General features: G+C 48.1%; 51 protein-coding genes, 1 pseudogene, 2 riboswitches and 1 other annotated feature (2 of these 55 cut by a window edge). Of the genes and pseudogenes, 51 read left to right on the forward strand and 1 reads right to left on the reverse strand.

Going from position 1 to position 57,671, the window contains the following annotated elements:
- The 38 genes and pseudogenes from murB to AADZ70_RS03765 all read left to right on the forward strand — a co-directional run.
- On the forward strand, positions 1-688 hold the 3' portion of the coding sequence (gene murB, locus AADZ70_RS03580; RefSeq protein ID WP_047475120.1) for a UDP-N-acetylmuramate dehydrogenase. Its footprint begins 224 nt before the window's first position; 688 of the gene's 912 nt are visible here — the last part of the coding sequence; the start codon falls outside the window, past its left edge; the stop codon is at positions 686-688.
- Between the two features lie 129 nt (positions 689-817).
- Positions 818-1,609, forward strand: coding sequence for a cell division protein FtsQ/DivIB (locus AADZ70_RS03585; RefSeq protein WP_016936205.1), 792 nt, complete (start codon positions 818-820; stop codon positions 1,607-1,609).
- Between the two features lie 547 nt (positions 1,610-2,156).
- Positions 2,157-3,470, forward strand: a complete 1,314-nt coding sequence (gene ftsA / locus AADZ70_RS03590; RefSeq protein ID WP_003154425.1) for a cell division protein FtsA — start codon at positions 2,157-2,159, stop codon at positions 3,468-3,470.
- Positions 3,471-3,505: 35 nt separating this feature from the next.
- Positions 3,506-4,654, forward strand: coding sequence for a cell division protein FtsZ (gene ftsZ, locus AADZ70_RS03595; protein WP_016936203.1), 1,149 nt, complete (start codon positions 3,506-3,508; stop codon positions 4,652-4,654).
- A 272-nt stretch (positions 4,655-4,926) separates the two neighbouring features.
- Complete coding sequence (locus tag AADZ70_RS03600) at positions 4,927-9,216, forward strand: S8 family serine peptidase (protein ID WP_342007731.1); 4,290 nt, start codon at positions 4,927-4,929, stop codon at positions 9,214-9,216.
- A 214-nt stretch (positions 9,217-9,430) separates the two neighbouring features.
- Positions 9,431-10,360 carry a sigma-E processing peptidase SpoIIGA gene (spoIIGA, locus tag AADZ70_RS03605; RefSeq protein WP_016936201.1) on the forward strand — a complete coding sequence of 310 codons (930 nt, stop codon included), beginning with the start codon at positions 9,431-9,433 and terminating at the stop codon, positions 10,358-10,360.
- A gap of 57 nt (positions 10,361-10,417) precedes the next feature.
- Positions 10,418-11,137 (forward strand): RNA polymerase sporulation sigma factor SigE, encoded by a 720-nt coding sequence (gene sigE, locus AADZ70_RS03610; protein ID WP_016936200.1) that lies wholly within the window; start codon positions 10,418-10,420, stop codon positions 11,135-11,137.
- A 140-nt stretch (positions 11,138-11,277) separates the two neighbouring features.
- Positions 11,278-12,060, forward strand: a complete 783-nt coding sequence (sigG, locus tag AADZ70_RS03615; protein ID WP_013352181.1) for an RNA polymerase sporulation sigma factor SigG — start codon at positions 11,278-11,280, stop codon at positions 12,058-12,060.
- Positions 12,061-12,187: 127 nt separating this feature from the next.
- Positions 12,188-12,985: an ABC transporter ATP-binding protein gene (locus AADZ70_RS03620; protein WP_045926083.1), complete on the forward strand. Its 798-nt coding sequence runs from the start codon at positions 12,188-12,190 to the stop codon at positions 12,983-12,985.
- A gap of 4 nt (positions 12,986-12,989) precedes the next feature.
- Positions 12,990-13,098: riboswitch (TPP riboswitch) on the forward strand.
- A gap of 73 nt (positions 13,099-13,171) precedes the next feature.
- Positions 13,172-14,452, forward strand: coding sequence for an acetylornithine deacetylase (locus AADZ70_RS03625; RefSeq protein ID WP_342007732.1), 1,281 nt, complete (start codon positions 13,172-13,174; stop codon positions 14,450-14,452).
- 60 nt (positions 14,453-14,512) lie between these two features.
- Entirely contained in the window at positions 14,513-14,764 is a 252-nt protein-coding gene (locus AADZ70_RS03630; protein ID WP_003154415.1) for a YlmC/YmxH family sporulation protein, read from the forward strand.
- Between the two features lie 152 nt (positions 14,765-14,916).
- Positions 14,917-15,753, forward strand: a complete 837-nt coding sequence (gene pgeF / locus AADZ70_RS03635) for a peptidoglycan editing factor PgeF (RefSeq protein WP_238994066.1) — start codon at positions 14,917-14,919, stop codon at positions 15,751-15,753.
- A gap of 6 nt (positions 15,754-15,759) precedes the next feature.
- Positions 15,760-16,452 carry a YggS family pyridoxal phosphate-dependent enzyme gene (locus tag AADZ70_RS03640; RefSeq protein ID WP_342007733.1) on the forward strand — a complete coding sequence of 231 codons (693 nt, stop codon included), beginning with the start codon at positions 15,760-15,762 and terminating at the stop codon, positions 16,450-16,452.
- Entirely contained in the window at positions 16,449-16,907 is a 459-nt protein-coding gene (gene sepF, locus AADZ70_RS03645) for a cell division protein SepF (RefSeq protein ID WP_045926086.1), read from the forward strand. The genes AADZ70_RS03640 and sepF overlap by 4 nt, the downstream gene beginning before the upstream one ends.
- A 6-nt stretch (positions 16,908-16,913) precedes the next feature.
- Entirely contained in the window at positions 16,914-17,192 is a 279-nt protein-coding gene (locus AADZ70_RS03650) for a YggT family protein (protein ID WP_016936193.1), read from the forward strand.
- 61 nt (positions 17,193-17,253) lie between these two features.
- Positions 17,254-18,024, forward strand: a complete 771-nt coding sequence (locus tag AADZ70_RS03655; RefSeq protein WP_045926087.1) for an RNA-binding protein — start codon at positions 17,254-17,256, stop codon at positions 18,022-18,024.
- A 95-nt stretch (positions 18,025-18,119) separates the two neighbouring features.
- Positions 18,120-18,614 (forward strand): septum site-determining protein DivIVA, encoded by a 495-nt coding sequence (divIVA, locus tag AADZ70_RS03660; RefSeq protein WP_003154406.1) that lies wholly within the window; start codon positions 18,120-18,122, stop codon positions 18,612-18,614.
- 61 nt (positions 18,615-18,675) lie between these two features.
- Positions 18,676-18,902, forward strand: a binding site (T-box leader).
- A gap of 51 nt (positions 18,903-18,953) precedes the next feature.
- Positions 18,954-21,719 carry an isoleucine--tRNA ligase gene (ileS, locus tag AADZ70_RS03665; RefSeq protein WP_016936191.1) on the forward strand — a complete coding sequence of 922 codons (2,766 nt, stop codon included), beginning with the start codon at positions 18,954-18,956 and terminating at the stop codon, positions 21,717-21,719.
- 149 nt (positions 21,720-21,868) lie between these two features.
- Positions 21,869-22,240 carry a TraR/DksA family transcriptional regulator gene (locus AADZ70_RS03670; RefSeq protein WP_016936190.1) on the forward strand — a complete coding sequence of 124 codons (372 nt, stop codon included), beginning with the start codon at positions 21,869-21,871 and terminating at the stop codon, positions 22,238-22,240.
- A gap of 101 nt (positions 22,241-22,341) precedes the next feature.
- Positions 22,342-22,803 carry a signal peptidase II gene (gene lspA, locus AADZ70_RS03675; RefSeq protein WP_016936189.1) on the forward strand — a complete coding sequence of 154 codons (462 nt, stop codon included), beginning with the start codon at positions 22,342-22,344 and terminating at the stop codon, positions 22,801-22,803.
- Between the two features lies 1 nt (position 22,804).
- The gene (locus tag AADZ70_RS03680; RefSeq protein ID WP_016936188.1) at positions 22,805-23,719 is read left to right on the forward strand and encodes an RluA family pseudouridine synthase; all 915 of its coding nucleotides are present in this window, start codon (positions 22,805-22,807) and stop codon (positions 23,717-23,719) included.
- A 188-nt stretch (positions 23,720-23,907) separates the two neighbouring features.
- Positions 23,908-24,453: a bifunctional pyrimidine operon transcriptional regulator/uracil phosphoribosyltransferase gene (gene pyrR, locus AADZ70_RS03685; protein WP_003154392.1), complete on the forward strand. Its 546-nt coding sequence runs from the start codon at positions 23,908-23,910 to the stop codon at positions 24,451-24,453.
- Positions 24,454-24,606: 153 nt separating this feature from the next.
- Complete coding sequence (pyrP, locus tag AADZ70_RS03690) at positions 24,607-25,917, forward strand: uracil permease PyrP (RefSeq protein ID WP_342007734.1); 1,311 nt, start codon at positions 24,607-24,609, stop codon at positions 25,915-25,917.
- 141 nt (positions 25,918-26,058) lie between these two features.
- On the forward strand, positions 26,059-26,973 hold the full coding sequence (locus AADZ70_RS03695; RefSeq protein ID WP_342007735.1) for an aspartate carbamoyltransferase catalytic subunit: 915 nt from the start codon (positions 26,059-26,061) through the stop codon (positions 26,971-26,973).
- The gene (locus AADZ70_RS03700) at positions 26,957-28,243 is read left to right on the forward strand and encodes a dihydroorotase (protein WP_095240744.1); all 1,287 of its coding nucleotides are present in this window, start codon (positions 26,957-26,959) and stop codon (positions 28,241-28,243) included. The genes AADZ70_RS03695 and AADZ70_RS03700 overlap by 17 nt, the downstream gene beginning before the upstream one ends.
- On the forward strand, positions 28,240-29,334 hold the full coding sequence (locus AADZ70_RS03705; protein ID WP_342007736.1) for a carbamoyl phosphate synthase small subunit: 1,095 nt from the start codon (positions 28,240-28,242) through the stop codon (positions 29,332-29,334). The genes AADZ70_RS03700 and AADZ70_RS03705 overlap by 4 nt, the downstream gene beginning before the upstream one ends.
- The gene (gene carB, locus AADZ70_RS03710; protein ID WP_342007737.1) at positions 29,319-32,534 is read left to right on the forward strand and encodes a carbamoyl-phosphate synthase (glutamine-hydrolyzing) large subunit; all 3,216 of its coding nucleotides are present in this window, start codon (positions 29,319-29,321) and stop codon (positions 32,532-32,534) included. Before AADZ70_RS03705 ends, carB begins: the two co-directional genes overlap by 16 nt.
- Positions 32,531-33,301, forward strand: a complete 771-nt coding sequence (locus tag AADZ70_RS03715) for a dihydroorotate dehydrogenase electron transfer subunit (protein ID WP_264820112.1) — start codon at positions 32,531-32,533, stop codon at positions 33,299-33,301. Before carB ends, AADZ70_RS03715 begins: the two co-directional genes overlap by 4 nt.
- Positions 33,301-34,236 carry a dihydroorotate dehydrogenase gene (locus AADZ70_RS03720; RefSeq protein WP_264820113.1) on the forward strand — a complete coding sequence of 312 codons (936 nt, stop codon included), beginning with the start codon at positions 33,301-33,303 and terminating at the stop codon, positions 34,234-34,236. Before AADZ70_RS03715 ends, AADZ70_RS03720 begins: the two co-directional genes overlap by 1 nt.
- The gene (gene pyrF / locus AADZ70_RS03725; RefSeq protein ID WP_264820114.1) at positions 34,205-34,924 is read left to right on the forward strand and encodes an orotidine-5'-phosphate decarboxylase; all 720 of its coding nucleotides are present in this window, start codon (positions 34,205-34,207) and stop codon (positions 34,922-34,924) included. The genes AADZ70_RS03720 and pyrF overlap by 32 nt, the downstream gene beginning before the upstream one ends.
- Positions 34,921-35,553 carry an orotate phosphoribosyltransferase gene (gene pyrE / locus AADZ70_RS03730; RefSeq protein WP_016936179.1) on the forward strand — a complete coding sequence of 211 codons (633 nt, stop codon included), beginning with the start codon at positions 34,921-34,923 and terminating at the stop codon, positions 35,551-35,553. The genes pyrF and pyrE overlap by 4 nt, the downstream gene beginning before the upstream one ends.
- A 101-nt stretch (positions 35,554-35,654) precedes the next feature.
- Positions 35,655-35,759, forward strand: a riboswitch (SAM riboswitch).
- Between the two features lie 126 nt (positions 35,760-35,885).
- The gene (locus AADZ70_RS03735) at positions 35,886-36,587 is read left to right on the forward strand and encodes a phosphoadenylyl-sulfate reductase (RefSeq protein WP_016936177.1); all 702 of its coding nucleotides are present in this window, start codon (positions 35,886-35,888) and stop codon (positions 36,585-36,587) included.
- 12 nt (positions 36,588-36,599) lie between these two features.
- Positions 36,600-37,663 (forward strand): annotated as a pseudogene (locus AADZ70_RS03740) (inorganic phosphate transporter).
- A gap of 47 nt (positions 37,664-37,710) precedes the next feature.
- Complete coding sequence (gene sat, locus AADZ70_RS03745; RefSeq protein ID WP_016936175.1) at positions 37,711-38,859, forward strand: sulfate adenylyltransferase; 1,149 nt, start codon at positions 37,711-37,713, stop codon at positions 38,857-38,859.
- Positions 38,860-38,872: 13 nt separating this feature from the next.
- Positions 38,873-39,466, forward strand: a complete 594-nt coding sequence (gene cysC / locus AADZ70_RS03750; protein ID WP_342007738.1) for an adenylyl-sulfate kinase — start codon at positions 38,873-38,875, stop codon at positions 39,464-39,466.
- 124 nt (positions 39,467-39,590) lie between these two features.
- Positions 39,591-40,364 (forward strand): uroporphyrinogen-III C-methyltransferase, encoded by a 774-nt coding sequence (cobA, locus tag AADZ70_RS03755; protein ID WP_016936173.1) that lies wholly within the window; start codon positions 39,591-39,593, stop codon positions 40,362-40,364.
- On the forward strand, positions 40,365-41,150 hold the full coding sequence (locus AADZ70_RS03760; protein WP_016936172.1) for a sirohydrochlorin chelatase: 786 nt from the start codon (positions 40,365-40,367) through the stop codon (positions 41,148-41,150).
- Complete coding sequence (locus AADZ70_RS03765; protein WP_342007739.1) at positions 41,131-41,619, forward strand: bifunctional precorrin-2 dehydrogenase/sirohydrochlorin ferrochelatase; 489 nt, start codon at positions 41,131-41,133, stop codon at positions 41,617-41,619. The genes AADZ70_RS03760 and AADZ70_RS03765 overlap by 20 nt, the downstream gene beginning before the upstream one ends.
- A 315-nt stretch (positions 41,620-41,934) precedes the next feature.
- On the opposite strand, the gene AADZ70_RS03770 is transcribed toward AADZ70_RS03765, so the two are convergent.
- The gene (locus AADZ70_RS03770; protein WP_342007740.1) at positions 41,935-43,641 is read right to left on the reverse strand and encodes an NFACT RNA binding domain-containing protein; all 1,707 of its coding nucleotides are present in this window, start codon (positions 43,639-43,641) and stop codon (positions 41,935-41,937) included.
- Positions 43,642-43,760: 119 nt separating this feature from the next.
- Between AADZ70_RS03770 and AADZ70_RS03775 the strand changes: the two genes are divergently transcribed.
- The 13 genes from AADZ70_RS03775 to pknB form a co-directional block, all read left to right on the forward strand.
- Positions 43,761-46,433, forward strand: coding sequence for a calcium-translocating P-type ATPase, SERCA-type (locus AADZ70_RS03775; RefSeq protein WP_064778889.1), 2,673 nt, complete (start codon positions 43,761-43,763; stop codon positions 46,431-46,433).
- A gap of 81 nt (positions 46,434-46,514) precedes the next feature.
- On the forward strand, positions 46,515-47,390 hold the full coding sequence (locus tag AADZ70_RS03780) for a YicC/YloC family endoribonuclease (RefSeq protein WP_029575206.1): 876 nt from the start codon (positions 46,515-46,517) through the stop codon (positions 47,388-47,390).
- A gap of 76 nt (positions 47,391-47,466) precedes the next feature.
- Positions 47,467-47,736, forward strand: coding sequence for an extracellular matrix/biofilm regulator RemA (gene remA, locus AADZ70_RS03785; RefSeq protein ID WP_003154355.1), 270 nt, complete (start codon positions 47,467-47,469; stop codon positions 47,734-47,736).
- Positions 47,737-47,743: 7 nt separating this feature from the next.
- Positions 47,744-48,358 (forward strand): guanylate kinase, encoded by a 615-nt coding sequence (gene gmk, locus AADZ70_RS03790; RefSeq protein ID WP_016936166.1) that lies wholly within the window; start codon positions 47,744-47,746, stop codon positions 48,356-48,358.
- A 3-nt stretch (positions 48,359-48,361) separates the two neighbouring features.
- The gene (rpoZ, locus tag AADZ70_RS03795; RefSeq protein WP_003154346.1) at positions 48,362-48,565 is read left to right on the forward strand and encodes a DNA-directed RNA polymerase subunit omega; all 204 of its coding nucleotides are present in this window, start codon (positions 48,362-48,364) and stop codon (positions 48,563-48,565) included.
- 89 nt (positions 48,566-48,654) lie between these two features.
- Positions 48,655-49,875 carry a bifunctional phosphopantothenoylcysteine decarboxylase/phosphopantothenate--cysteine ligase CoaBC gene (gene coaBC, locus AADZ70_RS03800; protein ID WP_342007741.1) on the forward strand — a complete coding sequence of 407 codons (1,221 nt, stop codon included), beginning with the start codon at positions 48,655-48,657 and terminating at the stop codon, positions 49,873-49,875.
- A complete protein-coding gene (gene priA, locus AADZ70_RS03805) occupies positions 49,872-52,283 on the forward strand; it encodes a primosomal protein N' (protein WP_342007742.1) in 2,412 nt (803 codons plus the stop codon). The genes coaBC and priA overlap by 4 nt, the downstream gene beginning before the upstream one ends.
- Before the next feature lie 24 nt (positions 52,284-52,307).
- The gene (def, locus tag AADZ70_RS03810; protein ID WP_016936163.1) at positions 52,308-52,790 is read left to right on the forward strand and encodes a peptide deformylase; all 483 of its coding nucleotides are present in this window, start codon (positions 52,308-52,310) and stop codon (positions 52,788-52,790) included.
- A 4-nt stretch (positions 52,791-52,794) separates the two neighbouring features.
- Complete coding sequence (gene fmt / locus AADZ70_RS03815) at positions 52,795-53,748, forward strand: methionyl-tRNA formyltransferase (protein WP_342007743.1); 954 nt, start codon at positions 52,795-52,797, stop codon at positions 53,746-53,748.
- The gene (gene rsmB, locus AADZ70_RS03820) at positions 53,735-55,078 is read left to right on the forward strand and encodes a 16S rRNA (cytosine(967)-C(5))-methyltransferase RsmB (RefSeq protein ID WP_342007744.1); all 1,344 of its coding nucleotides are present in this window, start codon (positions 53,735-53,737) and stop codon (positions 55,076-55,078) included. Before fmt ends, rsmB begins: the two co-directional genes overlap by 14 nt.
- 3 nt (positions 55,079-55,081) lie before the next feature.
- A complete protein-coding gene (gene rlmN, locus AADZ70_RS03825) occupies positions 55,082-56,173 on the forward strand; it encodes a 23S rRNA (adenine(2503)-C(2))-methyltransferase RlmN (protein ID WP_016936160.1) in 1,092 nt (363 codons plus the stop codon).
- Between the two features lie 5 nt (positions 56,174-56,178).
- Positions 56,179-56,940 carry a Stp1/IreP family PP2C-type Ser/Thr phosphatase gene (locus AADZ70_RS03830; protein WP_342007745.1) on the forward strand — a complete coding sequence of 254 codons (762 nt, stop codon included), beginning with the start codon at positions 56,179-56,181 and terminating at the stop codon, positions 56,938-56,940.
- Positions 56,934-57,671 carry the 5' portion of a Stk1 family PASTA domain-containing Ser/Thr kinase gene (gene pknB, locus AADZ70_RS03835; RefSeq protein ID WP_342007746.1) on the forward strand. 1,206 nt of this gene lie beyond the right edge of the window, so 738 of the gene's 1,944 nt are visible here — the first part of the coding sequence; its start codon is at positions 56,934-56,936; its stop codon lies off the right edge, out of view. The genes AADZ70_RS03830 and pknB overlap by 7 nt, the downstream gene beginning before the upstream one ends.

Consider the following 57,671-nt stretch of genomic DNA (forward strand, 5'->3'; position numbering starts at 1 on the left):
CATAAGGGGAGTTGTTATTAAGCTGGGAGCGGGTCTCGATCATTTGGAGATTGACGGCGATCAGGTGACAGTCGGAGGCGGTTATTCAGTCGTCCGTCTTGCGACTTCGATGAGTAAAAAAGGAATGTCCGGACTCGAATTTGCAGCAGGCATTCCGGGATCAATCGGCGGAGCCGTCTATATGAATGCGGGGGCGCATGGATCTGATATGAGTGAGATTCTTGTGAAAGCCCGTATCTTATTTGAAGACGGCACGATCGAATGGCTGACGAACGAAGAGATGGACTTCAGCTACAGAACGTCTGTATTGCAGAAAAAACGTCCCGGCGTGTGTCTTGAGGCAGTTCTAAAGCTTGAGCAAAAGGAACGGGAAGCCATCACGGCGCAAATGCAGCAAAACAAAGATTACAGAAAAAATACTCAGCCGTACTCAAGCCCCTGCGCCGGAAGCATATTCAGAAATCCGCTGCCGGATCATGCCGGAAACCTCGTTGAAAAAGCGGGATTAAAAGGATATCAGATCGGCGGAGCGAAAGTGTCCGAAATGCACGGGAATTTTATCGTCAATGCCGGCGGGGCGACTGCTAAGGACGTCCTTGACCTGATTGAGTATGTGAAAAAGACCATCCGTGAGCAGTATGATGTTGACATGCATACAGAAGTTGAAATCATCGGCGGGAATCGCTAAAAGGTTCTCTGATTTCCGTGAGCTCATGTGATATACTTTTAACAAATGTCAAACGGCATCACAGCATGCCGTTTGTTTTTCAATCAGACGAATGTCAAGCTGTTTCATTCTTAGCGAGGTGGACAGGCAGTGAACCCGAATCATGAAAGAGAAAAAATCGTAAATATTGAAGAACGGATTCCGAAAATCAAAGAGCAGCGGAAACAAAAAGCAAACCGCCGGCTGATTTCATTCATTGTGCTCTTTTTTATGATGGTTTTAATCATCGTGTATTTGCAGATGCCGATCAGCAAAGTCTCTTCTGTCACCGTATCCGGAAACGAAAACGTGTCTGTAAAAGAGATCAGCGCGCTTTCTGATATACATAACGGACAGACCGAGTTCTGGAGTCTGAACAAGAAAAAAACAGAAGAAAAGATTGAGCAGAATAAGCTGGTGAAAAAGGCGGAGCTTTCAAAAGCATTTCCTAACAAAGTCAGAATTCACATTGAAGAATATAAGACCATCGCGTATCTGCAGCGGAATGATGTGTATTATGAAGTGCTGGAGAACGGCACCGTGCTGCCGAATGAAGTCACGCCTGATGACGCGGGTCCGATTTTGGTAGACTGGACAAACGCGAAAAAGCGGGTCAAAATGGCAGATCAGCTTGATAAGCTTTCAGGTTCGTTAAAGCAGTCGATTTCTGAAATCTACTACACGCCGGTAAAAATGGATCAGGACCGGATTAAGCTGTATATGAACGACGGATATGTGGTGACCGCTTCGATTAAAACGTTTGCCGCCCGGATGAAGACCTATCCTTCTATCGTTTCTCAGCTGGACGGCGGAAAAAAGGGAATTATCCACTTAGAAGTCGCTACATATTTTGAAGAATTTAAAAAAGGTAAATCCGGCAAGAAAAAAGAAACCGATCAATAGTTCTAAAGAACTAATTTTAAGGTGATTCAAAAGGGACTGTTACAATTAGCATGGCAGCCGATATAACCGATAGCGGAATAGTTATGACTATGTTTGTTTTTTGCTGGGGATGCGGCTGCCGGACAAGCGGAAAATTCTTAATACAATGGGCGTGTCTTCTGCAGTGATCATTGCATTTGGAATTTTCCTCCTGTTCCTTCTTTTTTCGGATGTTTCTGGCAATATCTATCGCTTTTCTGAAGGTTCATCTTAGTGTAGACTAGTGGAAAGCGGGTATATTTGCATCTGGATTGCACAGGATGACCCCGTGACAAGAAATCTTACGGTAAGGTGGGCCATCTCCAAAAAAAATAAAAAAAATGCGATATAAAAGAGGATATACATAGAATATAACGAATAGTTTCATTAAACATAAATTGTGAGAAATCAGATGAAAATTTGTTGATGCTGTTGTTTTTGTTACACACTTGTAAAGCCACATCCATTGTATTGTTGTTCCGCAAATAATAGAATAGAATTTGATCGAAATGTGAGGAGGTGCCATAGAATGAACAACAATGAACTTTACGTCAGTCTTGACATCGGTACGTCCAATACAAAAGTGATCGTCGGAGAAATGACAGATGATTCCCTTAACATTATCGGAGTGGGAAATGTACCGTCTGAAGGGTTGAAAAAAGGCTCAATCGTTGATATAGATGAAACCGTTCATTCTATAAGAAAAGCGTTTGACCAAGCTGAAAGAATGGTAGGTTTTCCGCTGAAAAAAGCCATTGTCGGCGTTAATGGAAATTATATTCATATTCAAGATACGAACGGCGTTGTCGCTGTTTCCAGTGAAAACAAAGAAATTCACGTTGAAGACGTCCGCAGGGTAATGGAAGCGGCACAGGTCGTGTCAGTTCCGCACGAGCAGCTGATCGTTGACGTCGTTCCGAAACAGTTTATCGTTGACGGAAGAGACGAAATTACCGATCCGAAAAAAATGCTCGGCGTGCGCCTGGAAGTAGAAGGCACGCTGATTACCGGCTCCAAAACGATCTTACATAATTTGCTTCGCTGTGTGGAGAGAGCGGGCGTCGAAATTACAGATATCTGCCTGCAGCCGCTTGCGGCCGGTTCAGCGGCTTTGTCAAAAGACGAAAAAAACCTCGGAGTCGCCATGATTGATATCGGCGGCGGCTCGACGACGGTGGCGGTATTTGAACAGGGGCACCTGAAGGAGACAGCCGTCATTCCGCTCGGAGGCGAAAACATCACGAAAGATGTATCGATCGGATTGCGCACTTCCACCGAAGAGGCTGAAAGAGTAAAAAAACAATTCGGACATGCATTCTACGATGAGGCTTCAGAAGATGAAGTATTTGAAGTCACCGTCATAGGAACGAATCAAAAGCAATCTTTTACACAGCAGGAAATTGCCAATATTATTGAAGCAAGAGTGGAAGAGATTCTTGAGATTGCCGCAGCCGAAATTGAGCATATGGGAATTACAGATCTGCCCGGCGGCTTTGTGCTGACCGGCGGACAGGCCGCAATGCCCGGCGTGCTTTCATTGGCACAGGAAGTGCTGAGGCACAATGTCAGGGTCGCAAGCCCGAATTATATCGGTGTAAGAGACCCTCAATATATGACGGGTGTCGGCTTGATACAATTTGCCTGCCGAAATGCCAGAATTCAGGGAAGAAAAATAGGCTTTCATATGCCGGAAGAAGCCGTGCAGGAAATCGCGGTCTCTCACGAAGAAGAACATCATCAGCGGCCTGAGGCGCAGCAGCGTCCAAAAGCAAAACAAAAAACACAAGCCGAACACAACAAACCGAGCAAAATGAAAAAACTATTAAGCATGTTTTGGGAATAGATTGATAGTCATTCGGCAGATTAGGAGGATTTAGCATGTTGGATTTCGAAACAAACATAGACGGCTTAGCATCAATTAAAGTAATCGGAGTAGGAGGCGGCGGTAATAACGCGGTCAACCGAATGATTGAAAACGAAGTACAGGGTGTAGAGTACATCGCGGTAAATACGGACGCGCAAGCTCTTAACCTGTCAAAAGCAGAAGTGAAAATGCAGATCGGAGAAAAGCTGACCCGCGGTCTCGGAGCGGGAGCAAATCCGGAAGTCGGCAAAAAAGCCGCTGAAGAAAGTAAAGAACAAATCGAAGAAGCGTTAAAAGGCGCTGACATGGTGTTCGTTACAGCCGGAATGGGAGGCGGTACCGGAACGGGAGCCGCACCGGTTATTGCGCAAATCGCAAAAGACTTAGGCGCTTTGACTGTCGGAGTCGTAACAAGACCGTTTACATTTGAAGGACGAAAACGCCAGCTGCAGGCTGCAGGCGGTATCACGGCGATGAAAGAAGCCGTTGACACGCTGATCGTTATTCCGAATGACCGGATTTTAGAAATTGTCGATAAAAACACACCGATGCTTGAAGCATTCCGTGAAGCTGATAACGTGCTTCGCCAAGGGGTGCAAGGTATCTCAGACCTTATCGCGACGCCCGGTTTAATCAACTTGGATTTTGCCGATGTTAAAACCATCATGTCCAACAAAGGTTCAGCATTGATGGGTATCGGGATCGCTACAGGCGAAAGCCGTGCTGCCGAAGCCGCTAAAAAGGCCATCTCCAGCCCGCTCCTTGAAGCGGCAATCGACGGAGCGCAAGGTGTTTTAATGAACATTACGGGAGGTACAAATCTGAGCCTCTACGAAGTGCAGGAAGCAGCCGATATCGTCGCTTCTGCGTCTGATCCTGATGTGAATATGATTTTCGGTTCAGTTATCAATGAAAATCTGAAAGATGAAATCGTCGTTACCGTCATCGCGACCGGTTTTATCGAACAGGAGAAAGACGACTCAAAACCGCAGCGTCCGAGTTTAAACCAAGGCTTGAAGTCTCAAAGCCAGCCTGCTGCGAAACGTGAGCCGAAACGAGAAGAAACACAGCATCAAAACACGGTAAACCGCCATACTTCACAGCCGGCGGATGATGCCCTTGATATTCCTACATTTTTAAGAAACCGCAACAAACGCGGCTGATGCAAAAAGGACAAAACCACATGGTTTTGTCCTTTTTCTTTTTTCGCTCAGTCTTCCTGCCTATCCCCATGATCTATACAATGAAAATAGAATCTTTATACCTATGACCAATTGATTGTTTTCTAGTTTCGTCCGGCTTTCTGACAGAATGTGACAATATCTGAATAGAAGATTGTCTACATTTAACGTACAGCATCGAAATGACAAACCATTCCAATTGAGAGGGGAGGAATACAAATTTATATTGCGTTTCCAAATAAGGGGGGATACGATTGAAGAAAAAAATGAGAAACAGATGGACAGGCTCCGTTTTAAGCGCGATTGTCGTCAGTTCACTGCTGTTTCCGGGTGCAGCCATAGCGGAGACCACACTGGGAACAGTTTCTGCCACCAAAGATCTTTCTTCCTCTAAGAGCATTCAGCATAAGATTTCCGGTTCGGTCAAGAAGCATTTTGAGAAAAATGATAAAGTCACATTTCTCATCAAATTTAAAGAGAAAGCCGATACGAAAAAAGCGGTTAAAGAAGCAGAGAAAAATGCCAAGTCCCAATCGCTTTCGGCAGCAAAAACAGAATATCAAAAGCGGTCAGCGGTCGTCTCTTCTTTAAAACTGGCGGCTCATGATGCCCAGCAGAATATAAAAACATATTTGGAAAAACAAAAAAAGAAAGGCAAGGCGGACCGCATCCATTCCTATTATATTGTCAACGGAATGGCAGTCACGGCTTCGAAAGAGGTGATGGAGAAAGTTGCTTCATTTCCTGAAGTAGAAAAAGTTCTCCCGAATGAAAAGCGTCAGCTTACTCAATCAAAAGCTCCTTTTCAATTGAAGAAAAAACAAAAAGAGATCAAGGCAAAGGGAGGCGTTGAATGGAACATCAGCCAAATTGATGCGCCGAAGGCCTGGGCCTCTGGTTACGACGGCACCGGTACGGTTGTCGCCTCGATTGATACAGGGGTTCAGTGGGATCACCCGGCGCTTAAGGAAAAATACCGGGGGTACGATCCTGAAAATCCCGCAGCGCCGAACCATGAAATGAACTGGTATGATGCCGTGTCTAAAAAAGACGCGCCCTACGATGATCTTGAACACGGCACTCATGTAACAGGCACGATGACGGGTTCAGAACCTGACGGCTCAAATCAAATCGGTGTCGCTCCGGGCGCGAAATGGATCGCAGTAAAAGCATTTTCAGATGACGGAGGAACCGATGCCGATATTTTGGATGCTGGTGAGTGGGTGCTCGCGCCAAAAGATAAAAACGGCACTCCGCATCCCGAGATGGCGCCGGATGTTGTCAATAATTCCTGGGCAGGCGGTTCAGGAATGGACGAGTGGTACCGCGATATGGTGAATGCATGGAGAGCAGCCGAGATTTTTCCGGAATTCTCTGCGGGGAATGAAGACTTATTTACACCGGGAGGACCTGGTTCAATCGCAAATCCGGCCAATTATCCGGAAGCATTTGCGACAGGTGCGACTGACATCGACAAGAAACTTGCTGATTTCTCACTTCAAGGCCCCTCACCGTATCATGAAACTAAGCCGGATATTTCGGCTCCGGGAGTGAATATCCGTTCCTCTATTCCTGGGGGGACATATGAAGGCGGCTGGAACGGAACTTCAATGGCCGGGCCGCATGTGGCGGCGACGGCAGCTTTGTTAAGGCAGGCAAACGCTTCTATTACGGTTGATGAAATGGAAGACGTTTTGACGCGCACCGCTGAAAAGCTGACAGACTCCGTTTTTCCGGAATCACCGAATAACGGCTACGGCCACGGTTTAGTCAATGCTTTTGACGCCGTTTCTGCCGTAACAGACGGAATCGGAAGCGTAGAAGGCAAAGTATCTTCTGCGGGCGAAGATCACAATCCGCCCAGCTGGCATCATGAACCCGTCCAAGAAGCTTACAAAGGGGCAAATCTGCCGTTAACGGTTACAGCAGAAGACGATGTAAGCGTGACTGAGGTGTTACTTTCCTATCAATTTGATAAAGGAGAATGGAAAACGATCGCCGCCGTTCAAAAAAGCGGTGATGAAAAAAAGGGGCTCTACCAGGCAGAAATTCCGCACGTAACGGGCAGCACGGTAAGTTATAAATGGACAATAAAAGATTTCGGGGGTCATTATGCAGAATCTGATACGTACCGGGCTGACGTAAAACCGAGCATTACGGCGGGGTACAAAGAAGATTTTGAATCACAGCCGGCCGGCTGGTCCAGTTACGGGACACATGACCAATGGGAATGGGGGATTCCGAGTTCAGGCCCCGGCGCTGCATTTTCCGGAGATAAAGTGTATGCGACGAACCTGTCCGGACCGTATGCCGATTCGGCCAATATGAATTTAGCGATGCCTCCGATCCAGGTTCCGGATTCAGGACGGTTGTTTTTGCAATTTAAAAGCTGGCACAAGCTCGAAGAATTTTTTGATTACGGGTACGTGTTCGTTCTGCCGGAAGGAAAATCGAATTGGGAGCAGGCAGGTGTTTACAATGGTGACTCCGCAGGATGGAATGATGAAGAAGCAGACTTATCCGCGTATAAAGGCCAAAATATAAAGCTTATGTTTAATATGCAGTCAGACGAAGTACTCAATGAAGACGGATGGTATATTGATGACGTCCGGCTTTCAAGCAGTCCTCTCGGCAAGGCGGCCAAAAAAAGTAAACACAATAGACAAACACCGCCCGGCCATCTGAAGAAAAAAGCCGTCAGTCCGAAACTGGCCAAACCGGCGGTAAAATCATCCGGAAAACCGGTGAAACATGAAACGAATCTCCTGCCGCTCAGAGCGCAAATCAGTGTCGCCGAGACGGGGAAATCCGTGTATTCCGACCCCGCAACCGGAAGCTACAGCCTGTCTCATAAAGCGGGAAACTATACGCTGAAAGCCGAGGCATACGGATTTAAACCCGCTGCAAAACAAGTTTCTGTTCAAGCAGACAAAACCGCACAGGCAGACTTTACACTGGAACAAATGCCGTCCGGCACGCTAAAAGGAACAATCACCAATCAGTCGACAGGCGAACCGGTGGAAGGGGCCGCGCTTTATGTAGTGGAGGACGCTGCAATTGAGCCTGCGGTGACAAATGATAAAGGGGAATATTCGCTTCAGGCGTACGAAGGCTCATACACCATTAAAGTAGCCGCAAAAGGCTTTTACAACAGCGAATTTTCTGTTGACATCAAAGGGGATGCTGAAAAAAACGCCAAGCTTAAGCCATATATCGGCTATGAAGGGGAAATTGCCTATGATAACGGGACTGAAGAAGCCGGACTGTCCTATTTTAAAGCAGGCAGCAAATCTGCCGTTAAGATGACGCTTAAAGACGGAAAAGAACACGGTATGCTGACAGGAGGCCTCTTTAAATTTTGGGGCGCGGACTGGCCTGATCCGGGCGGTACCGAATTTCAAGCAGAAGTATATGATGCATCCGGCCCTGACGGGAGCCCGGGCAGCAAAATTGCCGGCCCGTTCCAAGCTGAAGCGCTTCGAAACGGAGAATGGACCAAAGTGGATCTCAGCTCAAAAGGAATCGAGGTCGGAAAGGATTTTTATCTTGTGCTCCGCCAGACGAAACCTGATCCTTATTCACCTGCCCTGTCATCTGACGACGGCAGTCCATATTCGAACAGAAACTGGCAATACCTTGACGGCAGCTGGTCAAAAGCTGATAAATCAGACGGAAATTTTATGATCAGGGCTTTAGTCGACTACGAAGCTTCCGTGCCTGAGATCACGTCGCCTGTTGACCGGTCATTTACAAACAAGAAGTCAATCACGGTGCAAGGAACGGCTTCGCCAAGAACCGCAGTCCGCCTGACCAATAACGGTAAAACCGCCGCTGAAACGAAAGCGGATGCAGACGGCCATTTCCAGGCTGATGTTACGCTGCGTAAAGATGCCAATCGGCTGACGGCGGCATCTGTGACGGACAAGGGATCAACCGATGAGTCACGCCCTGTCACGGTCATACTCGATCAGGATAAGCCGGATGTGACGATTGAGAGTCCGGCAAACGGAGATAAAACAAATAAAGAAGCGGTGACTGTAAAAGGAAAAGCTTACGACGCCCATTTAAAATGGGTGAAGGTGAACGGCAAAAAGGCCGAGGTGAGTGACGGCTCTTATCAAGCAAGAATCCTTCTGGAAAACGGCAGCAACGAAATCAAAGTCACGGCCTCAGACGAAGCGGGTAACAAAACAACGAAAAAGACGGTGATTGATGTCAATTATCACGCTCCCGTCATCTCCGGATTGGTTCCCGGAGCGGATAAAGAATTAAAAGCCGGAGAATCAGTGAAAATCGCTTTTTCAAGCGGGAAGAAATTAGACGCCTCATTCGTGATCCGTATGCCTCTGACAAACGCCCGGGCAGGGACCCAAAACGCGACGGAGCTTCCGCTGAGAGAAATTTCTCCGGGACGATATGAGGGTTACTGGACGGCGACTTCTTCCATCAAAGCAAGCGGAGCAAAAATTGACGTTATTGTAAGAGATGACTATGGAAATGAAACGAGACAGACAGCAAAAGGAAAACTTTATATCAATGAGTAAAACAGAGCGCTGCCGGGACACGGCAGCGCTTTTTTGGCTGAGACGTCAATAGGAAATCAATCTCTTCGACCCTCGACAAATAAAACGGTTATCCCTTAAAAATTGTACTTTCCCCTCAACATTAATTGACAGACTTTCCCACAGAGCTTGCTTTATACTTATGAAACAAGAGAGAGAAACAGATATGTAAGACAAAAGAGGAAAGGGGTCAGATGTGAAAATCTATCTGGATGTCATTTGGCTGTTGAACTTTTGTTTTGATTCTCTTTTGCTTTTATTAACCGCCTTTATTTTAAAACGCCAGGTAAAAAAAAGAAGAGTGGCCGCCGGCGGTTTCATCGGATCAGCCATTGTGCTTCTGATGTTTACGCCTGTTTCTCCCTTTGTGGAGCATCCGGCGGGAAAAATGGCATTTTCAGTTGTCATCGTGCTTACGGCTTTTGGCTTTAAACGGTTTCGGTACTTTTTTCAAAATTTGTTCGCCTTTTATTTCGCGACCTTTCTCGTCGGCGGGGGAATGATCGGCGTACATTCCCTGCTGCAGACAGAATCAATTGTAAAACATGGCGCCATGGTTACGAGCCAGACCGGCTTCGGCGATCCGATCAGCTGGATATTTGTTGTCATCGGATTTCCGGCCGTATGGTTTTTTTCGAAAAAGAGAATCGAAGACATCGAGACGAAGTCCATTCAGTACGATGAACTTGTCATGGTTCAGGCAGAATTCAGCGGACAGACAATCCGCGCAAAAGGCCTGGTGGATTCCGGGAATCAGCTGTATGACCCGCTGACAAAAACGCCGGTCATGATCCTTCACATTGACAAATTCGCTCCGATTCTCAGTGAAAAGGAAACGGACATCATCAAATCTGCCAGTCCGCTTGAAGTGATAGAGCAGCTTGATGATTCGTTCCGTCATGCGGATAAGCTGAGGCTGATTCCATACAGGGGCGTCGGCCAGGACAATCAATTTTTACTCTGTTTAAAGCCGGATTACGTCACGATTATAACGAAAGACGAGATGATCGCATGTGAAAAATGTCTGATCGGCATCAGCGCGAAACAATTATCAGCGGACGGTGAATTTGACGGAATCGTTCACCCGAAGATGCTGACCGGGAAGGCTGTGAAGCATGTATCCTGACGAAAAGTCTGTTATTCATCATACTCAAAACGCATTGTATTTAGAAGGGGGAGGAAGATGAAAAAACTTAAGCTGCGTCTGACATATTTGTGGTATAAATGGCTGATGAAACTCGGACTGAAAAGTGATGAAGTATATTACATAGGAGGAAGCGAAGCGCTGCCGCCGCCTTTGTCTAAAGAAGAGGAGCAGGTGCTCTTATTAAAGCTGCCGAGCGGGGATCAGGCGGCGCGGGCCATCCTGATTGAGAGAAACTTACGCCTTGTCGTTTACATTGCCCGCAAATTCGAAAACACCGGCATCAATATCGAGGACTTAATCAGCATCGGCACAATCGGTTTGATCAAAGCGGTAAATACGTTTAATCCGGAAAAGAAAATCAAACTCGCAACCTACGCGTCGCGATGTATTGAAAACGAAATTTTAATGTACTTGCGCCGAAACAATAAAATCCGTTCAGAGGTGTCCTTTGATGAACCGCTGAACATTGATTGGGACGGAAATGAACTGCTGCTTTCGGATGTGCTCGGCACAGATGATGATATTATTACAAAAGACATTGAAGCCAATGTGGATAAAAAACTTTTGAAAAAAGCGCTTGAGCAATTAAATGATAGAGAAAAGCAGATCATGGAACTGCGATTCGGGCTTGTCGGTGAAGAAGAAAAAACACAAAAAGATGTAGCCGACATGATGGGGATTTCACAATCTTATATCTCCCGGCTCGAAAAGCGGATTATTAAAAGACTGAGAAAAGAGTTTAACAAAATGGTGTAAAATTTTTTCCATCTGACGGTCCTTACTGCTGCAAGGATTGCCGGCGCCGGATGTTTATTTCTGTAAAATAGCGGTGCATATTTTTCCCACCCGAGGAGATACTTAACGTTGTACAGCAGCTCCTAGTGGGAGGGAAAAACGTGTCAAGAAATAAAGTCGAAATTTGCGGGGTGGATACCTCCAAATTACCGGTGCTCAAGAATGAAGAGATGAGAAAGCTGTTTAAGCAATTGCAGGATGAGGGCGATGATTCAGCGAGGGAAAAGCTTGTAAACGGCAATCTGCGCCTTGTCTTAAGCGTCATTCAGAGGTTTAACAATAGAGGAGAGTATGTTGATGACTTATTTCAGGTCGGCTGCATCGGACTAATGAAATCCATTGATAATTTTGACCTAAGCCATAATGTTAAGTTTTCAACATACGCTGTACCGATGATTATCGGAGAAATCCGCAGATATTTGCGGGATAACAATCCGATCCGCGTCTCGAGGTCGCTTCGCGATATCGCATATAAAGCGCTTCAAGTAAGGGAGCGGTTAATCAGTGAGACAAGCAGGGAGCCGACAGCAGAGGAAATCGCCAAAGTTCTTGAAGTGCCCCATGAAGAAATTGTGTTTGCCCTTGACGCCATCCAAGATCCGGTATCACTGTTTGAGCCGATTTATAATGACGGCGGCGATCCGATTTACGTGATGGACCAGATCAGCGATGAGCGCAATAAGGATACACAATGGATTGAGGAGCTCGCTCTGAAAGAAGGCATGAGAAGACTGAACGAACGGGAAAAAATGATTTTGCGAAAGCGCTTTTTCCAGGGGAAAACCCAAATGGAAGTCGCAGAAGAAATCGGCATATCACAAGCTCAGGTCTCAAGGCTTGAAAAGGCAGCCATTAAACAAATGAATAAGAATATCCATCAATAACGGAGAAAGCCTTTAAACATTGTTTTAAAGGCTTTTTTCGTGCGCCGGTTTACGTTTGCGAAAAAGTGATGTATTCTAATGTGTAAAAGTTTTAAGAAAATTGAAACAAATAAACGGGGGAACTGCAATGATTTTACAGCTGGACAATGTGTCATTAAAAAGAAACGGCCAATGGATTTTGAAAGATATCAACTGGCGCGTTGAGAAAAACGAAAATTGGGTGCTGTTCGGACTGAACGGAGCCGGAAAAACAGCCTTGCTGAATATGTTATGCTCTTATTACTTTCCCACTTCAGGAGAGATGCAGGTGCTCGGCCATCAATTCGGCAAAACAGAGCTCGGTGACAGGCTCAGAAAAAAAATCGGTCTTGTTTCAGCGGGTCTGCAGCACAAATTATATGCCGCGGATTCCGCTTTTGAAATCGCCCTCAGCGGCGCGTACGCTTCAATCGGGCTTTATGAAACACCGAGTGAACAAGTGAGGGAAAAAGCGATCGGTCTTCTGAAGGATTTAGGCGCCATTAGTTTCGCGGACAGACGGTATGAAACGTTGTCTCAGGGGGAAAGGCAAAGAGCGCTGATTGCGCGGGCGCTTATGGCTGATCCGGAACTGCTGATTTTGGATGAGCCCGTGACGGGTCTCGATTTTATGGCAAGAGAGCAGCTGCTGGACACGATAACGTCGATCGCTGAAAAAGAAAATGCGCCGTCCATCCTTTATGTCACTCATCATGCTGAAGAAATTCTGCCGGTATTTGATCAGGCGCTGCTTTTAAAACAAGGCGAGGTGTTCGCTGCCGGGAAAATCAAGGACATGCTTTCAGACGAGCGGCTTACAGCGTTTTTCGATATGCCTGTCAATGTCTTATGGAACAACGGCCGTCCATTTTTAACGCGTGCAAAAGCGGCATCATCCGTCAAATAAAATCAATTCACCCTGGGGGTGCTGCTTACATGCAGCTGAGAGAGACGTTGGTCTCAACCCTTAACGGACCTGATCCGGATCATGCCGGCGGAGGGAAGCGGTGAAAAAAAGCGGAGGAAAATCCGTTTTTACCCGTTTCATTTGATGAAACGGGTTTTTTTAATACAGCAAAAGGAGAGATGTTCAATGAACCAGCTTGACATGCTGCTGCAGCAGGCGGATAAACGGCGGGACGATTTAATACATATTGCTGAAAGGTTGATTGCCTTTCCGACACCGGCTCCGCCTGCAAGAAATACAGCAGAAGCTCAGAATTGGGTGGCCGGATTTTTAAAAGAAATGGGCTGCTCGGTCGATATGTGGGATGTGTACCCGGAAGACCCGAACGTAGTCGGTGTTTTAAAAGGGACAGATTCAAGCGGGCATCAAAGCCTGATTTTAAACGGACACATTGACGTAGCCGAAGTCAGGGATGAAGACTGGGACTCTGACCCGTTTCAGCCGCTCGTTAAAGCCGGCATGCTGATCGGAAGAGGCGCCGCTGATATGAAAGGCGGATTGGCGTGTGTTCTTTTTTCTCTGAAGCTGATACATGATGCCGGCATTGAGCTTGCGGGCGACCTCATTGTACAGTCTGTGATCGGAGAAGAAGTCGGCGAGGCGGGGACGCTGGAATGCTGCAAACGCGGCTATCACGCGGATTTTGCGGTTGTCGCGGATACGAGCAGCCTGCATATTCAAGGGCAGGGCGGAGTCATCACCGGCTGGATAGAATTGAAAAGCAAACAAACATTTCATGACGGCATGAGGCGCAATATGATTCATGCGGGCGGAGGCACATTCGGAGCGAGCGCAATCGAAAAAATGGCGAAAATCATCACTGCCTTGGGAGAGCTGGAACGCCACTGGGCGGTAACGAAAAGCTATCCCGGCTTTGCGCCAGGCACCAATACGATCAACCCCGCCGTTATTGAAGGGGGAAGACACGCAGCGTTTGTCGCCGATGAATGCCGATTATGGATTACTGTCCACTTTTACCCGAACGAAACGCACGAACAAGCTGCGGCAGAAATCGAAGACTATATCAATCGTGTCTCTGACGGTGATCTGTGGCTCAGGGAAAACAGGCCGGTATTCAAATGGGGCGGGTCTTCCATGATTGAAGACAGAGGAGAGGTGTTCCCGGCGCTGGAAATCGACCCGGACCATCCGGCCGTTTCTGTTCTGGCGGAATCGCACTCAGCCGTCAAACAACAGGAGCCCGTCATTGATGTTTCCCAAACCGTAACAGACGGAGGATGGCTTTATCATGCCGGGATTCCGAGCGTCATTTACGGACCCGGCGATTTAAAAAACGCCCATTCCGTAAACGAAGAAGTATCCGTCGATGAGCTGATGGACTATACGAAAATCATGCTGAGATTTATCCACACCTGGTGCAGCCGCAAAAAAGATTGCCCGATGTGACAAGGTTCAGCCCGGCCGCTCATATAATAGGAAAAAGAACGGGCAAAGGGCGTGATACAAATGATCAGCATATCTGAATTTCAAATAAAAGATGTAGTCAACGTGTCGAACGGAAAAAAACTTGGAAGCATCGGTGATATTGATATTAATGTGACAACGGGAAAAATTCAGGCGATTATTTTAGGCGGCAGCGGAAAAGTTCTCGGTTTTTTCGGAAAAGAAGAGGAAATGATCATTCCTTGGCGAAATATAGTTAAAATTGGGGAAGATGTCATCTTAGTGCGTGTAAACGAACCAAAGGGGGGAGCATAATCCTCCCTTTACTTGTAAAAAGCCGGAAATCTCAATGTTTCCGGCACATTTATTTATCTCATTTTTCAATCAGCCGCTAAACGTATGCTTAAAATTGTGTTAAAATGAGTGGGAAATTCGCTTTTTAATGTTTGTCGAAAGGTTGGATCTTCATGAATACATATCACCCGTTTAGTTTTACCACCCCCTCGGCACTCATGATAGAAGACTGGAACCGTGTGAATCAGCATAACACAAAGGTCATCGCCGGATTCACAACGAAAAACGGCGGTGTCAGCAATCCTCCGTATGAGTCATTAAATACCGGATTGCACGTCCGGGACGAAGCTCATGATGTTGTGAAAAACCGTGAAATCATAGCGTCCTTATGCGGTACTGATCTGGATTCCTGGGTATTCGCCGATCAGACACATGAAAACCGCGTCCGATGCGTGACAGCGGGAGATAAAGGAAAAGGGGCGAGAGACTATTCCTCCGCATTCCGCGGGACGGACGGGCTCTATACGAAAGATACGGATCTTTTTTTGGCCCTGTGTTTTGCAGACTGTGTGCCTTTGTATTTTTATGACCCGGTGAAATCTATGATCGGCGCTGCCCATGCCGGATGGAAGGGGACGGTCAGACAAATCGGGCGCATCATGACGGATCGCTGGGTAAACGAAGAAGGCTCACGCTTAACAGATATTCAGGCCGTCATCGGTCCGTCCATCAGCGCGGACAGCTATACCGTCGACGACCGCGTCATCAATGAAGTCCGGGCGCTGCCGTTTTCCGCAGAATCCGCCATACGCGAAACGGAAAAAGGCCGGTATCAGCTTGATTTAAAAGAGGTCAACCGCCTTCTTCTGATACATTGCGGCATTCCGGAAGAAAACATTTCAGTCAGCGGTTTATGCACCGAACAAGAGCGTGAACTATTCTTTTCACATCGCCGCGACAAAGGAAAAACGGGACGCATGATGTCCTTTATCGGAATGAAGGAGGCATAAGTTATCTTGCGTGTTGCTGATCAATTACGACATATAAACGAAAGAATAAACGAAGCATGTAACAGATCGGGCCGAAGCCCCGAAGATGTAACTGTCATCGCGGTTACAAAATACGTATCATCCGAAAGGGCTCAAGAGGCCGTGGATGCCGGTATTACAAGTCTGGGAGAAAACCGGGATGCCGAGCTTATCCGTAAACAGGATGTCATCAAAGGCAGCCCCGTGTGGCACTTTATCGGCAGTCTTCAGTCCAGAAAGGTGAAGGCTGTCGTAGACCGTGTATCTTATATACATTCCTTAGACAGACTGTCATTGGCTAAAGAAATTGAAAAACGGGCGCAGCATCCGGTTCGCTGTTTTGTGCAGGTGAATACTTCGCTTGAGCCGTCTAAGCACGGTTTGAAAACAGAGGAGGTCATCCCCTTTATCAGAGAGCTTTCTGAGTTTAGAAACATTTCTGTAGAGGGCCTGATGACGATGGCTCCCCTGACAGACGATACAGAAACGATCAGAGCCTGTTTCCGGCAATTGCGTGATCTGAGGGACCAGGTGCAGGAGCTGGACCAGACAAACGCACCGTGCCGGGAACTGTCAATGGGCATGTCAAATGATTATGAAATCGCTGTTGAAGAGGGCGCTACTTTTATCAGAATCGGCTCTTCATTAGTCGGAAATGAAACGGGGGGTGTAAACAAATGAGCATGAAAAATAAACTGAAAAACTTTTTCTCGATGGATGAGGAGGAGTACGAATACGAATACATTGAAACGGAGCAGGATCGTCCGGAAGAGCATGAACAGCAGAAAGATAAACAGAATGCCTACGCTCAGAAGCCTGCGGGCAAACAGAACGTAGTAAGCTTGCAAAGTGTTCAGAAATCCTCTAAAGTGGTGTTGAGTGAACCGCGTGTATATGCGGAAGCGCAGGAAATCGCCGATCATTTAAAGAACAGGCGGGCGGTTGTCGTCAACCTTCAGCGCATCCAGCATGATCAGGCGAAAAGAATCGTCGACTTTTTAAGCGGAACCGTCTATGCCATCGGCGGCGACATTCAAAGAATCGGTTCGGATATTTTTCTGTGCACGCCTGATAATGTCGATGTTTCCGGCACGATTTCGGAGCTTATAAATGAAGACGAACATCAGAGGTGGTAAAGCAGGATGATTCTTTATCAAATTTTTTCCGTTCTGAGTTATTTAATTTACATCTACTCGTTTGCCCTGATTATCTACATCTTTATGTCATGGGTGCCGAGTACGAGAGAAACGGCGGTCGGACGGTTTCTCGCATCGATTTGCGAGCCGTATTTAGAGCCGTTCAGAAGGATCATTCCGCCCATTGCCATGCTGGATATATCCCCGATTGTAGCGATTATCGTGCTTCGGTTTGCCACGACGGGACTTTGGGGCCTATACCGCATGATCGCAATGTATACTTGAATGCGACAGTTTGATACGGGCTTGGCACCAGCCAAGCCTCTTTACATAGAAAGGAAAGAACATGAGCGATATTTACCAGCACTTCAGACACGACGAGCGGCCTTTTATCGACCAGGCGCTTGAATGGAAAGAGATTGTCCTGGACCAATATCGGATGAAGCTGACCGATTTCTTAGATCCGCGGGAACAGGTGATTGTAAAAGCCGTCATCGGCGATGCGTGCGGTCTTGCCTTTTTCGGGGGATATGACAGAGCTGAGCGCAAACGCGCGATTTTATATCCTGAATATATGGAACCTGGACAAGATGATTTTGAGCTTCAGGCCTTTGATGTTCAATACGCTGAAAAATTCGTCAGCATCGATCACCGCTCTCTTCTCGGATCATTAATGGGGATCGGCTTAAAGCGGCAGAAATACGGCGATCTGATTTTCTCAGAGGAGGCCGTGCAGCTTATCGTTTCCGGTGAAATCGCCGATTTTGTCGGCACTCAGCTGACCAAAGCGGGCAAAGCGCCGGTAAAGCTTGAGAAAATCGAGCTTTCGGCCCTTCACATTCCCGCTTCAGATGTCGAAATAAGGGATGACACGGTTTCTTCATTGCGCCTCGACGCTGTCTGCGCTTCGATGAGCAGGCAATCCCGGCAGAAAGCGCAGACCCTTGTGAAGAACGGGCTCGTTAAGGTGAATTGGAAAGCCGTTGAGGATCCGTCCTATCAGGTTGCTGAAGGGGACATGCTCTCGATTCGGGGCTTCGGACGATGCAGTTTGACAAAAGTAGACGGAAAAACGAAAAAAGACAAATGGAAAGTCACATTCGAACGGCAAAAATGAGTCGTTTTTTCAGATTTTTTCTCCATCTATGGCCGTATTTGTTTTATAATGTGAACTAGATAACCGTACTGAAATGTAAAAATGGAGGTGGCAATATGCCATTAACACCGAATGATATCCATAACAAAACGTTTACAAAAGGTTTTCGCGGATATGATGAAGATGAAGTAAATGAATTTTTAATGCAGGTCAGAAAAGATTACGAAATCGCACTCCGTAAAAAAACGGAGCTTGAGGCGAAAGTGAACGAGCTGGATGAAAAAATCGGCCACTTTGCCAATATTGAAGAAACGCTGAATAAGTCAATTCTCGTAGCTCAAGAAGCGGCAGAAGACGTAAAGCGCAATTCGCAGAAAGAGGCGAAGCTGATCGTCCGTGAAGCAGAAAAAAATGCTGATCGAATCATCAATGAGTCGCTTTCTAAATCAAGAAAAATCGCAATGGAAATTGAAGAGCTGAAAAAACAGTCTAAAGTGTTCAGAACGCGTTTCCAAATGCTGATTGAGGCGCAGCTCGACCTGCTGAAAAACGATGATTGGGATCATCTGTTAGAATACGAAGTCGACGCGGTATTTGAGGAAAAAGAATAATTTTCAGATTTTCTTGACATTCTCCGGCCCGTTCGAATATAATACGTTCATAAATTCAGATGAAAAGACGATGAAAGGGACCGGCATGACTCAAAGCAGGCCATAAAGCGAACCGGGGAAGGTGAAAGCCCGGGATGGCCGGAATCATGCAGATCAGCCCTTTAGTTTCCTTTCTGAACCGAGAGTAGGAAAGGACGTTCCATCACGTTACGATGTTCGAGAGGAAAAGACGAATGATCGTTTTTTCTAAAAGGGTGGTACCGCGAGATAAGCTTTCTCGTCCCTTATGGGATGAGAGGGCTTTTTTTATTTTCTGAAAAATGTTGTGGAGGAATGAAAATGGATTACAAAGATACGCTGTTAATGCCGAAAACAGATTTTCCGATGCGCGGAAATCTGCCGAACCGTGAGCCGGACATGCAGAAAGAATGGGAGGAGCAGGATATTTACCGTCTTGTTCAAGAACGGACGAAAGACCGCCCGAAATTCGTACTGCATGACGGACCTCCTTATGCAAACGGAGACATCCACATGGGTCATGCCCTGAATAAAATCCTGAAAGATTTTATCGTCCGCTATAAATCAATGAGCGGCTACAATGCCCCGTATGTGCCGGGGTGGGACACGCACGGTCTGCCGATTGAAACGGCACTGACAAAAAACAAAAAAGTGAACCGGAAAGAAATGTCCGTAGCCGATTTCCGCAAGCTTTGCGAAGAATATGCATGGCAGCAGATCGAAAGACAGCGCGAACAATTCAAGCGTCTCGGCGTCAGAGGCGATTGGGAAAACCCTTATGTTACGCTTCAGCCTGAATTTGAAGCGCAGCAGATCCGCGTTTTCGGCGAAATGGCGAAAAGAGGCTATATTTATAAAGGCCTGAAGCCTGTCAACTGGTCGCCTTCAAGTGAATCTGCCTTAGCAGAAGCGGAAATTGAATATCAGGACAAACGTTCGGCATCCATTTATGTTGCATTTAAGGTGAAAGACGGTAAAGGCGTTCTCGAGAACGGAGAAAGCTTTATTATCTGGACGACGACACCGTGGACAATGCCTGCCAACCTCGGAATTTCCGTTCATCCTGATCTTGAATACAATGTCATCAAGGTTGGAGACAAGCGTTATGTAGTAGCGGCTGAATTAATCGAAAGCGTAGCGGAGGCATGCGGCTTTGAAAATCCTGAAGTTGTCGCATCGTATAAAGGCAGAGAGTTAGAATACATCACTGCAGAACATCCGCTGTACGGCAGAGATTCACTCGTCATGCTCGGTGACCATGTTACAACCGATGCCGGAACAGGCTGTGTTCATACTGCTCCGGGCCACGGGGAAGATGACTTTATCGTCGGCCAAAAGTACGGCTTAGAAGTACTTTGCCCTGTCGATGAAAAAGGCAACATGACCGACGAAGCGCCGGGCTTTGAAGGAATGTTTTACGATAAAGCCAATAAACCGATCACGGAGAAGCTTGAAGAAAACGGCGCGCTCTTAAAGCTCGAGTTTATTACACACTCTTATCCGCATGACTGGAGAACAAAAAAACCGACTATCTTCAGAGCGACCGCGCAATGGTTTGCGTCAATTAAAGATTTCAGACCGGAGCTGCTTGATGCCATCAAACAAACGAAGTGGGTGCCGGAGTGGGGCGAACAGCGCCTTTACAACATGGTGCGCGACCGCGGCGACTGGTGTATTTCAAGACAGCGCGTCTGGGGCGTTCCGATCCCGGTATTTTATGCTGAAAACGGTGAGCCGATCATCACCGACGAAACGATTGAACACGTTTCTGAGCTGTTCAAACAGCACGGCTCAAACGTCTGGTTTGAAAGAGAGGCAAAAGACCTTCTGCCGGAAGGATTTACACATCCGGGAAGCCCGAACGGAATCTTCACGAAAGAGCAAGACATTATGGATGTATGGTTTGATTCAGGTTCTTCTCATCAGGCCGTTCTTGAGGAACGTGATGATCTCGTCCGCCCGGCTGATTTATACCTTGAAGGCTCTGACCAATACCGCGGCTGGTTTAACTCATCTCTTTCAACCGCCGTTGCAGTCACCGGCAAAGCGCCGTATAAAGGCGTATTAAGCCACGGATTTACACTTGATGCAAACGGCCGTAAAATGAGTAAATCACTCGGCAATACGATTGAGCCGACAAAAATCGCAAAACAGCTTGGAGCTGAAATTCTGCGTTTATGGGTTTCTTCCGTAAACTATCAGGCCGATCACCCGGTTTCTGAAGATATTCTGAAGCAGGTCGCGGAAGTATACCGGAAAGTCCGCAACACGTTCCGTTTCCTTCACGGCAACCTGTTCGATTTCGATCCAAGCGTCAATGCCGTTGATGTAAAAGATCTTCGTGAAGTGGATCAATATATGCTGATCAAGCTGAATAAGCTGATCGATAAAGTGAAAAAAGCGTACGATGAATACGAATTTGCGGTTGTTTATCACAGCATTCATAATTTCTGTACGATCGAGCTCAGCTCTTTCTATCTTGATTTCGCAAAAGATGTCGTGTACATCGAGCATGCGGATCATCCGGACCGCCGCAGCATGCAGACCGTCTTTTATGAAACGCTGCTGGCGTTAGTGAAGCTGACAGCACCGATTCTCCCTCATACGGCGGATGAAATGTGGTCTCACTTATCATTTGTTGAAGAGGCGAGCGTGCAGCTGACAGATATGCCGGAAACCATCTCTGTTCCGGACAGTCAGGCGACAGAAGAAAAATTCGACCGCTTCATGGAGCTTCGCAATGACGTGCTGAAAGCTTTGGAAATGGCCCGTAACGAAAAAATTATCGGAAGATCATTGGAAGCGAGCCTGACTTTGTATCCGAACAAAGAAAACCGCGACCTCTTGTCATCCATTAAAGAAAACATCGCACAGCTGTTTATCGTCTCGGAACTGACAGTAAAAGACGAAAGCGAAGCGCCGGAAAACGCGCAAAGCTTCACAACAGGAAAAATGACCGTAGAAAAAGCGGAAGGTCAGATGTGTGAGCGGTCCCGCGTGATTTCTAAAGATGTCGGCGCCAATCCGAAGTATCCGACATTATCACTGCGCAATGCGGAAATCGTTGAAAAATATTATCAAAATTAATGAATGAGAAAGCGCCCGGCTGACAGCCGGGCGTTTTTTACATGCCACTAATGTCATCGATTAGAACGATAGGAAAAATCTTATGGGCTTCAAATGGCGCTCTGGTGGCAACAATAAAGCTATAACATCAAGAGCAGGAGTTGTGATGAATGAATGATCAACTGACCGCAATCCACACGGAGCTTCTCATGATGAAAGAAGAACTTCAATCAAGATTATTTGAATATTCTTGCTTTCAAATGTCAGCATCTGTTGAACCTTCAATGAACGACCAAGAAGCAACTCTGATCTATCATATAAAAGAAGAACTGCAGGATGTTCTTCTTGCCCTGTCTAAGTTTGAAAACAATACGTACGGTTATTGTGAAAAAACAGGCGACCCCATTCCGATTGACAAGCTTGCGGTATTGCCGACGGCCAGAACCGCTGATGATTTTTATTATCCCGCTCAATTTGAAAAGAAAACCCTTCCATACTGGGTATCCGGAGATTATGCATATGATCAGGCGCTGTATGAGTGACAGCGTCTGTCTTCATGCCCTTATGATCTGCCTTTACTCCGGCATCTTTTACTGATAAAATTCATAAAGGATAAAAGTAACTGTATACTGGAGGAACGTGTGTGCTTTATTATCTTATCGCTCTTTTTATTATTATTGCCGACCAATTAACCAAATGGCTTGTCGTCAGCCATATGGAATTGGGACAAAGCATACCTGTCATCGATCAGGTGCTTTATATCACCTCTCATCGCAACACGGGAGCGGCATGGGGAATTTTAGCCGGCCAAATGTGGTTTTTCTACGTCATTACCATCGCCGTGATTATCGGAATCGTTTATTACATACAGCGTTATGCAAAAGGGCAGATGTTACTCGGAATTTCTCTCGGCTTAATGCTGGGAGGTGCAGCCGGAAACTTTATCGACCGGGCGGCACGCCAGGAAGTAGTCGATTTTATTCACGTCATCATCGTGAATTATCACTATCCGATTTTTAATATCGCGGACTCCTCACTGTGCGTCGGCGTCATACTTTTATTTATTCATATGCTGTTTGACAGCGGGAAAAAGAAGGAGCAATAACATGAATCAATTTGAGATAACCGTTCAGCCTGAACAAAAAAGCGAACGGATTGATAAATTTTTGGCCGCAGCAGGAGAAAACTGGTCACGCACCCAGGTGCAGCAATGGGTGAAAGAGGGACTGGTAACCGTTAACGGCAAATCCGTCAAAGCCAACTACAAAATGCAGCCCGGCGATCAGGTAACCGTCACCATTCCTGAACCGGAAGAACTGGACGTGCTTGCAGAGCCGATGGATCTGGATATTTACTATGAGGATCAGGACGTCTTGGTTGTGAACAAACCGCGGGGCATGGTCGTACATCCGGCGCCCGGCCATGTGACAGGGACGCTCGTAAACGGACTGATGGCTCACTGCAATGATCTTTCAGGCATTAACGGCGTCATGCGCCCGGGAATCGTCCATCGCATTGATAAAGATACCTCCGGCCTGTTAATGGTCGCCAAAAACGATATGGCGCATGAATCACTCGTTAATCAGCTCGTCAATAAAACCGTGACGAGAAAGTACACAGCGGTTGTCCACGGGTTGATTTCACATGATGACGGAACGATTGACGCTCCGATCGGAAGAGATAAGAAAGACCGTCAAAGCATGACCGTAACAAGAGAAGGCAGCAAAAACGCCGTCACGCATTTCCACGTGCTTGAGCGGTTTCAAGACTTCACGCTCGTAGAGTGCCGTCTTGAAACCGGAAGAACGCATCAGATCCGCGTTCATATGAAATATATCGGGTTTCCTTTGGCAGGCGACCCGAAGTACGGACCGAGAAAAACCATCGATTTCAACGGCCAGGCGCTTCATGCCGGAATATTAGGTTTTGATCATCCGCGGACGGGCGAATACATGGAGTTTGAAGCGCCCCTACCTGAAGATATGAAAAAACTCATTGAACATTTGAGAAATAGCCATTGACAGCGACTTTCTTTTCTGAAATAATAAAAACAAGCTGAATAGATTCTTTAACACAGTCCAGAGAGGCTGAGAAGGATAACGGAAAGGACAGAAGAGATACGTGTGTGTCTTCGTCCTGGAAAGGAACCCCTCTATGCTCTGGCAGGAGGGGTTTTTTCTTCTTATATACGAATGGAGAGGTGTCACGAGTGAATCAAAAAGCTGTTATTCTCGACGAACAGGCCATCAGAAGGGCGCTCACAAGGATAGCCCATGAAATGATCGAACGGAATAAAGGAATGAATGACTGCATTCTTGTAGGGATTAAAACAAGAGGCATTTATTTAGCAAAGCGGCTGGCTGAACGGATCGAACAGATTGAAGGAAATCCGGTCACCGTCGGAGAAATTGATATTACCCTTTACCGTGACGATCTCACAAAAAAAACGAGCAATGAAGAACCGCTTGTAAAAGGCGCGGACATTCCGGCTGATATCACAGACCAAAAGGTCATTGTGGTCGATGATGTGCTTTATACCGGCCGGACGGTGAGAGCGGCGATGGATGCACTCGTTGATGTCGGACGGCCGTCATCGATACAGCTTGCCGTGCTTGTTGACAGAGGGCACCGGGAGCTGCCGATCAGAGCGGACTATATCGGGAAAAACATCCCGACTTCAAAAGCTGAAAAAGTGATGGTTCAGCTGAGTGAAGTTGATCAGACTGATATGGTCGCCATATACGAAAATGAATAATCACCCTTTTTAAATGCATTCCAGAGAGTCTGCAAAGAGGATTTTAAAACACAAAGCCGGGCGGATCGACGCGGCCGGGTTTTGTATGCCTCTTTGCGTATAAGCAAAGAGGTTTTTTTATACCATTTGAAAGTCAACCGGGAGGAAAACGCCATGAGTAAGAAAAAAGTAAACCTGGGAGTCAGGGACGTCCCCAATCCATTGTCCTGGCTGTCATTCAGCCTGCAGCATTTATTCGCCATGTTCGGCTCAACCATACTCGTGCCGAAACTGGTCGGAATGAGCCCGGCAGTGGCGCTTGTCACGAGCGGAATCGGGACACTCGCCTATCTCTTGGTGACAAAAGGCCGGATTCCCGCTTATCTCGGCTCATCATTCGCTTTTATTTCACCGATTATCTTGGTGAAAGCGGCGGGAGGGCCGGGGGCTGCCATGGTCGGCGCCTTCCTGGCGGGAATTGTGTACGGCCTGATCGCACTGCTCATCAGGCAGCTTGGAACGGGGTGGCTGATGAAGCTGCTGCCGCCGGTGGTCGTCGGACCGGTCATCATCGTCATCGGCCTCGGATTGGCGAGTACAGCCGTCAATATGGCAATGTATGCCGATCCGAATGCGAAGGAACTCGTCTACAGCCTGAAACATTTCAGTGTAGCCGGCGTCACTTTGGCCATCACCATTATCTGCGCCATCTTTTTACGGGGATTTTTAAGCCTGATTCCGGTATTGATCGGCATTATAGGCGGCTATCTGTTTGCGCTGACGCAGGGCATCGTCAATTTCCAGCCGGTCATTGATGCAAAATGGTTCGCCGCCCCTGAATTTATCATCCCTTTCAAAGACTATACGCCGTCAGTGACGTTGGGCATTGCGGCTGCGATGGTGCCGGTCGCTTTCGTGACGATGTCAGAACATATCGGCCATCAAATGGTGCTGAGTAAAGTTGTCGGACAGGATTTCATTAAAAAGCCGGGACTGCACCGCTCCATAATTGGGGACAGTGTTGCGACGATCATCGCTTCGTTAATCGGCGGCCCGCCGACGACTACATACGGCGAGAACATCGGAGTACTGGCAATTACGAGAGTGTTCAGCGTCTTTGTCATCGGCGGCGCCGGCGTGATTGCGCTGTGCTTCGGATTTATCGGCAAAGTTTCAGCGCTGATCAGCTCTGTTCCCTCAGCGGTTATGGGAGGCGTTTCCTTCCTGCTCTTCGGAATCATCGCCTCCAGCGGCTTGAGAATGCTGATTGACAACAACATTGATTATGAAAACAAGCGAAATTTAATTATCACATCCGTCATCCTCGTGATCGGCGTCGGCGGTGCGTTCATTCAAGTATCAAAAGGCGGGTTTCAAATATCCGGCATGGCGCTTGCGGCAATCGTCGGAGTTATTCTGAACCTTGTCCTGCCGCACACAAATGACGAAGAAACGGACGTAACGGAAAAACAAAATCATATGTAAACCTTTTAAAGAAAGTCCAGAGAGGCTTGGAAGGGTTATAACGGGAAGAAGCTGTACGCCGCTTCTCTCTTTAACCGCACCCCGAGTCTATAGACCGGGGTGTTTTTTACGGCCTTCAAGCGGAAACGGAGGAGAAAAAACATGAATCATTTAACGGCGATGTCTGAACTGAGCGCGGCTGAAATTACAGAACTGCTGCGTGAGGCAAAAGCGATAAAAGAGGGTTCAGTCCGCCCTGATCTCGCGGGAAAATTCGTTGCGAATCTGTTTTTTGAACCGAGCACGAGAACGCGGTTCAGCTTTGAAGTGGCGGAAAAGAAACTCGGAATGAACGTGCTCAGCTTAGACGGCACGAGCACAAGCGTTCAAAAAGGCGAGTCCTTATACGACACGGTCAGAACACTGGAATCAATCGGAGCGGACGCCTGCGTCATCAGGCACAGCACGGATGAATATTACAAAGATCTGACAGACAGAGTCAATATTCCGATCTTAAACGCAGGCGACGGCTGCGGCCAGCATCCGACTCAGTCATTGCTCGATTTAATGACGATTCAAGAGGAATTTGAGACCTTTCAAGGCCTGACGGTTTCTATTCATGGCGATATCAAACACAGCAGGGTGGCAAGGTCAAATGCCGAGGTGCTGACAAGGCTCGGCGCACGCGTGCTGTTTTCAGGGCCGCCGCAATGGCAGGATGAGAAAAACGCCTTCGGCACCTGTGTACAGACGGATGAATCCATACAAGCTTCAGATGTCGTCATGCTGCTCCGCATTCAAAATGAAAGGCATCAGACAGAAGCCGACCAAAAAGGCTACCTGGAAGCATACGGGCTGACCGCAAAGCGGGCGGAAAGCATGAAGCGGCATGCCATTATCATGCATCCCGCACCGGTGAACAGAGGAGTCGAAATTGACACAACATTAGTAGAATGCGAAAAATCAAGAATCTTTAAACAAATGGAAAATGGTGTGTATATCAGAATGGCAGTCTTAAAAAGAGCACTGCAAACCAATGCGAAAAGGGGAGAAGCGGCTTATGTCTTATCTCATTAAAAACGGCTGGATGTTAAATGAACAGGGAGAAAAAGTGAAACAGGATATCCGGGTAACAGGAGAAATCATTGCGGAAACCGGCATTCTGACCGCGCAAGACGGAGAAACGGTGATTGACGCTGACGGACTGTTCATCTCACCGGGACTCGTGGACCTTCATGTGCACTTCAGAGAACCGGGCGGCGAGAAAAAAGAAACCATTGAAACTGGCTCTAAAGCTGCGGCGCGCGGCGGTTTTACCACAGTCGCCGCCATGCCGAATACAAGACCCGTGCCGGATACGAAAGAGCAGATGGAATGGCTGCAAAACCGGATCAAAGAAACCTCATCTGTCAGGGTTCTTCCTTACGCATCCATTACGATCAGACAAACCGGCCAAGAAATGACAGATTTTAAGGCGCTTCATGAAGCGGGCGCATTCGCCTTCACCGATGACGGCGTCGGCGTTCAGACGGCCGGAATGATGTATGAAGCCATGAAACGGGCGGCTTCAATAAACAAAGCGATTGTCGCTCATTGTGAGGATAACTCACTTATTTACGGCGGAAGCGTGCATGAAGGCTCTTTTTCAAAAGCGAACGGCCTGAACGGCATACCTTCCATTTGTGAAGCGGTACATATCGCCCGTGACGTGCTTCTGGCGGAAGCGGCGGGCTGCCATTACCATGTGTGTCATATCAGCACGAAAGAATCCGTCAGAACCGTAAGAGACGCAAAAAAAGCGGGAATCCGCGTGACAGCCGAAGTGTCGCCGCACCACCTGCTGCTTTGTGACGAAGATATCCCGGGACTTGATACCAATTTTAAAATGAATCCGCCGCTTCGAAGCAAAGAGGACAGAGCGGCGCTGATCGAAGGGCTTTTAGACGGCACGATTGATTTCATCGCCACTGACCATGCGCCGCATACAGAACAAGAGAAAAACACGGACATGAAGCTTGCGCCTTTCGGTATCGTCGGTTTAGAAACAGCCTTTCCGCTTCTGTACACACATTTTGTGAAAAACGGGACGTGGACGCTGAAGCAGCTGGTTGATTTCATGACAACAAAACCTTGCGAAGCGTTCGGTCTTCCGTACGGAACGCTCGCACAGGGGGCGCCGGCTGACATCACCCTGATTGATCTGGAAAAAGAAGCGGCCATTGACAAAGATACATTTTTATCTAAAGGAAAAAATACGCCATTCAACAAGATGAAGTGCTTCGGCTGGCCTGTTGCAACGATGGCTGCCGGTAAGCTTGCATATGAAGAAGGGAGACTCGTCAAATGAAAAGAAGACTAGTGCTGGAAAATGGAGCGGTATTTGAGGGTGAAGCATTCGGGAGCCTGGAGCATACCGCGGGTGAAGTTGTATTCAACACGGGAATGACCGGTTATCAGGAAATTTTATCAGACCCCTCCTACTGCGGGCAGATCGTGACGCTGACGTATCCTCTGATCGGCAACTACGGGATTAACAGAGATGACTTTGAATCCATCACTCCTTTTGTAAAAGGGCTGATCGTAAAAGAACTGTGCGAGCTGCCTTCCAACTGGAGATCTGCTTACACGCTTGACGAGTATTTAAAAATGAAAAATATCCCCGGCTTACAAGGGATTGACACGCGAAAGCTCACAAGAATGATCCGCACGGCCGGTGCATTAAAAGGAACATTTGTATCTTGTAAGGAGAATGTCGGAGAGGTTCTGGCACGTCTGAAAGAAACGGAACTGCCGAGAAATCAAGTCGCTCAAGTATCGGCGAAAACGGCTTATCCGAGTCCGGGCCGCGGCAAACGCATCGTACTCGTTGATTTCGGCATGAAGCACGGCATTTTAAGAGAATTAAACAAACGAAAATGTGATGTCATCGTTGTGCCGTACAATGTAACGGCGGAAGAAGTGCTCCAGCTGAAGCCGGACGGCATCATGCTATCTAACGGACCCGGAGATCCGAAAGATGTGCCGGAAGCGATTGAGATGATAAAAGGCATACTCGGGAAGGTGCCGTTATTCGGAATCTGTCTCGGCCATCAATTATTTGCGCTGGCATCAGGAGCGGATACGGAAAAAATGAAATTCGGACACAGGGGCTCCAACCACCCGGTTAAAGAGCTTGCGACAGGGAAAGTCGCTTTAACCGCTCAAAACCACGGATATACAGTTTCTTCTATAGATGAGACGGAGCTTGAAGTGACGCATATTGCGATCAATGACCAAACGATCGAAGGCCTCAAGCATAAAACATTGCCGGCATTTACGGTTCAGTACCACCCTGAAGCTTCACCGGGGCCGGAAGATGCCAATCATTTATTTGACAGATTCATTGACTTGATCGAAACAACTGAGAAAGAAGGGGAAGCGGTATGCCAAAACGCGTAGATATTAAAAAGATTTTAGTGATCGGATCAGGCCCGATTATTATCGGACAGGCGGCGGAATTTGATTATGCGGGCACACAGGCGTGTCTCGCTTTAAAGGAAGAAGGCTATGAAGTCATTCTTGTCAACTCAAATCCGGCAACGATTATGACGGATACGGAAATGGCCGACCGGGTATACATCGAACCGCTGACGACAGAATTTCTCACGCGTATCATCAGAAAAGAACGGCCGGATGCCATCCTGCCGACCCTCGGAGGGCAGACCGGACTGAATCTTGCCGTCGAGCTGTCTGAACTCGGGGTTCTCGAGGAATGCGGAGTGGAAGTGCTCGGCACAAAACTGTCCGCCATCCAGCAGGCGGAAGATCGCGATTTATTCCGTACGTTGATGAATGAGCTGAATGAACCGGTGCCGGAAAGCGAGATCATCCGCACTTTGCAGGAAGCCGAGGAATTTGTCGGCCGGATCGGGTTTCCGGTTATCGTGCGCCCTGCTTACACTTTAGGCGGAACGGGAGGAGGCATCTGCTCGAATGAAGCGGAGCTGAAAGAGATCGTCGAAAACGGATTAAAACTAAGCCCCGTCCATCAATGCCTATTGGAAAAAAGCATCGCCGGCTACAAAGAGATCGAATATGAAGTCATGAGAGACAGCAGAGATCATGCGATCGTCGTCTGCAATATGGAAAATATCGACCCGGTCGGCATCCATACGGGCGACAGCATCGTCGTTGCTCCGAGCCAGACGCTGAGCGACCGGGAATACCAGCTTTTGCGCAATGTTTCATTAAAGCTGATCCGCGCGCTCGGCATAGAAGGCGGCTGTAATGTTCAGCTCGCGCTTGATCCCGACAGCTTCCAATATTACATTATCGAAGTGAATCCGCGGGTGAGCCGCTCATCAGCACTCGCCTCAAAAGCGACAGGTTACCCGATCGCAAAGCTTGCGGCGAAAATCGCAGTCGGGCTTTCTCTTGATGAAATGATGAACCCCGTAACGGGAAAAACATATGCGGCTTTTGAGCCTGCGCTTGACTATGTCGTGTCAAAAATCCCGCGCTGGCCGTTTGATAAATTTGAGTCGGCAAACCGCAGACTCGGAACGCAGATGAAAGCCACCGGAGAGGTCATGGCTATCGGACGCACCCTTGAAGAATCGCTGTTAAAGGCGGTCCGCTCATTGGAAGCCGATGTCTATCACCTGGAACTGAAGGATGCGGAAGAAATTTCTAACGGACTTTTGGAAAAACGGATCAGAAAGGCCGGAGATGAACGGCTGTTTTACCTTGCAGAAGCGTTCAGAAGAGGCTACACAGTCGAGCAGCTTCATGAGTTTTCCGCAATTGACGTCTTCTTTTTGCACAAGCTCTGTAAGCTGGTCGCTTTTGAAACCGAGCTGAAAGCGGAAAAAGGCAGCCTCACCGCCCTGCAGACAGCGAAGGAACTCGGTTTCTCTGACAAATACATCAGCCGGGAATGGAATATGCCGGAACAAGAGCTGTACCAAATGAGAAAAGAAGCAGCTATCAAGCCTGTATATAAAATGGTGGATACGTGCGCGGCGGAATTCGAATCAGAAACCCCGTACTTCTACAGCACATATGAGGAAGAAAATGAATCTGAAGTGACATCAAGAAAAAGCGTCATCGTCCTCGGCTCCGGCCCGATCCGCATCGGACAGGGAGTCGAATTTGACTATGCGACCGTTCACTCTGTCTGGGCGATCAAGCAGGCAGGCTATGAAGCGATTATTATCAACAACAACCCTGAAACAGTGTCAACTGATTTCAGCATTTCAGACAAGCTGTATTTTGAACCGCTGACGGTTGAAGATGTCATGCATATCATTGATTTGGAACAGCCGGAAGGCGTCGTCGTCCAATTCGGCGGCCAGACGGCGATCAATCTTGCGGAAGAATTGAGCGCCCGCGGCGTCAAGATCCTTGGCACATCACTTGAGGATTTAGACCGTGCGGAAGACCGGGATAAGTTCGAGCAGGCGCTTGAGGCGCTGAACGTGCCGCAGCCGCTCGGAAAAACCGCTGTGTCGGTGAATGAAGCGGTCAAAATTGCCGCATCCATCGGCTATCCGGTACTTGTCCGCCCTTCATATGTGCTCGGCGGCCGGGCGATGGAGATCGTCTATCACGAAGAAGAGCTGCTTCACTATATGAAAAATGCGGTCAAAATCAACCCGCAGCATCCGGTGTTAATCGACCGTTATCTGACGGGGAAAGAAATCGAAGTCGACGCCGTATCTGACGGCGAAACAGTCGTCATCCCGGGAATTATGGAGCATATCGAGCGGGCCGGCGTCCATTCAGGGGATTCAATCGCCGTCTATCCGCCTCAGTCTTTAAGCGGAGACATTAAGAAAAAAATCGAACAATACACTGTAGCCTTGGCAAAAGGCCTCAACATCGTCGGTTTGCTGAACATCCAATTCGTCCTGTCGCAAGGTGAAGTGTATGTGCTTGAAGTAAATCCGCGGTCAAGCAGAACCGTGCCGTTCTTAAGCAAAATCACAAAAATTCCGATGGCGAATCTGGCGACAAAGGTCATTCTCGGCCAAAAGCTTGCTGATTTCGGCTATCAAGAGGGACTGCAGCCTGAACAGCAGGGGGTATATGTGAAAGCGCCTGTCTTCTCATTCGCGAAGCTGAGAAGAGTGGATATTACATTAGGGCCTGAAATGAAGTCGACGGGAGAGGTCATGGGCAAAGATTCAACTCTTGAAAAAGCGCTCTATAAAGCACTGATTGCCTCTGGCATTCAAATTCCGAATTACGGCTCGGTGCTGTTGACCGTTGCTGATAAAGATAAAGAAGAAGGACTTCTGATCGCGAAGCGGTTCCATGCTATCGGCTATAACATCATGGCGACGGAAGGAACGGCCGCTTATTTGAAAGACGCTCAGATTCCGGCTCAGGTTGTCGGGAAAATCGGCGAAGAAGGGAAGAATCTCATCGACGTCATCAGAAACGGAGAAGCGCAATTTGTCATCAATACGCTGACAAAAGGGAAACAGCCGGCCAGAGACGGCTTCAGAATCCGCCGTGAATCCGTTGAGAACGGAGTCGCCTGCCTGACATCTTTAGATACGGCCGAAGCCATTTTGCGGGTGTTGGAAAGCATGACATTCCGGGCGGATCATATGCCTGCATCTGAAACCAATCAAAAGGCGGCCGTTACGGTATGAAGAAAGCGCACTTGACTGTTCAATCCAACTCAGAAATTGCCGACCGGATTTATAAGATGGTGCTGAAAGGAGAGGTTGTCCGGCACTTTACCGAGCCGGGACAATTTCTTCATCTGAAGGTAAGTGACGCGGTCACGCCGCTATTAAGAAGGCCGCTCAGCATTGCGGACGTCAATTTCGCCGCGGATGAAGTATCCGTTATCTACAGAGCTGACGGTGAGGGGACGCGTCTTTTGTCTGAGAAAAAAGAGGGCGGCAGGATCGACGTTCTCGGACCTCTCGGCAACGGATTCCCCGTCCGGCGGATAGAACCCGGCAAAACCGCGCTGTTAGTCGGAGGCGGAGTCGGGGTTCCGCCTTTGCAGGAACTGTCAAAGCGCCTGACGGAAAAAGGCGTAAGTGTTATTCACGTGCTTGGGTTTCAATCAGCAAAGGATGTTTTTTATGAACAGGAATGTCTCGCGTACGGAGATACCTACGTGGCGACGGCTGACGGAACATATGGAGAAAAAGGATTTGTCACCGATGTCATCCGCGAAAAGCAGCTCGAATTCGATGTCCTGCTCAGCTGCGGGCCGACACCGATGCTGAAAGCGCTGAAGCAGCAGTACGGCCATAAAGAGGTTTACCTTTCGATGGAAGAGCGGATGGGCTGCGGAATAGGGGCTTGCTTCGCCTGCGTGTGCCGTACGGGCGAAAGCGATACGTCGTATGTAAAAGTCTGCCTTGACGGGCCGGTATTTAAAGCTGAGGAGGTGGCGCTGTAATGTTAGAGGTGAATCTGCCGGGTCTCCAATTGAAAAACCCGATCATCCCCGCTTCCGGATGTTTCGGTTTCGGGAAGGAATATGCCGGATTTTACGATTTATCATGCCTCGGAGGCATCATGATTAAAGCCACCACGAACGAAGCCCGCTTCGGAAATCCGACACCGAGAGTGGCGGAGACAAGCGCGGGAATGCTGAATGCCATCGGACTGCAAAATCCCGGTCTGGAGCATGTGCTCAATCATGAGCTGCCTTGGCTCGAACAGTTTGACACGCCGATTATCGCAAACGTCGCGGGTTCTCAGGTAGAAGACTATAAAGAAGTAGCCGAACGCATCAGCCAAGCGCCGAATGTGCATGCGCTTGAGCTGAACATTTCGTGTCCGAATGTCAAAACGGGCGGGATTGCTTTTGGAACTGATCCCGTCATGGCGGCCGATCTGACAAAAGCGGTGAAAGAAGTTTCCTCAGTGCCTGTGTATGTGAAGCTTTCTCCTAATGTCGCAAACATAACCGAAATTGCGAAAGCGATTGAAGCGGCCGGTGCTGACGGGCTGACGATGATTAATACACTCGTCGGGATGAGGCTCGATCTTAAGACGGGCCGGCCGATTTTAGCAAATAAAACGGGGGGACTGTCAGGCCCGGCGATCAAACCGGTCGCCATCCGGATGGTATACGAAGTCAGCCAGGCCGTTGAAATTCCGATTATCGGGATGGGCGGCGTCCAGACCGCAGAAGATGCATTAGAATTTCTTCTCGCCGGAGCGAGTGCGGTTGCCGTCGGGACGGCCAACTTCGTCAATCCGTTCGTCTGCCCGGAAATCATTGAACAGCTCCCTCATGTGCTGCGCCAATACGGTTATCAATCTGTAAGTGAATGCATCGGAAGGAGCTGGAAACATGCAGAACAACCTGCCCATCATCGCGCTTGATTTTGCATCTGGAGAAGAAACTTTAGCGTTTCTAGATTTGTTTAAAAAGGAAAGGCTGTTTGTCAAAACAGGGATGGAACTTTTTTATCAGGAAGGACCCGCCATCATTCACCAATTAAAAGAACGGAACTGTGATATATTTTTAGATTTGAAGCTTCATGATATTCCGACTACAGTTAATAAAGCGATGAAGCGGCTTGCGGGCCTCGGCATTGATCTCGTCAATGTGCATGCCGCAGGGGGCGGACGCATGATGCGCGCAGCTCTTGAGGGGCTTGAAGAAGGCACGCCGGCAGGCAAAAAACGCCCGTCATTAATCGCAGTCACCCAGCTGACGAGCACTTCAGAGCAGATGGCGAAGGAAGAGCTTCTGCTGCAAAAACCGCTGTTAGAAACGGTTGTGCATTACGGCAAAATGGCTGAAGAGTGCGGGCTGGACGGAGTGGTATGTTCGGTTCATGAAACAAAAGCCATTTATGAAGCGGTCCGGACGTCATTTCTGACAGTCACGCCGGGCATCCGCACGGCCAATGACGCCGCTGATGATCAAGTCCGGACGGCGACTCCGTCATTTGCGAAAGAAAACGGTTCGTCAGCCATTGTCGTGGGCCGTTCAATTACAAAAGCGGAAAACCCCGTTAAAGCATACGAAGCCATTAAACTGGAATGGGAGGGCGTTCGCCGATGAAACAGGCTATCGCAAAACATCTATTACACATTGAAGCTGTCTTTTTACGCCCGAATGAGCCGTTTACGTGGGCGAGCGGCATTTTATCGCCGATCTATTGTGACAACCGTCTGACATTGTCGTATCCAAAAGTGAGAAATGATGTGGCGGACGGGCTCGGCAGACTGCTGAAAGAGCATTTCCCCGAGGCGGAGATGATCGCGGGCACTGCAACGGCAGGCATTCCGCATGCTGCGCTTCTCGCAGACCGTACAGGCGCTCCGATGTGCTACGTCAGAAGCAAACCGAAAGCGCACGGCAAAGGAAATCAAATAGAAGGCGCCGTTAAAAAAGGACAAAAAACAGTCGTGATTGAAGACTTGATTTCTACCGGTGGCAGCGTGCTTGAAGCTGCGGCGGCCCTTCAAAGAGAGGGCGCGGAAGTTCTCGGCGTCCTTTCAATTTTTACATACGGACTGCCGAAAGCAAGGGAAGCCTTTAAAAAAGCGGGTCTGCCGTACTACTCGTTAACAGATTATGACACGCTGATTGAAGTAGCGCTTGAAAACGGAACGATACATTCAGATGACATTGAGAAACTGAAATCATGGAAACAAAATCCCGAGTCAAAAGATTGGTTTAAAAAATAATGACAATAAAAACAGGCCTCAGGGCCTGTTTTATTATTCCTATCAAAAAACTCGGGTTGACTTCTGTTAGAATTGTGCTAAAATTTAGTACAAATCTAAAAAGCTTATCAAGAGCGGCTGAGGGACTGGACCGATGACGCCCGGCAACCTGCGTATCATGCAAGGTGCCGCATCCAGAAAAATGCACAGCATTTTGAAGATAAGGGCTATAACGGGTCACTGTCTTTCATTCCGCTGGATTGAAAGTTTTTTATATGAAAAAAGATTGAGGGATAAGACAACCGGCAGAAAACAACAGCTGTTTGATTGTCTCCGGGAGGAGGAAAGAAAAAATGCTAACGTATGACACATGGGAGGAACCGGCGATTACATTTCCGGAAGACGATTCCTATAAAGGCGCGCTGTCCGTTTTAAAATGGGCATACGGCCACTACGGAGACCAGCTTGTTTACGCGTGCAGCTTCGGGATTGAGGGAATCGTCCTGATCGATTTAATTTCTAAAGTGAAAAAAGACGCGGAAATCGTGTTTCTCGATACAGGACTTCACTTTAAAGAAACATATGAAACGATCGAAAAAGTGAAAGAACGTTACCCGGGACTGAACATCATCCTGAAAAAGCCCAGCCTTACTCTTGAGGAACAGGCCGAGGCTCATGGAGATAAACTGTGGGAAAGAGAACCGAACCAGTGCTGCTTCATCAGAAAAATTCTGCCGTTAAGAGAAGCGCTCGCCGGGCGTCCGGCATGGCTGTCCGGCCTCCGACGCGATCAAGGGCCGAGCCGGGCGAATACGAATTTCCTGAATAAAGACGATAAGTTTCATTCCATTAAAGTATGCCCGCTGATCCACTGGACGTGGAAAGACATCTGGAGATATACATCCAAGCATGAGCTGGATTACAACATTCTTCATGATCAGGGCTATCCGAGCATCGGCTGTGAACCGTGCACTTCACCTGCGTTTACCGCAGAAGACTTGCGGAGCGGCAGATGGAACGGAATGGCGAAAACAGAATGCGGACTGCATGAATAAAGGAGCTGCACAATGGAATTAGCCGCTATTTTATTCTGCCTGTTTTTCGCCATGAATATCGGAGCCAGCGGAGCCGCGGCTTCAATGGGAGTCGCTTACGGGTCCGGCGCCGTTAAAAAGAAAACGTATGCGCTGATCATCTGCGCGGCCGGCGTTCTGTCAGGGGCGGTTATCGGCGGCGGAGAAGTCGTTAAGACGATCAGCGGCGGAATCATTCCCGAACATACCATTACGCTCACCATTGTCTGCATTATAATCGGAGCGGCGGCGCTATCGTTATTCACGGCGAATGTGCTCGGCATTCCGCTGTCGACGAGTGAGGTCACTGTCGGGGCGATTGTCGGTGTCGGCGTCGCGTACAAAGTATTGTTTCTGCAGCATCTTTTGGTCATCGTGATTTTTTGGGTGCTCGTTCCGTTTGTCGCGTTCTGTTTCACGTTTCTCGTATCGAAGGTATCCAGTTCTCTGAATATTCGAGTCATTTCGAGCCGGAAACAGAAGGTTTTGGGGTTGTCCTGCTTATTGCGGGGTTTTGGGAAGCTTTTTCAGCCGGAATGAACAACGTCGCAAATGCGGTAGGGCCTTTAGTTGCGGCCGGCGTGCTCAGCGTGTCCAAAGGGACGCTGTACGGAGGCATCTTTGTCGCTCTCGGCGCTCTGCTTTTAGGACGCAGAGTGCTTGAAACCAACGGGAAAAAGATTACGAGATTTTCCGCCGGCGAAGGCATACTGCTTTCCGGAACCGGGGCCGGGCTTGTCATTATCAGTTCCGTGTTCGGTCTGCCGGTTCCTTTGGCGCAGGTGACATCATCATCAATCATCGGTATCGGAATGGCCAAAAACGGGCCGAACGTTTTTCATAAAGAAGTCGTGAAAACGATGCTCAAAGTATGGGTCGTCTCGCCGTTTTTGTCACTGTCGATTTCGTATCTGCTTGTCTCTCTGCTGTTAAAAGGAGATTACTATTCCATCTTTATGATGGCCAGCGTGCTTTTGGCAGCTGGCGGAGCCGCCAGTCTGATGAAAGCCATCCGAAAAGAGAAACGCTCTGTCCATGAACAAGGCGGGGGCATTTAACTATTAATCTGAGTTTATTTATCTGTTAACTGGGAGGAAAATGTACTATGAGTCTAGCACCGCACGGAGGAACATTAGTTAATCGGGTGAATGAGCAGTATGATCTTACATCCGTCCAAAAAGAAATTGAGCTGGATTTGATTTCGTTTGCTGATTTAGAGCTGATCGGAATCGGTGCCTACAGCCCGATTGAAGGATTTTTCACAGAAAAAGATTACGTGTCAGTCGTTGAAAATATGCGTCTGGCATCCGGGGCCGTCTGGTCTTTGCCGATTACGCTTCCGGTCGATTCAGAAAAAGCGGCTGAGCTTGCTGTCGGAGACACCGTAAAACTGACTTACGGCGGAGAAACATACGGCGCAGTGGACATCGAAGATATTTATACGCCGGATAAACAAAAAGAAGCCGTTCACGTATATAAAACCGATGATGACGCTCATCCAGGAGTGAAAAAACTATTTTCACGCGGCGATACGTATGTCGGCGGGCCGATCACGTTAATTAAAAAAGCGTCAAAGCAGTTTCCTGAGTTTACATTTGAACCTGCTGAAACGAGACGAAGCTTTGAAGAAAAAGGCTGGAAAACCATCGTCGGTTTCCAAACGAGAAATCCGGTTCACCGCGCTCACGAATATATCCAGAAAACCGCGCTTGAGACGGTTGACGGCCTGTTTTTGAACCCGCTCGTCGGTGAAACAAAATCAGATGACATTCCGGCGGATGTCAGAATGGAAAGCTATCAGGTGCTGCTCGATCATTATTATCCGAAAGACCGCGTTTTCCTCGGCGTATTTTTGGCGGCAATGCGGTACGCGGGACCGAGAGAAGCCATTTTCCACGCGCTTGTCCGCAAAAACTACGGATGCACGCATTTTATCGTCGGCCGCGATCATGCCGGCGTCGGTGATTACTACGGCACATACGAAGCGCAAGAGCTGTTTGATCAATTTACAGCGGATGAGCTCGGGATTACACCGATGAAATTCGAGCACAGCTTCTTCTGCCAAAAATGCGGCAACATGGGAACGGCCAAAACATGTCCGCATGACAGAGAAGACCACGTCATTCTGTCGGGAACAAAGGTCAGAGAAATGCTGCGAAGCGGCGTCATGCCGCCGGCGGAATTCAGCCGTCCTGAAGTTGTCGATGTGCTGATTAAAGGGCTTAAAACGAAAGAAGAAGCAGGCGTTTCTTAAGGAGGAAAAAAGAGTGACAAATCGTGATATCGTATGGCATGAAGCCTCAATAACGAAAGAAGAATACCAGCAGAAAAACAAGCATAAAAGCTCTATCCTCTGGCTGACGGGTTTAAGCGGTTCAGGGAAATCTACGATTGCAAACGCCGCAGCCCGCGAGCTGTTTGAACAGGGCTATCAAGTCATTGTGCTTGATGGAGATAACATCCGTCACGGCTTAAACAAGGACTTAGGATTTTCTGATGATGACCGCAAGGAAAATATACGCCGAATCGGGGAAGTGGCAAAGCTTTTCGTTCAGCAGGGCACCATCGTCATTACGGCCTTTATTTCTCCGTTCCGTGAGGACAGAGATCAGGTGAGAGAGCTCGTGGCAGAAGGCGAATTTAATGAAATCTATGTGAAATGCGACCTCGATATATGTGAAAAGCGCGATCCGAAAGGTTTGTATAAAAAAGCCAGAAACGGCGAAATTCCGTTCTTTACGGGAATCGACTCACCGTATGAAGAGCCGAATGCGCCTGAGCTCGTACTTGATTCAGGAAAATATGAACGCGAAGAATGCACCGGCAGACTGATTGATTTTGTGAAAAACAGCTTAGCATAATAAGTCCGAAAAGGCCGCGCAATCAGCCGGATATCCTCCCTAATGGCGGGATATGGTAAAATAGCTGAGGTGCGGCCTCGCGGCTGTTCTGTGAAGATGTCAAAACGGATCGGGGAGACATGCTATGGGGAAAGTATTTATCGTTGGAGCCGGTCCGGGAGATCCGGACTTATTAACGGTCAAGGCAATGAAAGCCATACAGAAAGCGGACGTTATACTATATGACAGATTGGTAAACAAAGAGATTTTACAGTATGCAAGAGAAGAAGCGGATCTGATTTACTGCGGAAAGCTCCCGGATTTTCATATTATGAAGCAGGATACGATCAACCGTTTCCTTGTGAAGTATGCGAAAAAGGGAAAAACCGTGGTCAGGCTCAAGGGGGGCGACCCGTTTGTTTTTGGCCGCGGGGGCGAAGAAGCGGAGGCTCTCGCGCAAAACGCCATTCCGTTTGAGATCGTTCCCGGCATTACATCGGGAATCGCGGCAGCTGCTTACGCCGGCATTCCCGTGACGCACAGGGAGGCGAGCTCCAATGTCGCATTTGTTACAGGGCATTATAAACAAGAAGACGACTTTGAAGAAAAATGGAAAGCACTGGCGACGGGCATTGATACGCTGGTGATTTATATGGGGATTAAAAATATCCGGCAGATTGAAAGAATGCTGCTGGAAAACGGCAGAGACGGCGGCACTCCGGCGGCCTTTATTCATTGGGGAACGACGGACAGGCAAAAAACAGTCGTCTGCACCGTCAGCACACTTTCAGACACAGTGATAAAAGAAGAAATCAAAAATCCGAGCTTAATCGTCATCGGTGATGTCGTTAATTATCACTGCAAGCTGGACTGGTTTGAATCTGAACTGAAAAATCCGGATCTGAGCGAGGCGTTGTAAATGAAGCAGGCGATTTTATACATCGGGCACGGAAGCCGGCTGAAAAAAGCGCAGGCAGAATCGGCGGCGTTTTTAAAAGGGTGCATGCCGCACGCTGACGCTCCCATTCAGGAAATCTGTTTTTTAGAACTGCAGGAACCGTCTATTGAAGCGGGCTTTGAAGCATGTGTCAAACAAGGCGCCACTCATATCGCGGCTGTGCCGCTGTTGCTCTTGACCGCTGCCCACGCAAAGCATGACATTCCGGCTGAAATCGCCCGTGCAGCGGCCCGGCATCCCGATATAAAAGTAACATACGGTGTCCCGATCGGAGTGGATGATGAAGTCGTCAAAGCGGTGCATCATCGCATTGAGGACACCGGAGTGCCGATTGAGCAGGCGAAAGTAGTGCTGATCGGCAGAGGAAGCACAGATCCGGCGGTTAAAAATGCCGTCAGTGAGATTGCCGGAAAACTTGAGGCGATCACACCTGTTAAAGAAGTCATCCCTTGTTTTTTAACAGCCTGTGATCCCCACTATAAAGAAGTGTTTGCAGGCCTTGAAGAAGATGGCGGAGCACCCGTTTTTATCGTCCCGTATCTTCTGTTTACAGGGCTTTTAATGACTGAAATTCAACGGGAAGTCCAAAAGCTTCAGACGGTCAATCGAAATGTGCATCTCGCTTCATACTTAGGTTTTCACCCGCATATTAAGCAGGCGTTTTTGAACCGTGTGACAGAGGCTGTTCGAAACCCCGGCGGGCAGTTTGATTTTAAGGGGGGACAGTATGCTGCCTCTTCACATTAATCTCAGCGGAAAAAGAATTGTCATCGCGGGCGGGGGCAATGTTGCCTTAAGAAGGCTGAAAACAGTGCTTCCGGAAGGCGCGGAGATTACTGTAATCAGTCCCGATGTCCTGCCTGAAATTAAACAGCTTGCGGATGAAGGACACATCCGCTGGATTGCCCGGAAAATTGAGATGAAGGATCTCACGCCCGCTTTTTTCATTATTGCCGCGACAAATGACCGAGGCGTGAATCAGAAGATAGCCGCAAGCGCTTCTGAAACGCAGCTGGTCAACTGTGTAAGCAACGCTGAACAGGGCACAGTGTATATGCCGAAGATCATCCGCAAAGGACGCATTGAAGTATCAGTATCAACAAGCGGCGCAAGCCCGGTACATACGAAAAGACTGGCTGAAAACATTGAGCCCTTGATTACTGATGATTTGGCTGAAGAAGTGGATCGATTGTTTGAGAAAAGAAGAAGACGATAAAAACTATACCTTGTCTGTCATTAGGCAGGGTATTTTTTATGCTTTCCTGACTGTCTTGCTGCTTTCGAGACGAGGAGAAATGATTCAAAAAAAGGAAGCGGGCTGTTTCGTTCAGAATTTGCTTATGTGAACGCTGACACGGGGGTCACCGCCGTCCGGATACAAAGGACCAAGCCGATCTTTACTTGACGGGAAACCGTTCACATCCTTTAAAGATCGGTTCTGACGGCTGAGAGAGTGTCTCCATTTATGTTCAGAAATGAGGTAATAAAAAAACACCACCAAGCTGAGTGCGGTATCAGCTTGATGGTGCGTTTATTTTTTCAGCCGTATGACAAGATCGGCATCAGGTGTGACAAATACAGTATGCTGGCTGTCATAGGTGACGAAGCCGGGCTTTGCGCCGTTTGGCTTTTTCACATGTCTGATTTTTGTATAATCAACCGGTACGGAGCCGGAATCTTTCGCCTTGGAAAAATAAGCGGCGATCGCAGCTGCTTCCAATATGGATTGTTCATCCGGATCGCTGCTTTTAATCACAACGTGGGAACCTGGAATGTCTTTCGTGTGGAACCATACATCATCCCTTGCGGCAGCTTTTGTCGTTAAGTACTCATTTTGTTTATTATTTTTGCCGACAAGGATCGTCAATCCCTGCGAAGATTCATATTGCTCTAAAACAGGAACGTGCTGTTTCTGTTTTTTCTGTCCTCTTTGCTGTTTCGGACGCAGGTATTTGCCTTCGACAAGCTCCTCCCTTATTTCGTGAATATCCTTTGTGGAAGCGGAGGAAAGCTGCTGGATCAGCTGATCAAAATAAGCGATTTCCTCCTCGGCCAGGCGGATCTGTTCTTTTACAACCTCAACGGAATTCTTCGCTTTTTGATATTTTGTAAAATACATCTGCGCGTTTTCGGACGGTGTTTTGTTCGGATTTAAAGGGATGGTCACCGTCGGACTCTCTTCATCATAGTAATTGATGACGTTCGCTTCTTTGTCGCCTTTTTTCAGCATATACAAATTCGCCGTCAGCAGCTCGCCGTATAGCTGGAATTCTTTCGCGTTCTCTGAGTAGTCCAGCGTCTTTTCCAGTTTTTTGATCTTGTTGGCGTTCTTTTTTCGTTCATTTGCGACAAACCGCTCAAGATCCTGGGCCTGCTGTTTAACGCGGTCGCGCTCTGCTTTTCCGAAATAAAACCGGTCTAACAGTTCACTCAGTGATTGAAAGGTTCGCTCTTCTCCGTTTACATGCGTGAGAGACAGGAGATAAAAGTATTCCTTTCCGCCTGCTGTCGTGATGTTCGGTGTAAACCTGCAGTCCTTCACGCTGCGGAACATCTCTGTCAGCGTCTTCGGCAGCGTTATTTTGTTAGCGAGGCCCGCTCTGTGAACGGCTTCTTTTGCAAACAGCGGAGAAACCCCGGAGAAATGTCTGACGATCTGCTGGTCAAGCCGCCCTTCCTGAAAACTGAGATGACGCAAAATGTCCTCTTCATCCGCAGCAAGCGGCGAAATTTTTTCCTGAGCGGGAGGGAGTTTGTAATCATAGCCCGGCAGAACGGTCCGGTAGCTGTTCATTGACGGAGATAAATGCTTCAGTCCGTCAATGATGGCACCTTCTCCGTCAGTGAGAATAATATTGCTGTGGCGACCCATAATTTCAACATACAGTGTTCTGATGGTTTCGTCGCCGATTTCATTTCTGCTTTTTATGCGGAATATCATAATCCGGTCTAATCCGGCCTGTTCTATTTTCTCAATAAAGCCGCCTTCTATATGCTTTCTGAGCAGCATACAAAACATCGGGGGCTCGCTCGGATTTTCATAGGCCTGGTTTGTCACGTGCACCCGTGAATAGCTCGGATGCGCCGATAATAATAATTTATGGTTTTTTCCGTTAGCGCGGATATGGAATATTACATCGTGCTTAAAAGGCTGATGGACTCTCGTAATCCGGCCTCCGGCGATCCGGCTGTTTAATTCATGTGTCATTCCGTATGTAAACATGCCATCAAAAGACATATAAAACACCCTTTCCTTCTTCCTGCATTCGATAATTATAGCATGAAAAGGGACGAGTCAGAATAAGCTTGTTTACAGAGTGACATCTCTAAAGCGAGGCAGGGGAGTGGACGAGAAGAATGAAGTTTCATGAAATGGGTCAAACCGATTTGCTGAAAGCAACAAATACGTCCATTAAACAGGGATTGACCGAAAAAGAGGTGAAAAAACGCCTTGAAAAGCACGGACCGAACGAGCTTCAGGAGGGCAAGAGGACACCGGCGATCGTCGTGTTTTTCGCCCAATTTAAAGATTTTATGGTGCTCGTGCTGCTTGTGGCAACCTTAATTTCCGGGTTTTTAGGCGAATATGTAGATGCCGTGGCGATTATGGCGATTGTATTTGTCAATGGGGTGCTCGGTTTTTTTCAGGAGAGACGGGCGGAGAAGTCTTTACATGCATTAAAAGAGTTGTCAACGCCGTATGTGTCAGCATTGCGGGACGGGAGCTGGAAGAAAATTCAGTCCAAGGAGCTCGTTCCCGGCGATATCGTGAAATTTTCAAGCGGCGACCGGATCGGCGCTGATGTCCGGATCGTTGAAGCGAAGAGCCTTGAAATCGAAGAATCGGCGCTGACCGGGGAATCGATCCCGGTTGTCAAACAAGCTGATAAGCTGAGAAAGCCGGATGTTTCTTTAGGCGATATCAACAATATGGCGTTTATGGGGACGATCGTAACACGCGGCAGCGGTGTCGGCGTCGTCGTCGGTACAGGAATGAATACGGCAATGGGGAAAATCGCCGATATGCTGGAATCCGCCGGCAACCTTTCAACACCGCTGCAGCGAAGACTTGAAGAGCTCGGCAAAATCTTGATTATCGTCGCGCTGCTTTTGACGGTATTGGTCGTTGCAGTCGGCGTCTTACAGGGACATGAGCTTTACAGCATGTTTTTGGCCGGGGTGTCATTGGCCGTCGCCGCGATTCCGGAAGGGCTTCCCGCCATTGTTACGGTGGCATTATCAATCGGCGTTCAGCGCATGATCAAACAAAAATCAATTGTCAGAAAGCTCCCGGCAGTTGAAACATTGGGCTGCGCCTCTGTCATTTGTTCTGATAAAACCGGCACGCTGACACAAAACAAAATGACCGTCACCCATATGTGGTCAGGGGGAAAAACATTTAAAGTGTCAGGTATCGGCTATGAGCCGGCGGGAGTTTTTACACGCGATGAGCGGGAAATCAAGCCGAAAGATGAGAAGATGCTTGAACAGATGCTGGTTTTCGGCGCATTATGCAATACGTCCGAAATTGAACTGAAAGACGGCCATTATGTGCTTGACGGCGATCCGACAGAAGGAGCGCTGCTGACGGCTGCGAGAAAAGGCGGCTATTCAAACGACTGGCTCAGTGAACAATACCGGGTTGTTGCCGAGTTTCCGTTTGACTCCGTCCGCAAAATGATGACCGTCATCGCCGAAGATAAGGAAAAAAAGCGGTTCGTCATCACCAAAGGAGCGCCTGATGTGCTGATTGACCGCTCGTCACATATGATGCACGGCGGCAGAAGTGCGCCATTTTCAGAAGAAAAGAAAGCTGAGACAGAAGCGGTCTTGAAAGAACTGGCGTCGCAAGCCCTCCGGACGATCGCGATTGCTTATAAACCGTTAAATCCGGGTGAAAAGCCGACAATGGAGCAGGCGGAAAAGAACCTGACGATACTCGGCCTGTCCGGCATGATTGATCCGCCCCGTCCGGAGGTCAGACAGGCCATTAAAGAATGCCGTGAAGCAGGCATTAAAACGGTGATGATTACCGGTGATCACGTCGAAACGGCAAAGGCGATCGCGAAAGATTTGCGGCTTCTTCCGAAAAAAGGGCGTGTGATGGACGGAAAAACGCTGAATAAGCTTTCTGAAAAAGAGCTTACGGAAACGGTCGATGATATTTACGTATTCGCACGCGTATCACCTGAACACAAATTGAAAATCGTCAAAGCGTTTCAGGAAAACGGACACGTCGTCGCCATGACAGGAGACGGAGTAAATGACGCCCCGGCCATAAAGCAGGCTGATATCGGCGTTGCCATGGGCGTGACGGGAACGGATGTGGCAAAGGAAGCGTCCTCTCTCATTCTGGTAGATGATAACTTCGCTACGATTAAATCAGCCATAAAAGAGGGGAGAAATATCTATGAAAATATAAGAAAATTCGTCCGGTATTTACTCGCCTCCAACGTCGGTGAGATTTTAGTCATGCTGTTTGCGATGCTTCTCGCTCTGCCGCTGCCGCTCGTTCCGATTCAGATATTGTGGGTGAACTTAGTCACTGACGGGCTGCCGGCTATGGCGCTCGGTATGGATCAGCCGGAAGATGACCTGATGAGGCGGAAGCCGCGGCATCAGAAAGAAGGGGTATTTGCGAGAAAACTGGGCTGGAAAGTCATCTCAAGAGGATTTTTAATCGGAGCCGCAACCATTTTAGCGTTTATCGTCGTGTATCACCGCAACCCTGAAAATCTCCCGTATGCACAGACCGTCGCATTCGCGACTCTTGTTCTGGCTCAGCTTATACACGTATTTGACTGCCGGAGCGAAACGTCTGTTTTCTCCCGTAATCCGTTTGAAAATATCTATCTGCTCGGCGCCATCGTTTCTTCTGTTTTCCTGATGGCCATCGTCATCTATTATCCGCCGCTGCAGCCTATTTTCAAAACTGTGCCGATTACGCCGGGCGATTGGATGCTGATTCTCGGCATGTCGGGCATACCTACTTTTTTGCTGGCGGGTTCACTTTTGACAAGAAAAAAATAATTCCATATGATATAATCTTAGGGGTAATAGCATGTCTATTGCCCTTTTATTTTGATAATGGGAAAGAATTGGGTGTTTCATATGATACGGAGTATGACAGGCTTCGGCAGCGCAAGCAGCACAAAAGGCGATCTTTCGGCAACCGTTGAGTTGAAATCCGTCAATTACCGGTTCAAAGAAGTGACCGCCCGTCTGCCAAGGCCTTTGCTATATGTAGAGGATAAGCTGAAACAAATCATATTGCAGCATATACAGCGCGGAAGAGTAGAACTGTTTCTTACTGTAAACAGTGACGCGCTCATAAAAAGAAGCCTGAAAATCGATTGGGAGCTCCTTGATGAATATGTGAGCGCCGCCCGCGTCATGAAAGATCGCTACAGCCTGGCCGCTGAACCCGACGCAATGGATTTCTTTGCTTTTGAACACATTGCACAGATTCATGAAGAGCAGATGCGTGATGACAAGCTTGAAGAAGTCATCAGGGAGGCTGCTGAGCTGGCGGTAAAGGAACTTTGTGACATGAGGGAAAAAGAAGGCCGGCTTTTGGCGGAAGACTGCTTTCTGCACATTGAGCGGCTTGAGACGCTGTCCGAACGGGTGAAAGACCGCGCTTCGGCCGTTGTTACCCATTACCGCGAGCGTCTTTACGCCCGAATGAAGGAATGGACGGAGGACGCGATTGACGAAAGCAGGCTGATCACGGAATGCGCCATTTTCGCCGACCGTTCTGATATAACGGAAGAAATTACCAGATTAAAGAGCCATTTTGTTCAATTCCGTGATATATTAAAAGAAGGCGGTGCAGTCGGCCGCAAACTTGATTTCCTCGTTCAGGAACTTAACCGCGAAGCGAACACGATCGGCTCAAAAGCCAATGATCATCAAATCACAAAGCTTGTCGTGGAAATGAAAAGTTCTATTGAAAAATTGAAGGAACAAGTGCAAAATATAGAATAGCGACTGTGCGTATTGTTTACAGACGGTCTCTTCAGGTTACACTAGAGACGTCTATTTTACAGGGGGAACGTAGAAGATGACGATTAAACTGATTAATATCGGATTTGGCAATATCATCTCCGCCAATCGGATGATTTCGATTGTCAGCCCGGAGTCTGCGCCAATAAAGCGAATGATCCAGGATGCAAGAGACCGCGGAATGCTAATAGACGCTACATACGGACGAAGAACCCGTGCAGTTGTCGTCATGGATAGTGATCACATTATCCTATCTGCCGTCCAGCCTGAGACAGTTGCACACAGACTTTCTGTGAAAGAAGAAATTATGGATGAAGGGCAGGGGTAATTGCCGCATGAAAGAAAGAGGGTTATTAATCGTTCTCTCAGGTCCCTCCGGAGTTGGAAAAGGAACGGTTCGGCAAGCAATATTTTCACAAGAAGATACAAAATTTGAATACTCAATTTCAGTCACGACGAGAAACCCGAGAGAGGGCGAAGTCGACGGCGTCGATTATTTCTTTAAATCAAGAGATGAATTCGAACGCATGATTGAAAACAACAAACTGCTTGAATGGGCAGAATATGTCGGCAACTATTACGGAACGCCCGTTGATTATGTCGAACAGACGCTTCAAGAAGGAAAAGACGTCTTCTTAGAGATTGAAGTGCAGGGCGCGCTCCAAGTGCGGAATGCATTTCCGGAAGGCCTGTTTATCTTCTTAGCGCCGCCGAGTCTTTCTGAGCTGAAAAACAGAATCGTGACAAGAGGGACAGAAACAGACGATTTAATTGAAAACAGAATGAAGGCCGCCAAAGCTGAAATCGAAATGATGGACGCGTATGATTATGTCGTGGAAAACGACAATATCCAAACGGCTTGTGATAAAATTAACGCAATTGTTCTCGCCGAGCACTTAAAGCGTGAACGCGTTGCTCCGAGATATAAGAAAATGCTGGAGGTAGAATAACTTATGTTAGATCCGTCAATTGACTCTTTAATGAATAAATTAGATTCTAAATACACTTTGGTGACTGTGTCTGCAAGACGCGCGCGTGAAATGCAGATCAAAAAAGACCAGCAGATTGAACATACCATTTCTCACAAATATGTAGGCAAAGCTTTAGAAGAAATTGACGCGGGCCTGCTTTCGTTTGAAAGAGAAGACAGCGAATAACAAGCACACGTAGCAACCTATCTCTACATAGGTTGTTATTTTTTTCCGTTTGGGATTTGTCCAATGCTTTCATAAAGGAGAGAGACTTCATGAAAAACCGAAACATTCTGCTATGCGTAAGCGGAGGGATTGCCGTTTATAAAGCTTCCGCGCTCACGAGCAAGCTGGTCCAGGCCGGTGCGAACGTAAAAGTGATTATGACTGAGTCCGCGCGTGAGTTTGTTTCTCCGCTGACATTTCAGGCGCTGAGCCGGAATGAAGTGTATACAAATACTTTTAAAGAACAAAATCCGAAGGTGATTTCTCATATTGACGCCGCTGACTGGGCGGATTTAATTATCGTCGCACCCGCTACGGCAAATGTCATCGGCAAGCTTGCCAACGGAATTGCTGACGATATGCTCACAACGACGGTGCTGGCGGCGGAGGCTCCGGTGTGGGTGGCGCCTGCGATGAATGTCCATATGTATGATCATCCGGCGGTGAAACGGAACATTTCCGTGCTTTATCAGGACGGCGTCCGTTTTATTGAGCCGAGTGAAGGCTATTTGGCATGCGGATATGTAGGCAAAGGAAGGTTAGAAGAGCCGGAGCTTATTGTTGAGCGTGTGAGAGAGCACTTTAAGGAGCCTGAAGATGATGCGCCGCTGAAAGGAAAACATATTGTCATTACGGCGGGTCCGACGCGCGAAGCCGTGGACCCCGTCCGCTTTTTCACAAATAAATCCACCGGCAAAATGGGCTATGCCGCTGCCGAAGCTGCCGTCCGGCTGGGTGCGCGGGTGACGCTGATTTCAGGTCCGGTGTCAATAGAACCTCCTGAGGGGCTGTATCAGTTCCTTCCCGTGCAATCAGCAGCAGATATGAGAGAAGCCGTGCTATCTGTGTTTGATTCATGTGACATCGTCATTAAGACGGCGGCCGTGGCCGATTTTACGCCGGCGGCTGTTTCTGAACATAAAATGAAGAAGAAAGACGGTTCACTCGTGATCGAATTCAACCGTACGGCAGATATCCTGAAAGAACTTGGCGAACGGAAAACACACCAGATTCTGATCGGCTTTGCGGCTGAAACACAAGACATCGAACGCTATGCGCGCAGAAAACTTGAACAGAAAAACCTTGATATGATCGTGGCGAATGACGTGAAAGCGGAAGGAGCCGGGTTTGGCACAGATACGAATCTCGTCACCTTCTATTTCCGGGACGGAAGAAAGCGGGAGCTTGCGCTTATGTCTAAACTTGATGTTTCCTTTGAAATGCTGAAGGAAATAACAGCTTTGAAAGACGAGGACCGAAAACCCGTATGAATGTAGCTGAAGTCATTGTCGATGTCAGCTCCAAAAACATTGACAGACCCTTTGATTACAAAATCCCCGATCATTTAAAGGGAATGATCGAAGTGGGCATGCGGGTGATTGTCCCGTTCGGCCCGCGCAAGCTTCAAGGGTTTGTGACTGGTTTGAAAGATTCGTCTGAATTAAACGGCGGATCAATGAAGGAAGTGGAGAAGCTTCTTGATTTGACGCCCGTTCTGACTGAAGAACTGATGCAGCTGTCTTCATGGCTTTCTGACAAAACGCTGTCGTTTAAAATCACGGCGCTTCAGGCCATGCTGCCGGCAGCGCTGAAGGCGAAGTACGAAAAAGAGCTGAAAGTCGTTGACGAAGAAGCGCTGACACCGGACATCAAACAGCTTTTCAGGAATCAAAAAAGTCTTCTGTACTCGGATATTACCGATGAACACCTTCTTTCGTCACTTCAAAAATTCGTGCGCAAAGGAAGCATTGATGTCACGTATAAGGTCGCCCAGAAAACGAATAAAAAAATGATCCGCATGATCGAAGCGGGGGTAGACAAAGAAGAACTCGCCCGGCACGCAGATTCATTGACAAAGCAGGCTGCTAAACAGCTCGCCGTGCTTACTTATTTTATCGGCGGGGGAGAAAAGATTTCCGCGGCTGAACTTTGCAAAAAGACCGATTCCAGTTCCGCGACGCTGAAAACGCTTCTTAAAAAGGGCCTTCTTACGGAAAGCTTTGAGGAGGTTTACCGCGATCCTTATCAGGACAGAATGTTCAAAAAAACAGAGCCGCTCTCTCTTACAGAAGAGCAGCAGGCCGCTTTTGAGCCGATTAAACAAGCCGTAGCCGATCATGTCCACCACGTCTTTCTGCTTCACGGCGTCACGGGAAGCGGCAAAACAGAAATTTACCTGCAGTCCATTGAAAAGGTGCTGGCAAAAGGAAAAGAAGCGATCGTGCTCGTTCCGGAAATCTCATTGACACCGCAAATGGTGAACCGATTTAAAGGCCGTTTCGGCTCTCAGGTTGCGGTCATGCACAGCGGTTTATCCACAGGTGAAAAATACGATGAATGGCGGAAGATTCAGCGCAAGGAAGTCCGGCTTGTCGTCGGAGCCAGGTCGGCCATCTTTGCTCCGTTTGAAAATCTCGGCATGATCATTATTGATGAAGAACACGAATCTTCCTATAAGCAGGAGGAAATGCCGCGGTATCATGCAAAGGACGTAGCCATCCGCCGTGCCGAGCATCACAGCTGTCCGGTCGTCCTCGGGAGCGCCACGCCGACATTGGAGTCATTTGCGCGGGCGAAAAAAGGCGTTTATGAGCTGCTTCCGTTAAAACACCGCGTAAATCGCCAGCTCATGCCGGATGTTTCTCTCGTTGATATGAGAGAAGAGCTGAGAAACGGCAACAGGTCGATGTTTTCAATAGAGCTGATGGAACAGCTGGAAGAGAAGCTTGCGAAAAAAGAGCAGGCCGTTCTCTTTCTGAATAAACGGGGGTATTCTTCGTTTGTCATGTGCCGGGACTGCGGCTATGTACCACAATGTCCGCATTGCGACATTTCAATGACGTATCACCGCTACGGGCAAAGGCTGAAATGCCACTACTGCGGTCATGAGGAGTCTGTTCCGGGAACATGTCCGGAATGCGGCAGTGAACATATCCGCTTTTTCGGCACGGGAACGCAGCGTGTGGAGGAAGAGCTTACCAAAGTGCTGCCACAGGCGCGCGTCATCAGGATGGATGTGGACACGACTTCAAGAAAAGGCGCCCACGAAAAGCTATTGTCCGCGTTCGGTGAAGGAAAAGCGGATATCCTGCTCGGCACGCAAATGATCGCAAAAGGGCTTGATTTTCCGAACGTGACACTCGTCGGAGTATTAAGCGCAGATACGACGCTTCACATCCCTGATTTCAGGGCGGCTGAGAAGACATTTCAGCTGTTGACCCAAGTAAGCGGACGGGCCGGGCGGCATGAAAAGCCGGGAACGGTGGTCATTCAAACGTATACACCGTCTCATTACAGCATTCAGCTGACGAAAACGCATGACTATGAAACTTTCTTTCAGCAGGAGATGGCGCACAGGCGGGCTCAGTCATATCCGCCTTATTATTACGTGGCGCTGGTGACCGTTTCTCATGAAGAAGCGGCAAAAGCCGCGGTCACCGCAGAAAAGATTACAAACTATTTAAGAGCGGGGTGCGGGCCCGACACGAAAATTCTTGGGCCGGCGGCTTCCCCGATTGCCAGGATCAAAGATAGATATCGCTATCAATGCGTGATAAAATACAGACAGGAAAACGAGTTGCAGATTCAGTTAAAAAAAATACTGGAGCACTATAAACGCGACATTGCACAAAAGCATGTGATGATTTCAATCGATATGAATCCGTACATGCTGATGTAACATTAGTTTTTGGAGGGCAAAATTTTGGCTGTGAAAAAAATCGTCACACACCCCGCGGAAGTTCTGGAGACACCCGCTGAAGAAGTGACAGTGTTTGATAAAAAATTAAAAAAACTGCTTGATGATATGTACGATACGATGCTTGAAATGGATGGCGTCGGCCTCGCCGCGCCGCAAATCGGCATTTTAAAAAGAGCGGCCGTCGTTGATATCGGTGAAGAAAGCGGCCGGATCGACCTTGTAAATCCGGTTATTCTTGAAAAGAGCGGTGAGCAGACCGGAGTTGAAGGCTGCTTAAGCTTTCCCGGGGTTTACGGCGACGTCACCCGCCCGGATTACGTAAAGGTAAAAGCTTACGACCGTAAAGGAAAACCGTTTGTTTTAGAAGCGGAAGGCTTTTTGGCCAGAGCCGTCCAGCATGAAATGGATCATTTAGACGGCATTTTATTCACATCAAAAATTACGGCTTACTACACTGAAGAAGAACTGGCAGAAATGGAAGGATGATTGGATGACAAGGATCGTTTTTATGGGAACGCCCGACTTTTCAGTTCCCGTGCTGCGCACGCTTATTGAAGACGGATATGAAGTGGTTGGGGTCGTTACGCAGCCTGACCGCCCCAAAGGCAGAAAAAAAATCATGACGCCGCCTCCCGTAAAGGCTGAAGCTGAACGTCACGGCATCCCCGTGCTTCAGCCCGAAAAAGTAAGGCTTGAAGAAGAAATAGAAAAAGTGCTCAGCCTGAAGCCGGACCTGATTGTTACCGCGGCATTCGGACAGATCCTGCCCAAGCAGCTGCTTGACGGCCCGAAATACGGCTGCATTAACGTGCACGCGTCACTATTGCCTGAATTAAGAGGCGGAGCGCCGATACATTATTCGATTCTCCAAGGCAAGAAGAAAACGGGCGTGACGATCATGTATATGGTAGAAAAGCTTGATGCGGGTGATATGATTTCTAAAATCGAAGTGGAAATTGATGAAATGGATAATGTCGGCACGCTTCACGACAAATTAAGCATAGCGGGGGCGAAGCTTTTGTCAGAGACCGTTCCGAACGTCATTTCCGGAAATATTAAACCGATCAGGCAGGACGAATCAAAAGCGACTTACGCGCCTAACATTAAGCGTGAGCAGGAGCGGATCGACTGGACAAGGCCCGGGGAAGACATTTACAACCAGATCAGAGGCTTAAACCCTTGGCCTGTCGCCTATACAACATTGAACGGTCAAAATATTAAAGTGTGGGCGTCTGAAAAAGTTGCGGCAAAAACTGAAGCAGCGCCCGGAACAGTCATCCGCACGGAGCAAAACGGCATTGTCGTCGCATCGGGAAACGGCACCGCTCTTTTGATCACAGAGCTGCAGCCGTCAGGTAAAAAACGGATGAAGGGCGAGGATTTTGTAAGAGGAAAAAATGTTCAGTCAGGTGACGTGTTAGGAGCAGCAGATGAAAAAAATTAATGTCCGTGAGCTTGCCCTTGAAGCGCTTGAGAAGCTTGAGCAAAATCAGGCATACAGCAACCTGCTTCTTACATCGGTTATCAAAACGAACACGCTCAGCGACCAGGACAGGGGACTGCTGACAGAGCTTGTCTACGGAACGCTGCAAAATAAAATCGCTCTAGACTATATACTGAAGCCTTTTATCCGCAAGCCGAATAAGGTGAAGCCATGGGTGATTCAGCTGCTGCGTCTGTCCGCATATCAAATGGAATATTTAGAGAAAATTCCGGATCGCGCCGCCATCCATGAAGCGGTTGAAATCGCCAAAAAACGCGGGCATAAGGGAATCGCGTCCTTTGTCAACGGCATCCTGCGCTCCCTGCAGCGTGAGGGCGCGCCGTCATTCGCTGAAATTGAAGACCCGGTTCTCCGCCTTTCAACAGAGACGAGCCATCCCGAATGGCTTGTAAAGGAGTGGGTTGAGGCGTACGGCTTTGAGGCGGCCGAAAAGATCTGCCGGATTCATCTCGTTCCGCCGAAACAGACGCTCCGTGTCAATCACATCAAGGCCGACAGGGAAAAGCTGCTGGATAAGATGGAAAATGCAGGTCTGGAAGCGGAAGCCGGAGACCTTTCTCCTGATGCGATTAAGCTTTTAAAAGGAAGCATCGCAAACACGGAATTTTTCCAAAACGGGCAAGTATCCATCCAGGATGAAAGCTCAATGCTCGTCGCGCGGGCGCTGAACCCGAAGCCGGGGGAAACCGTGTTAGACGCATGCGCCGCACCCGGAGGAAAGTCGGCTCACATCGCGGAATTGATGGAGAATGAGGGGAGCCTCACATCGCTTGATCTTCACCGCCATAAAGTGAAGCTGATTAAAGAAGGCGCGGAACGGCTCGGACTTACGATCATCGACGCGCAAACGATGGATGCCAGAAAAGCTGGGGACGCTTTTGGCGCAGAACGGTTTGACCGGGTTCTCGTTGATGCCCCGTGCTCAGGTTTCGGCGTCATCAGAAGAAAGCCTGATATGAAATATACAAAGACGCCGGATGACAGCAGACGGCTGTCAGAGATCCAGCTCGGTATTTTAAGGGAAATCGCCCCATTAGTAAAAAAAGGTGGCACACTCGTATACAGTACGTGTACAATGGACCGGACAGAAAATGATGAAGTTATGCATGCGTTTATACAAGAACACCCTGAGTTTGAACCCGATTTGTCTCTTGAAAAGCGGCTGCCTGAAAAGGCGAGACCCTTTGTTCAGGATGGAAGCCTTCAAATTCTTCCGCATTATTTCGGAACAGACGGTTTCTTTATTAGCAGCATGAGAAAGAAGGGATAAAAAATGACACAATTAAAAAAGACAAGCATACGGAAAGAGCTGCGGACTGAACAGCCGTCCATTTACTCTTTTGAATTAGATGAAATCAAACAATGGCTGACCGAGAATGGCGAAAAGCCGTTCCGCGCAGCACAGATTTTTGAATGGCTTTATGAAAAACGGGTTTCTTCTTTCGAGGAAATGACAAACCTTTCAAAAAGCCTGCGTGAAAAACTTGAGAGCAATTTTGTGCTGACAACGCTGAAAACGGCTGTAAAACAGACGTCACAAGACGGCACGATGAAATTTTTATTCGAGCTTCACGACGGTTATACAATTGAAACGGTTTTAATGAGACACGAGTATGGCAATTCTGTATGTGTAACGACACAGGTCGGCTGCCGGATCGGCTGCACATTTTGCGCGTCAACACTTGGCGGACTGAAACGGAATCTTGAAGCGGGAGAAATCGTCGCTCAAGTCGTGAAAGTGCAAAAGGCGCTTGATGAAACGGATGAACGCGTCAGCTCAGTCGTCATCATGGGAATCGGAGAGCCGTTTGATAATTTCAATGAAATGCTCGCTTTCTTAAAAATCATTAACCATGATAAAGGACTGAACATCGGAGCGCGTCATATCACGGTTTCCACAAGCGGCATCATTCCGAAGATTTACGATTTCGCCGATCAAAAAATGCAGATCAATTTCGCGATTTCTCTGCATGCCCCGAATACGGAGATCAGAAGCCGTCTGATGCCGATTAACAAAGCCTATAAGCTTCCTGACCTTATGGAAGCCGTCAAATATTACATCGAGAAAACAGGCAGACGGATCAGCTTTGAATACGGCTTGTTCGGAGGCGTAAATGATCAGGTCGAACACGCGGAAGAGCTTGCAGAACTGTTAAAAGACGTGAAATGCCATGTCAACTTAATTCCGGTAAACTATGTGCCTGAACGGGATTACGTCCGCACACCGAGAGATCAGATTTTCGCATTCGAAAAAACGTTAAAATCCCGCGGTGTAAATGTCACGATCAGAAGAGAGCAAGGCCATGACATTGACGCGGCCTGCGGTCAGCTTCGCGCGAAGGAGCGTCAAGACGAGACGAGGTGAAGAGGTTGATTACAGCCTTGAAAACAGATACAGGTAAAGTCCGCCAGCATAATGAAGATGCGGCGGGCATTTTCACAAAAGAAGAAGCGGTGCTTGCGGTTGTCGCTGACGGCATGGGCGGTCATCTTGCCGGAGATGTGGCGAGCAGGATGGCGGTTGCAGCGATGGAAGAGCAGTGGAACCGGGCCGAATCCGTTCCGTCTCTTCCGTCTGATTGTGAGGTTTGGCTCAAAGATCGGATTCATGAGGCGAATGCCAAGGTGTATGAACACGCAAAAGCGAATGAAGAATGCCGGGGAATGGGCACCACCGTTGTCTGCGCTTTATTCACGGAGAAGTTTGTCACTGTGGCCCATATCGGAGACAGCCGGTGCTACCTGCTTCAAGAGGGTGAATTCGTTCAGCTGACTGAAGACCACTCGCTTGTGAATGAGCTGGTCAAGACGGGAGAAATTTCGAAAGAGGACGCCGAGCATCATCCGCGGAAAAATATATTGACGAGAGCGCTGGGGACAGATGAATCCATCAGCCCCGACGCCCGTTCTTTTGAGCTGTCTGACGGCGATCAGCTGCTTTTATGCTCTGACGGACTTTCAAATAAAATAGAAGATCACGAGATCAAACAAATGCTTCAAGCCGAATCTGCTCCTCAGGAAAAAGTAGACCTTCTCATCAGCAAAGCGAATCAAAACGGCGGCGAAGATAATATCACGGCTGTATTGATTGAGTTTTCCGCAGAGGCAAAAGAGGGTGAAGACAAGTGCTAACCGGCAAGCGGATCAGCGGGCGTTATCATATTCTCCGGCCCATTGGCGGCGGCGGAATGGCGAACGTTTTTTTAGCTGAGGACATCATTCTCGAACGTGAAGTCGCAATTAAAATTCTGCGGTTTGACTTTGTGAATGACATTGAGTTTATCAGGCGTTTCAGAAGAGAAGCACAGTCGGCATCAAGCCTTGACCATCCGAATATCGTCAGTATTTACGATATCGGGGAGGAAGGCGATATTTATTACATTGTCATGGAATATGTGGAAGGCATGACATTAAAGGAATACATAACCGCACACGGACCGCTTCATCCGAAAGAAGCGCTGTCCGTTATGGAGCAGATCGTCTCAGCCATCGCCCATGCCCATCAAAATCATATTGTGCACCGGGATATTAAACCGCACAATATTTTGATAGATCATTCAGGGCATATTAAGGTGACGGATTTCGGCATCGCCACAGCTCTCACTTCGACGACAATCACACATACGAATTCTGTGCTGGGCTCAGTTCATTATTTGTCTCCGGAGCAGGCGAGAGGCGGCCTGGCAACGAAAAAATCAGATATTTACGCGCTCGGCATCGTGCTGTTTGAGCTTTTAACAGGCAAAATCCCTTTTGACGGAGAATCAGCCGTAAGCATAGCATTAAAGCACTTGCAGACAGAAACGCCTTCCGCCAGAAAGTGGAACCCTTCGATTCCGCAGAGCGTTGAAAACATTATTTTA

It is taken from the genome of Bacillus sp. YBsi01, from assembly GCF_038406745.1.
In the GTDB taxonomy this organism is placed as follows: Bacteria; Bacillota; Bacilli; order Bacillales; family Bacillaceae; genus Bacillus; species Bacillus siamensis.

Excerpts from the sequence above, each read along its gene's own strand:
- ftsA (WP_003154425.1), top strand. The coding sequence starts at position 2,157 with ATGAACAACAATGAACTTTACGTCAGTCTTGACATCGGTACGTCCAAT.
- ftsZ (WP_016936203.1), top strand. The coding sequence starts at position 3,506 with ATGTTGGATTTCGAAACAAACATAGACGGCTTAGCATCAATTAAAGTA.
- sigE (WP_016936200.1), top strand. The coding sequence starts at position 10,418 with ATGAAAAAACTTAAGCTGCGTCTGACATATTTGTGGTATAAATGGCTG.
- AADZ70_RS03620 (WP_045926083.1), top strand. The coding sequence starts at position 12,188 with ATGATTTTACAGCTGGACAATGTGTCATTAAAAAGAAACGGCCAATGG.
- AADZ70_RS03625 (WP_342007732.1), top strand. The coding sequence starts at position 13,172 with ATGAACCAGCTTGACATGCTGCTGCAGCAGGCGGATAAACGGCGGGAC.
- AADZ70_RS03630 (WP_003154415.1), top strand. The coding sequence starts at position 14,513 with ATGATCAGCATATCTGAATTTCAAATAAAAGATGTAGTCAACGTGTCG.
- pgeF (WP_238994066.1), top strand. The coding sequence starts at position 14,917 with ATGAATACATATCACCCGTTTAGTTTTACCACCCCCTCGGCACTCATG.
- sepF (WP_045926086.1), top strand. The coding sequence starts at position 16,449 with ATGAGCATGAAAAATAAACTGAAAAACTTTTTCTCGATGGATGAGGAG.
- AADZ70_RS03650 (WP_016936193.1), top strand. The coding sequence starts at position 16,914 with ATGATTCTTTATCAAATTTTTTCCGTTCTGAGTTATTTAATTTACATC.
- AADZ70_RS03655 (WP_045926087.1), top strand. The coding sequence starts at position 17,254 with ATGAGCGATATTTACCAGCACTTCAGACACGACGAGCGGCCTTTTATC.
- divIVA (WP_003154406.1), top strand. The coding sequence starts at position 18,120 with ATGCCATTAACACCGAATGATATCCATAACAAAACGTTTACAAAAGGT.
- ileS (WP_016936191.1), top strand. The coding sequence starts at position 18,954 with ATGGATTACAAAGATACGCTGTTAATGCCGAAAACAGATTTTCCGATG.
- AADZ70_RS03670 (WP_016936190.1), top strand. The coding sequence starts at position 21,869 with ATGAATGATCAACTGACCGCAATCCACACGGAGCTTCTCATGATGAAA.
- AADZ70_RS03680 (WP_016936188.1), top strand. The coding sequence starts at position 22,805 with ATGAATCAATTTGAGATAACCGTTCAGCCTGAACAAAAAAGCGAACGG.
- pyrP (WP_342007734.1), top strand. The coding sequence starts at position 24,607 with ATGAGTAAGAAAAAAGTAAACCTGGGAGTCAGGGACGTCCCCAATCCA.
- AADZ70_RS03695 (WP_342007735.1), top strand. The coding sequence starts at position 26,059 with ATGAATCATTTAACGGCGATGTCTGAACTGAGCGCGGCTGAAATTACA.
- AADZ70_RS03700 (WP_095240744.1), top strand. The coding sequence starts at position 26,957 with ATGTCTTATCTCATTAAAAACGGCTGGATGTTAAATGAACAGGGAGAA.
- AADZ70_RS03705 (WP_342007736.1), top strand. The coding sequence starts at position 28,240 with ATGAAAAGAAGACTAGTGCTGGAAAATGGAGCGGTATTTGAGGGTGAA.
- carB (WP_342007737.1), top strand. The coding sequence starts at position 29,319 with ATGCCAAAACGCGTAGATATTAAAAAGATTTTAGTGATCGGATCAGGC.
- AADZ70_RS03715 (WP_264820112.1), top strand. The coding sequence starts at position 32,531 with ATGAAGAAAGCGCACTTGACTGTTCAATCCAACTCAGAAATTGCCGAC.
- AADZ70_RS03720 (WP_264820113.1), top strand. The coding sequence starts at position 33,301 with ATGTTAGAGGTGAATCTGCCGGGTCTCCAATTGAAAAACCCGATCATC.
- pyrF (WP_264820114.1), top strand. The coding sequence starts at position 34,205 with ATGCAGAACAACCTGCCCATCATCGCGCTTGATTTTGCATCTGGAGAA.
- pyrE (WP_016936179.1), top strand. The coding sequence starts at position 34,921 with ATGAAACAGGCTATCGCAAAACATCTATTACACATTGAAGCTGTCTTT.
- AADZ70_RS03735 (WP_016936177.1), top strand. The coding sequence starts at position 35,886 with ATGCTAACGTATGACACATGGGAGGAACCGGCGATTACATTTCCGGAA.
- sat (WP_016936175.1), top strand. The coding sequence starts at position 37,711 with ATGAGTCTAGCACCGCACGGAGGAACATTAGTTAATCGGGTGAATGAG.
- cobA (WP_016936173.1), top strand. The coding sequence starts at position 39,591 with ATGGGGAAAGTATTTATCGTTGGAGCCGGTCCGGGAGATCCGGACTTA.
- AADZ70_RS03760 (WP_016936172.1), top strand. The coding sequence starts at position 40,365 with ATGAAGCAGGCGATTTTATACATCGGGCACGGAAGCCGGCTGAAAAAA.
- AADZ70_RS03765 (WP_342007739.1), top strand. The coding sequence starts at position 41,131 with ATGCTGCCTCTTCACATTAATCTCAGCGGAAAAAGAATTGTCATCGCG.
- AADZ70_RS03770 (WP_342007740.1), bottom strand. The coding sequence starts at position 43,641 with ATGTCTTTTGATGGCATGTTTACATACGGAATGACACATGAATTAAAC.
- AADZ70_RS03775 (WP_064778889.1), top strand. The coding sequence starts at position 43,761 with ATGAAGTTTCATGAAATGGGTCAAACCGATTTGCTGAAAGCAACAAAT.
- AADZ70_RS03780 (WP_029575206.1), top strand. The coding sequence starts at position 46,515 with ATGATACGGAGTATGACAGGCTTCGGCAGCGCAAGCAGCACAAAAGGC.
- remA (WP_003154355.1), top strand. The coding sequence starts at position 47,467 with ATGACGATTAAACTGATTAATATCGGATTTGGCAATATCATCTCCGCC.
- gmk (WP_016936166.1), top strand. The coding sequence starts at position 47,744 with ATGAAAGAAAGAGGGTTATTAATCGTTCTCTCAGGTCCCTCCGGAGTT.
- rpoZ (WP_003154346.1), top strand. The coding sequence starts at position 48,362 with ATGTTAGATCCGTCAATTGACTCTTTAATGAATAAATTAGATTCTAAA.
- coaBC (WP_342007741.1), top strand. The coding sequence starts at position 48,655 with ATGAAAAACCGAAACATTCTGCTATGCGTAAGCGGAGGGATTGCCGTT.
- priA (WP_342007742.1), top strand. The coding sequence starts at position 49,872 with ATGAATGTAGCTGAAGTCATTGTCGATGTCAGCTCCAAAAACATTGAC.
- fmt (WP_342007743.1), top strand. The coding sequence starts at position 52,795 with ATGACAAGGATCGTTTTTATGGGAACGCCCGACTTTTCAGTTCCCGTG.
- rsmB (WP_342007744.1), top strand. The coding sequence starts at position 53,735 with ATGAAAAAAATTAATGTCCGTGAGCTTGCCCTTGAAGCGCTTGAGAAG.
- rlmN (WP_016936160.1), top strand. The coding sequence starts at position 55,082 with ATGACACAATTAAAAAAGACAAGCATACGGAAAGAGCTGCGGACTGAA.